The sequence below is a fragment of the Aeromonas sp. R4-3 genome, from assembly GCF_040908275.1.
Taxonomy (GTDB): Bacteria; Pseudomonadota; Gammaproteobacteria; order Enterobacterales; family Aeromonadaceae; genus Aeromonas; species Aeromonas rivipollensis.
The window spans coordinates 1-57,671 of sequence record NZ_JBFODK010000055.1 but is presented as its reverse complement, the minus strand read 5'-3'; the positions used below and the strand labels follow the sequence as shown (position 1 = coordinate 57,671).

Here is a 57,671-nt window from a genome sequence, read left to right as displayed (position 1 = left end):
GGTATTTTGCCATCTCCTCGGCGGGTACCATGCCGCCGCCGGTGGCCCACACCAGGTGAGTGGCCTGCGCCATGCGCCGGGCATCCAGATCGCGCGATGCCTGCCAGTCGCCATCGGCGCTGACCCGCCAGGGGCCCGGCATGCCGGCCAGGGCCGAAGGCTCGAGGCGGATCTGCTCGTCCCGGGCCAGCAGCCCCAGCAGGTCATACATCTCCTGGTCGCTCAGGGTGTAGAAGCCATCGAGCAGCCGCTCCATGGCGCGACCGACGAAGCCGGAGGCGCGTCCCACCGCCAGGCCATCGGCGGCGGTGAGGTTGTCTATGCCCAGATCCTGCACCGCAATAGCGTCGTGCAATCCGGTGTGGACCCCGAGCAACATGCAGGGAGAGTGGGTGGGTTCTGCGAAGAAGCAGTGGACGTTGTCCCCGAACGCGAGTTTCAGGCCAAAGGCCACGCCCCCCGGGCCACCGCCGACGCCGCAGGGCAGGTAGACGAAGAGCGGGTGCTCGGCATCCACCACTATGCCCATCTCATCAAACTGCTTTTTCACCCGCTCGCCGGCCACCGAGTAGCCGAGGAAGAGGGTGCGGGAGTTCTCGTCGTCGATGAAGAAGCAGTTGGGATCGCGCTCGGCCTCCTTGCGCCCCTGCTCCACAGCTACCCCGTAATCTTCGGCGTATTCCACGACGATCACCCCGTGTTCGCGCAACTTGCGCTTCTTCCACTCCCGCGCATCGGCGGACATGTGGACGGTGACGGTGAAGCCGAGCTTGGCACTCATGATGCCGATGGACATGCCGAGGTTGCCGGTGGAGCCCACGGCAATGCTGTACTGGCCGAAGAGCTGGCGGAACTCGTCCGTGAACAACTTGCGATAGTCATCTTCTTCGCGCAGCAGACCGGCCTTGATCGCCAGTTGCTCTGCATGGGTCAGCACCTCGTAGATGCCGCCACGGGCCTTGATGGAGCCGGAGATGGGCAGGTGGCTGTCTTTTTTAAGCAACAACTTGCCGGTCAGCTCGACCCCATAACGCGCATTGAGCGTTGCCTGCATCGCCGGGATAGCCGCTATCTCGGACTCCAGAATGCCCTTGCTGGCGCGGGTCTCGGGGAAGGCGTCGCACATGTAGGGGGCGAAGCGGGCCAGGCGGGCGGAGGCATCCGCCACATCGTTGCTATCGAGCCCCACATAGGGCAGACCGACCGCCAGCGTAGTGGCATTGGGGTTGAACCAGGTGACAGGCTCGAGTGCTATCAGGGATTGCACCAGCGGGAATTGGGTAATGAGCTGTTGGACGTCGATGTTTTTCATGGGATGTCTCTGTCTTTTACACGATATAGGAGAGCAGGAAGGTACCGGCCAGCGCCATCAGGGAGGCGACAAAGGTGGCACTGGTGTAGTACTTGAGCGTTTCGTTCAGGGTGGCGCCGCAATACTGTTTGACCAGCCAGAACAGGGAGTCGGTCACCATGGTGCAGCCGATGGCGCCTGAGCCGATGGCCAGGGTCATGATTTCGGGGCTGATGTTCGGGTAGTGCACCATGATAGGGGAGACGATGGCGGTGGCCCCCATCATGGCGACGGTGGCGGAGCCCACGGCGGCGTGCAGCACTATGGCCACCAGCCAGGCGAGCAGTATGGGGTGCATGTCCAGCTGGGAGAGTATGGTCGCCAGGCTGTCCCCCAGGCCGCTGGCCTTGAGCACGCCGTTGAAGGCGCCGCCCGCGCCGATGATCAGCAAGATGTTGGCGATGGAGGAGAAGCACTCCTCGGTCTTGTCCAGCAGCCCTTCCATCTTCATGCGCTGACGGATCCCCAGCACGTAATAGGCGGTGAAGGCGGCGATGAACATGGCGGTGATGGGGTTGCCGATAAACTCCAGCACTGTGTAGAGGTGGCTTGCATGATCCATGTTGAGCTCGGCCACCGTCTTGGCCAGCATCAGCAGTATGGGCAGCAGCACGGTGAAGAGGGAGGCGCTCAAGGTTGGTAGGCTTGTCTCATCCCGGGCCTTGATGTCGGCAAAGGCGGCGGGCACCTCCTTGAACGGCACCCGTTTGCCAAGCAGTTTGAGGAACAGGGGGCCGCCCACCAGGGAGGCAAAGAGCCCGACCGCGAGGCCATAGACGATGACGGAGCCGATGTCGGCACCCAGCTGATTGGTGACATAGAGCGCAGCGGGGTGGGGGGGCACTATGCAGTGCACGGCCATCAGGGCGGTGCAGAGCGGAATGGCCAGGGTCAGCAGCGAGGTCTTGGTCTTGCGGGCGATGGAGAAGGCGAGCGGGATCAGCAACACCACACCGACTTCGACAAACAGCGTGATGCCGCACACCAGACCGACCAGCACCATGATCACCTGGGGCGAGAGCCAGCGGCACTTTTGCAGGGCGAGACCGATGCGCTCCGCCGCCCCCGACACCTCCATCATCTTGCCGAGTATGGTGCCAAGACCGATGACGGCGGCGAGAAAGCCCAGGGTACCGCCTATGCCCTCTTCCATGGCATTGACCATCTTGACCGGGTTCATCCCCATCATGGTGCCGACATAGAAGCTCGCCAGCAGCAGGGCGAGGAAAGGATGCACCTTACCCTTCACTATGGTGAAGACAATCAGAATGATGCTAGTCAGCAAGGTACCGACGACCCACACTTCAGAATTCATACTGCGCCTCGACAAGGATGGTAAGAGATGAATGATGGGCCTATTGAACGGCAAGGGCGCCGGGCTGACAAATGATGAAAATGGCTTCTTGGGTGAGCTGAGGTGATGCAAAGGTGCCACATTCATCACATTTAGCGGTATTTATGTGACTTGGGTTCGGTTACGTCATCCTAAATAGGGGCGTCCGGGATATCATGACGGCGATGTTGAGCCTGTGATGGGGAAGGCGGATGTATACCGAAGACAACTATGTATCGAGAAACAAGCTGCTGAGCGGCTATCAGCTCTCCAAGCTGCACACCTTCGAGGCTGCGGCCCGCCACAGCTCCTTTGCCCTGGCGGCGGATGAGCTGGCGCTCAGCCCGAGCGCGGTGAGCCACCGGATAGGTGCGCTGGAAGAGGAGCTCGGCTTCAAGCTGTTCCAGCGCTTTCACCGCAAGGTGATGCTGACGACTGAGGGGCAAAGGGTCTTCTGGGCACTCAAGTCGTCGCTCGAGTTCATCAATCAGGAGATCCTGGAGATCAAGAATCAGGAGCTCTCCGGTTCCCTGACAGTCTATTCCCGCCCCTCCATCGCCCAGTGCTGGCTGGTGCCGCGGCTCGCGGATTTTTCCCGCCTGCACCCCCAGATCGATCTCAACATCATGACCGGCAACGAGAACGTCAACCTGCACGGCTATGGCATCGACCTGACGATCTATTTCGACGACAAGGTGCCGGAGCGGCTCGCCATCCACCCGCTGATGGATGAATACATGGTGCCGGTGTGCAGCCCCGAATATGCCGAGCGGCACCAGTTGCTCGATAACCCGGATAACTTGAACCACTGCCGCCTGCTGCACGACAGGCAGGCCTGGGGATATGACTCCGACACCGACGAGTGGTGCAGCTGGGCTCGCCAGGCCGGGATCTCCCTCGATGGCTGCCAGTCGAGCATGGGCTTCGATCGCTCCGATCTCGCCATCATCGCCACCATAAATCACGCCGGCGTGGCCATGGGCCGCAAGAACCTGGTGCGCCAGCGGCTGGAGCGCAACGAACTGGTGGAGCCCTTCCCGGGCAAGGCGGTCCGCTGCAATCAACGCTACTACATGGCCACGCTCCCCCATCGTCAGTGCCCCAAGATCCAGGCATTCATCGAATGGATAAGCGCCCAGGCAAAGGAAATTGATTGAATCAGGGAGAGGGATACAGAGTGCTGCCCGGACTCGCTCTCATTTCATTCGCCGTTAGAATGAGGTGGCCAATATTTGTACATTCTGTGCTGGCGGCTGTGGGCAACGGTATGGCTTGTTATATATGAATGCAGGTTCTTGGATGACACCCCTTTTATCTCTGTGACAAATACCTGGGGAAGTGGGACCGATTAACCCATGTTGAAGAAATAATGTCTGTTGAGCGGTGATCCGATAAGATCCCTGATGTGAATTAACCACAGTGAATAATCACCATGAGATTGTCAGGAATAGCGTTGGCGCTATAAAATCATTATGTTGTTATCGAGTGGACATGCTATTCTCAAAATGAGTTATCCCTGTGACATACAAAAATAATTCTGTGAGGAAGTAATGAACGAGTTTCTGAAGGTTCTGCTGAACATTCGCAGCTTGCGCGCTGCCATTCGTGAACTACCGTTTGAGCAACTGCAAGAAGCGAAAGAAAAGTTTGATCTGGTATATAACGAGCGTGCCGAGTCCGTAGAGCAAGAGCGGGCCGAGCAGGAAGAGCGTCAGCGTAAGCTGAGCGAGTTTACCGAGATGCTGCAACAGGCTGGCATAGATCCGCGCGAGCTGATCGGCAGCGTGGCCACTCCGGCCGCTGCTGGCGCGACCAAGAGCAAGCGTGCTCCGCGTCCTGCCAAATACAAGTATCAGGAAGATGGCCAGGAGAAGACCTGGACCGGCCAGGGCCGCATGCCCAAAGCCATTGCCGAGCAAGTTGCGCTGGGCAAGGATCTGAACGACTTCCTGATCTGATTGCCAGGATAGCGTCGTCAATAATGCCGCCCAAGGGGCGGCATTATTATTTTCAGGATCCTGTCTATCTATTGCCCATCCAGGAAGTCACCTAATTTGGGTCGCCCGTCCACAATAGCCATGACCATCATGAGCCAATAAAAACTATCCATTGGCGGTAAGCCAATCGCTGTCGCACCTCCCCTGCGACACAATGAGGACTCATACAGCCCATTTGTTATCTCTGATGACACAAGATGACAAATAATGACCCGTCGCTGTGGGATGAAATAGATGGATTTGCGGGCATGCCTACCGCTTTGCCTGGTCGCCCATTTTTCTATCAATGGGGAAGTGCTTGTCCCTCTCGCACTATTTTTCTTTCCCCGTGACTGCCCTATTTGACACCCCTGTTCAGACAATATGTGAATGTCATTTATCGGGTTGGAGATTGAAAAGGGGGCCTGGCGACCCCGCTGCGAATAAATAGGAAATAGGTCAGCTGACTGGCTGGCCGAGATCATTGCGAAGGGGAATGGAGCGACTGTGTGCAAATTGACGGCGCGCCATGACCCCATCGGCCAGCATGGCCAGCAGGGTCTCACTCTCTTCCCAGCCGAGGCAGGCATCGGTGACCGACAAGCCATATTGCAGCTCGCTCAGTGGCGCCGGTTTCTGGCTGCCCCCTTGCAGAAAGCTCTCGACCATGACGGCAGCAACGGCAGTGCTCCCGCCTCGCAACTGGCGGCAGAGCTCCCCGGCGACCAGGAGCTGGTTCTGGTGCAGCTTCTGGCTGTTGCCGTGGCTGCAATCCACCATCAGCCGAGGGTTGAGCCCCTGGCGCGCCAGGCGTTCGGCCGCGTCCATCACGTCGCTCTGGTGATAGTTCGGCAGGGTGCCGCCGCGCAAGATGATGTGGCCGCCCGGATTGCCTTCGCTCTTGATCACCACCATGCCCCCCTGGCTGCCAGGCGCGGTGAACAGATGGGAGGCCTCGCTGGCCAAAATGGCATCGATGGCCACCCGGATGTTGCCGTCTGTGCCGTTCTTGAAGCCGACCGGGCAGGGCAGGGCCGAGGCCAGCTGCCTGTGTACCTGGGATTCGGTGGTGCGGGCACCGATCGCCCCCCAGCTGATGAGATCCGCCAGATAGAGGAAGCTGGTGGTATCGAGGAACTCGGTGGCGGTGGCCAGCCCCAGCCGGTTGATGTCGAGCAGCAGCTGACGGGCCAGGTGGAGCCCGTGACCGATGTCGTTGCTGCCATCGAGATGAGGGTCGAATACCAGCCCCTTCCAGCCGACAGTGGTGCGCGGTTTCTCGAAATAGGTGCGCATCACTATCTGCAGGCTCTCCTGATACTCGGTGGCGAGCCGTGCCAGCCTTTTCGCATAGTCGAGGGCGGCGACGGGATCATGGATGGAGCAGGGGCCTATCACCACCAGCAGGCGATCGTCCGCCCCGCTCAGGATCTGGCGCACCTGGTGGCGGTGCTGGTCAATGTGCTGCGCCATATCGGCCGAGCAGGGGTGCTGTGCCAACAGGTCGGCAGGGGTGGGGAGCGCCTCCACCGCGAAGGCGCGCATTACCGAATTCAAAACAGCCATCTGGGATTACCTTGCTGTGGAAATGGGGTCGACGATGGGCCCGTAACGCCCGGGTGTCTGGATCAGGGGATCTGCGCCCAGCCACATCATCTTTGTTGAGAGTGATTATCATTATCTTGCTGTCAGTCTCAAATGCAAGCACTACCGAGAGGATCACCAGAGATGGGGGGGCGGGCCGTAAGAGCGGAGGGGAGAATGGCAATCAGGCCCGCTCCCGAGCGGGAGAAGGCCTGATAAGTACAAGGAATACAGGTGGTTATCAGCTATCCATCACGACGTGGCGATCCTGATGGTAGGCGTCTTCATCCTTGCCGCTGCGCCAGTAAGGCACGGCATAGACCCGCTGGCGATCTGTGTCCAGGGTTCGCCTGACATGACGACGCAGGGGCACCACCAGACCCTCTTCCCCCCCGAACCAGAAATAGCTTCCCTCGGCAGCCATGGGCTGGGCGGTGAAGTACTCCACCAGGGGGCCGGTCTGGTCCGGCGTGCCGACAAACCAGCGCAGGCTGACGCCTACTGGCAGCGACAGATCCTGCACATCTTCCTGATGGGGCACCAGCAGGGCGATATGGCCCTGAGCTTCTGCCGGCATCACCTCGGCCATGGCGCTGATGGCGGGCAGTGAGGTGAGATCGCCGGCCATGTAGTAGTGATCGGCCAGCTGCAACATGGGGTCCGGGCCGCCCGGACCCGAGATGGCGAGCCTGTCCCCCGCCTTGGCGTGGAGGGCGAAGCGGCTGGCGGGGCCGACATCACCGTGCAGGGCGAAGTCGATGTCGATCTCCAGGGCCTCGCGGCGGAAGGCGCGGATGGTGAAGGTGCGGATGATGGGCTTCTGGCTCGGATCCTCCCAGCGGGGACCCTTGGGGGTCGGGGTTGGCAGCACTATCTCGCTCTGGCCCGGCCGGGGCAGCATGATCTTGATATGGGCGCCGCCACAGCTGAAGGGGTAATCCGCCAGTTCGGGGCTGGTCAGGCAGACTCGGCGCAGATGAGGGCTCACATCATGGACATGCTTGACGGTGAGCAGGCGAGGGCGATTGACCGGGGCGGACTGTGACATTTGAGTACTCCTGACAGACGAGAGCGCTCATTTTTCATTAAATGAAAATTATTATCAATTGCTTTATGGCAGGGAAGGGGCAAGGGCAGCCGGCATGGAGGCCATGCCGGCTGCCCTGGGGTTTGACCGGGCTCTAGCTCCGATCGCTCCCTCCCAGCGCCCGGTAGATCCCGGCCATGGTCTTGAGCTGGCTCTGTTGCTGGGCCAGCACGCCGAGCTCCGCATCCCACAGTCGATTCTGCTCGTCCAGCCAGGGCTGAACCCCGGTGGCGCCCGCCAGGAAGCGGGCCCCCGCCAGTCGCTCGGCCTCTTTGGCATAGGCCAGTTGCTGCTCGAGATAACGCAGCCGCTGCTCCCCCTGCTGACGAGCGGCCAGGCCGTCCTCCACCTCCAGCAGGGCCGTATAGAGCTGCTTGCGAAACTCGGTTTCGGCTATCTGATAGTCAATCTCGGAGCTCGCGATGGAGAGCCGGGTCTTGTTGTACTCGAGGAAGGGGAGCGCCAGGGTCGCGCCCAGGGTCCCCACCGGGTTTTGCAGCACCTGGGTCAGGGTGTCCGAGGTGGTGCTGGCGCCGCCAGTGAGGCTGAGGGTGGGGTAGAAACCGGTGCGGATCTCGTCCCCTCTGGCCTGCGTCTTGCGAAGGCGCAGCTCGGCGGCCCGCACGTCTGGGCGCCTGGCCAGCACATCGGCGGGAATGCCGACCGCCAGTGTCGGAATGGGGTCCATGGCGAGGGACGTCGGGGCAAAGGTGAGCGGGCCGCTGCTGCGGCCGAGCAGCAGGCGCAGGGCGTTGCCGGCTTGCTCCCGTTGCAGGGTGAGGGAGGCGAGCTCCGCCTGCTTGCCGGCTTTTTGCTGGCTGGCCTGCACCAGATCGAGGCGGGTGACGGCCCCGGCGTCATATTTTGCCCGGGTCAGCCGCTCTATCCGCTCGTAGTTGGCCAGTTGGCGCTCGCCAAGGGAGAGGGCCGAGCCGAGATACGCCAGCTGCCAGTATTGCTCCAGGGTCTTGCCTACCAGCATCAGGCGGGTGGCGGCGCTATCCTGCTCGCTGGCCTCTGCCTCCCACTGGGCCTGATCCCGCACCGAGGCGAGCCTGCCCCAGAGATCCACCTCATAGCTCAGGTTGAAGGAGGGGCCCAGGTTGCTGCTGGCGCTGCCGTCCTTGATGTTCTTGTTGCCGCTCGCCCCCAGGCTGGCGTTGACCGACGGGGTGAGGTTGGTGTCGGCGAGATCGGCGCCGAGCAGGGCGCTCTTGAGCCTGAGCCCCGCCACCTGCATGTCCGGGTTGGCCGCGAGCACCTCATCGACAAGTTGGTTGAGGGCGGGATCCTGGAACCCCTGCCACCAGAGTCCGGCCTGCTGGCTGCCAAGATCCCGGGCGTCCTGCTGCCACGCTGGCGCCACGTCCAGCTCGGGTCTGTGGTAGGTGCTCTGTTGGCTGCAGGCACTGAGACAGGCGGTGAGCACCAGGCTAAGCGCCGTTCTTGACGAGAGGCGCTGCCCCCGGCCGGATAAGTTATGCATCATCATTCCCTCGCCAGTGCCTCGACCGGATCGAGCCGGGCCGCATTGCGGGCGGGCAGGTAACCAAACAGGATCCCGATGAGCGAGGAGCAACCGAAGGCCATCAGGATGGAGAAGAGCGAGAAACGCATCTGGAAGCTCTCCACGAGCTGGGAGAAGATAAAACCGATAAACATGGCCAGGCCGATGCCGAGCAGGCCCCCCAGCAGGCTGACCATCACAGCCTCGATCAGAAACTGTTGCAAGATGTCGGACTGGCGGGCGCCGACCGCGATGCGGATCCCTATTTCGCGGGTGCGCTCCACCACAGACACCAGCATGATGTTCATCACCCCGACCCCGCCGACGATGAGGGAGATCACCGCGATGGCGGAGACCAGCAGTGTCAGGGTGGCTGTGGTCTTCTCCACCGACTTGACGATGCTGTCGCTGCTGAAGGTGAAGAAATCCTTCACCCCGTGGCGCTGGGTCAGCAGCGCCACGGCGGCCTGCTCGGCCAGCGCGGGCTGGACCCCGTCCTTGACCCTTATGGTGATCTGGCTGAAGTGATTCTGGGAGATGAGGCGGCTCATCACGGCGCTGTAAGGCAGCCAGACATTGACCGACTGGCTGCTGGGGCCAAAGCCGGTCTCCTGGGCCACCACCCCGACGATGCGCACCGGCAGGGTGCCGACCAGCACCACCTGGCCGACGGGATCCGTCTTGCCGAGCAGGCTGGCTATGGTCTTGCCATCCACCACGGCTACCGCCGTCCGGCTGCGGATGTCCCGCTCATCGAGCAGGCGGCCCTGGGTGAGGGTCATCCCCTTGACCCGGAAAAAGTCGCTGCCGACCCCCACCACGCTGCCGCTGCTGGTCTTGTTGCGATAGCGCAGCTGGCCCGAGGTGGCGATCTGGGGGCTGGCCCCCTCCAGATAGGGCTGGCCGAGCAGGGCGTCGAGATCCCGCTCGTTCAGGGTCTGGATGCTGGCGGCCTTCTCGTCGCCCCAATCCTTGCCGGGGAAGATGTCGATGGTATTGGTGCCCATGGCGTTGATGTCGTCGATCACCTTGGCGCGGGCCCCCTGGCCCAGCGCCACTACGCTGACCACGGCGGCGATGCCGATGATGATGCCGAGCATGGTGAGGAAGGTGCGCATGCGATGGGCCAACATGGCATGCAGGGCCATGCGACCCGCCTCCCGGTAGCGATCCCAGCCCTGGCTGCCGCGCCTGGCGACGGAGGCTGTGGCGAGCCGGTCCGGCGCCGACGCGCGCGCTTCCTGCCCGGCGGCTGGTCGGAGGAGGTCGGAAGATGCCTGATCGACAGCGGGCTGCGGGATCTGCTGACTCTCCTCCCCGTGGGCCTGACTCGCAGAGATGACGGGGCTGGCCGCCGGTTGGCCGCTGTCTTCCACCACGCGCCCGTCCCGCAGGGTGATGATGCGATTGGCGTGGTTGGCCACCGCCATGTCGTGGGTCACCAGAATGATGGTGTGACCCTGCTCGTGCAGCTCCTTGAGGATGGCCATCACCTCCTTGCCGCTGTGGCTGTCGAGGGCGCCGGTGGGCTCGTCCGCCAGGATCACCTCGCCGCCATTGGCCAGCGCCCGGGCTATGCTGACCCGCTGCTGCTGGCCGCCGGAGAGCTGGCCCGGCCTGTGGTGGCTGCGATCGCTCAAGCCCAGGCGGGTCAGCAGGGTGCGGGCACGTATCTGGCGCTCGGGGCGGGATGTGCCGGCATAGATGGCGGGGATCTCCACGTTGGCGGCCGCATCCAGATGGGGCAGCAGATGGTAGCGCTGGAAGATGAAACCGAAGTGGTGGCAGCGCAGCCGCGCCAGGGCCAGGGCATCCAGGCCGGCGGTGTCCTGACCGCGAAACAGATACTGGCCGCCGCTCGGGCGATCGAGGCAGCCCAGCAGGTTCATCAGGGTGGACTTGCCGGAGCCGGAGGCACCGACTATGGCCACCATCTCCCCCGCCGCTATGGTCAGATCCAGCGGGTGCAGCACAGTCACCTCGTGCTCCCCGCTCTGATAGCGGCGCTCTATGCCCTTGAGCTGGATCAGGGGCTCGCTCACGGAACCATCTCCATCTCATCGTTCTGGACGGGCTTGCCCTGCTCCAGAGTCACCTTGTCCTGATCGTTCAGGCCGCTCACCACCTCTATCTTGATGTCATCCTTCATGCCGGTCTTGATGCGGCGAGTCTCTTTCTGCCCGTCCTCCTTGAGCAGGGTGACCTCATATTCGTTCTCCCCCAGCTTCTTGCCGAGGGCGGTCTGGGGGATGGCCAATACCTGTTTGCGTTCACCCAGCACTATGGTGACCTGGGTCGTCATGGCGACCCTCAGCTGATGGTCGGGGTTGGGCACATCGAACAGGGCGTAGTAGTAGATGGCGGCATTGCTGGTGGTCGTGGTGTTGGCGCTCTGCTCGTTGATGTTGGTGGGGGCCAGCTCGACAGTGCGCAGGGTGCCGTGATAGCGGCGGTCCGGGTCTCCGATCAGGGTGAAGTAGACCGGCATGCCGGCCCTGACCTTGGTGACATCCGCCTCCGAGATCTGCGCCTTGACCGTCATGGTATCCAGGTTGGCGAGCTTGAGCAGGGTCGGGACCGTCTGGCTGGCGGCCAGGGTCTGCCCCTGGCGGGTCACTATGCTGACGACAGTGCCATCCATGGGGGCCTGAATGCGGTTATAGCCGAGCTCCGTCTTGGTGCGCTCCACCTTGATCAGGGCGTTGTCGATGTCCGCCTGGGCGCTCTGCAACTCGGCCCGGGTGACGGCCAGCTGCGCCTCTGCACTCTCCAGATCGGCCCGGGAGCTCGCCTCCTGCCTGAACATCTGCTGCTGGCGGCGCCAGGCCAGCTCGTTCTGCTTGAGCTGCGCCTGCTTGATCTTGAGCTGGGCACGGCGGCTGGCCAGTTCGGCCTCGGCGGTCTTGAGGTTGTTCTGGGCTATCAGGGGATCTATCTCTGCCAGCAGATCCCCCTGCTTGACCTGTTGCCCGGCCTCTACCGCCAGATAGGTGACCTGACCCGAGACCTGGGCCCCCACATCCACCTGCTCTATGGCCTGCAGGACGCCGCTGGCCAGCACAGTCTGCTCCACGTCCTGACGGGTCACGGTCGCAGTCAGCACAGGGTCCGGGGTCTTGCCGGGCCAGGCCAGCCAGACCACGAGGGCCAGCAGCGCCAGGGCGAACAGGGCGTACTTGCCTGGTTTTGGAAGAGTCTTCATTTATCACCTGAACGAAACGAGTGAAGGCGTGCAAGGGCGATATCCTGCAGCAAATGGCACTTAAAAAGAAGCGAGCAATGTGTAAGAAATCATGTAGATGAAGTTGTCAATTAGGAGGTGCTGAATGTCAGCAGGGGGAGGGAAGGCAAGACCTGCATGATACCCGTGGGGGCGGAACAAGGGGCTTGGGAGGTCTACTAGGGGATAAATGCAGGGAGCCCGCTCGTTGAGCGGGCTCCCTGGTACTCAGCCGACGGCCTTGAGCTGCTCGGCATAGGGCTCGTGGCAGATCTGGATATCGACGGGCAGCTTGTAGATGAGCAGGCGGGCCAGCGATCCCTCCATCCAGTGGTGGCGGCTGCCGACCAGCAGGAGCGAGGTCGAGTGGGAGCTCAGCCACTGGCCCAGATCCCTGACCACGTCATCGACCACCAGGCAGTGGTAATCCACAGGATGAGGCAGCAGGGTGATGAGTTCGCTGATGATGGCCTTGGCATCCAGTGTGCCCTGGGCACTGCGCTCCTCCTCGGACAGTGACAGGCTCTTGCGGCGCACCTTGCTGCTGTGCGTCAGGTGCAGCAGGGTCAGGTCGCAGCCCAGCCCTTGTGCCAGGCGGCTCGCCTTGGCCAGCGTCTCCTGCTCGTAATCCTTGCCTTCCAGCAACAGCACTATGTTGGTGTGGGTCATAAGCAGTTCTCCTTGGCATGGCGCGGGTCACCGGGGACAAAGGAGCTGTCCCCTACCACAGTGATCCCGCTCTGTATTGCATGGTACTCACTTGTCTGTGGGCGCCAGACGTCATCCTTTGTCGGTGAGGGCGCGCAACATCATCTTCGTTTACATCAGCATAACAGACGCAGTTGAACGGAGAATGAAGACATGCGGCCCATGGCTCCCTTGATGGAGGAATAAGATGGGAAAATGGTCTATGGGCAGCACAGCAGTGGGGTTTGTCTTGGATGTGCCTGGTGATCATGCTGCTCGCCCGGCTTCAAGCCAAGGTGTCGGGACCTGGTGTCGAAGGGCGGGCAATCTCAGTGGCGGTCGGGGGGGCCGCCACTGTGACAGGGCTTAGCGGGGCACTTTTGACAACTGCTGGGTCAACCAGGGAAGCCCCTCTTTCTTGCGGCTGAGGGCCCCCGCCAGCTGGACCGGCTCGGCGGGCAGTATGCCCCTGCTGGCAAAGTGGAGCTCACTGCTTCCCTTGGCCAGATCGGTCAGCATCAAGACATAGCCATCCAGCGAGTCCAGGGTCAGCCTCTGCGCCATGGCCTGATGCAGCTCCTCCATTCGGCCGTGGATCTGGCTCGGGTCCATCACGCAGATCTGGCTGACCATGAGGGAATGACCCGCTATCTGGTAAGCCTTCTCGTCGGCAACGAGCAGCTCGCGCAGGGGGGTATCGCCCAACTGGGTGCGCCGCTCCAGCAGGGTCTGGGCAAAGGGGGCCAGGGCCAGATCGGCGATGGGCAGCAGTCGGTCGACCGCTAGCCTGTCCTCTGCCGTGGTGGTGGGGGAGGTGAAGTTGAAGGTGTCGCTGATGATGGCCCCCAGCAACAACCTAGCCTGGGCGCGGGACAGATTGTCATGGCCCATCAGCTCCAGCAGCACGGTGGCACTGCACCCGACCGCCCTCACCCAGGCATCGAGGGGGCCACGGGTGATGAGGGTGCCGATGCGGTGGTGATCGATGAGGCCCTGTACATCGGCCTCGGCCAACCCCTCAGGTCCCTGCTCCAGCTCGCTGAAATCCACCAGAAAGACCGGCTTGTTGGCGACGCTGCCCGTCAGAACCGGGGGGGCCTCCACGCCCGCCGTCTCCAGGATGAAGCGGGTCTCGGCAATGGGTTCACCCAATGCATAGGCCTGGGCGGGGCGACCCTGACGGTTGAGCCAGTCGGCGGTGACCAGCGCGGTGCAGATGCTGTCGCTGTCGGGATTCTTGTGGCCAAAGACATGAAGCATGAGGCGGTTCCTGATGTGGGGTGATGGGCTCGGCCGCATGTCGCGGCGCCGGGCCAGAGAGGGCCATGGGGCCCGAGTCGGTTCCACTCTACTGTCTGGCGGTGATGGGGGCAAATCCGGCCAGGCTCTGGCCTCTGGCCTGGGGCACCGAGAGTCGGAGAAGGAGAGGGTGCACCGCCGTCATTGATCAGGGCCGCTGGCGGCGGGTCCGGGGCATGGGGTCACTGAGTGGGCATGCTTGGGTTCGTGATTTCGGGCAGATTACCGAAAGACTTGAAGTCCCGCTTCTCTGGGCAGGCCACCGAGGGGGATGGCTCGCCACTCAAGGCAGGCTGCCGGAGAGTGGTTACTCACCTCCCCGGTCAGGGAATCGAAAAGGTTGATGACATGCCAGGGCTGGCGCCGGAAGGCTGATGACTCACTCCCTGTCAGGTCATCGAAGGGGCTGATGGCTCGCCGCCCCTGGGGCGGCGAGAGGCCTTGATGTCTTGCCGCACAGCCCTCAGGAAGCAAGCAGCTCGCGGGCGTTGGCCAGGGTGTTGTCGGTGATCTGATCCCCCCCCAGCAGACGGGCCAGCTCGTTGAGGCGGGCACCCTGGTTGAGCGCCTGCATCTGGGTCTCCGTGGTCTTGCCGTCCGTGTGCTTGCTGACCACCATGTGCTGGTGGCCCTTGCCAGCCACCTGGGGCAGGTGGGTGACCACCATCACCTGGGTGGATTCGCCGAGCTGGCGAAGCAGACGGCCCACCACGGCCGCCGTCGGGCCGCTGATCCCCACATCCACCTCGTCGAAAATCAGGGTGGGGGTGGAGATCTTGCGGGCACTGATCACCACTATGGCGAGGCTGATACGCGACAGCTCGCCGCCGGAGGCCACCTTGCCCAGCGGCTGTATGGGCTGCCCAGGGTTGGTGGTGACCATGAATTCCACTCGATCGATACCGAGTGGCGACAGGCTGCTCTGGGCGTCGGGGCGCACCTCGATGGCGAAGCGGCCATCGGGCATCGCCAGCTCGTGCATGCTGGCGGTCACCTGGGTGGCCAGCTCCTGGGCATAGCGCTGACGGCTTTGGCTGAGCACCTCTGCCGCCTGGACAAAGGCCTGACGGGCCTCGGCCAGTTCATCCTCCATCCCTTCGAGGCGCTCCTCATCGGAGTGGAGGCGGGCGAGATCCTTGGCCAGCTCCTGATGGTGCGACGGGAGATCCGCCGGCTTGACGTGGTGCTTGCGGGCCAGATTGATCGCCTTGGAGAGGCGGGCCTCCAGCTCGTTGAAACGCTCGGGATCCAGCTCCAGCAGATCCAGATAGCTGCGCAGCTCGCTGTGGCTCTCCTGCACCCCGATCAGGGCTTCGTTCAGCATGCCGAGCACGTTGCCAAGGCGGCTATCCATGCCGGCCAGGGTCTCGGCCCTGTCCACCGCCACCTGCAGCAGGCCGGCTATGGTGGTCTCCTCGTTGTCATAGAGCAGGTCGAGGCAATAGCCGCACTCCTGCATCAGCTCGGTGCCGTTGGCGAGGCGCTGGTGCTCCTCTTCGATGGCCTCAAACTCCCCGGGTTGCAGGGCGAACTCATCGAGCTCCTGCACCTGATATTCGATGAGCTGGCGACGGGCTTCCCGCTGCTGCTGCTCGGCCTTGAGGCGGTTGAGCTCGTTTTGCAGCTGGCGCCACAGCTGATAGTGCTGGCGCACCTCATCGAGCAGCAGGTGGTGGCCGGCATAGCCATCCAGCAGGGCGAGCTGATAGTCGGGTTTGAGCAGCAGCTGATGCGCGTGCTGGCCGTGAACGTTGACCAGCAACTGACCCAGGCTCTTGAGCTGCACCAGGGGGACGGGGACGCCGTTGATGTAGCTGCGCGAGCGCCCCTCGGCGGAGAGTACCCGCCGCACTATACACTCACCATCGTTCTCCAGCTCGTTGGTGGCGAGCCAGGCGCGGGCGGCAGGGTTGCCGTCCAGCAGGAAACGGGCACTGACTTCCGTCTTGTCGCTGCCCGGCCGCACCATGCTGGCTTCGGCCCGCTCGCCGAGGCAGAGGCCAAGGGCGTCGATGGCAATGGATTTGCCTGCCCCCGTCTCCCCTGTGATGCAGGTCATGCCGGATTGCAGATCGAGTTCGAGAAACTTGACGATGGCGAAGTTGTTGACGGTCAGCTGGGTCAGCATGGTCTCATCCTGTATGGGTCAACATTACTGTGTATGCATCCAGTATATACTGGTCTTATATACAGTAAAGTGTGCGGGGCGGGATTTTTTGCCGGGCAAGGGGATGAGGGGCTGTGGGAGGGGGCTGTACAGGGAGAGGCACAGAGCCGTCATGGCATCCCATGGGTGATTTTATCCTGGAGGGCTGGCGCGCGATCAGCCTGTATTCGTTCACCTTTTTGGGGTCTTGTCGAGGCAGTGAACTTGTGGAGTCGGGGTGGCTGAGACACACTCGAGACAGGCTAGGCTCAGGTTCAACGGGCAGGCCACCATGCTCTTCACCAAGGATGCGTCTAGATGATCCACACCCCGACCCTGTTGTTGATCTCCCTGGCAATCAATCTGATGTCGGCACTGCTCATGTTGTTCATCCACTTCTTGAAGCCTGGTCGGCGCAACTTCCTGTTCTGGTCCCTGTCTGCCTTCCTCTTCTCCCTCTCCATCTTGCTGCTCAGTCTGGGGATAGGGAGTGGCCATCCGGCCCTGGGGATCAGGGTCGGTGGCCTGGTCTCCCTCATGAGCATATTGCTGTTGCTGGCCGGCTTTTATGCCCTCTACGGCCTGTCCTGGCGCCCCCGCCCCCTGTGGGCAGGGGTTGCCCTGTTGCTGCTTGCCTATCTGGGGTTGTCGAGCCATTTCGAGGTGCGCATGGTGCTGGCCCTGATGGAGTCTGTGGTCTACCTCTTGTGTGCTTGTCTCATCGTCTCCCTCAGCCGCCACCAGAAGCGGGTACTTCATGCCGTCGCCGTCATCTACCTGCTGCATTTCACCATATTGCTGAGCCAGGGGTTGCTGCTCTTGCTGGGGCCTGATAGTCCCATGGGTAACGGAGACTGGCTGCTCGATGGCATCTTCTTCATGCACATGGTGCTGACCATAGGCTCGGTATTGCTGCTGCCCCTGGTGGCCTACGTGGAGGCGGAGCAGGCGCTGCTGGCCCTCTCGGAGCGGGATCCCCTCACCGGGGTGCTCAACCGGCGGGGCCTGTTCAGACAGGGGGAGCGGGCGCGGCCGGGGCAGATGCGCTGCGTGGTGGTGCTCGACATAGACCACTTCAAGAGCGTCAATGACAGATTTGGTCACGGCTGTGGTGATGAGGTGATCCGGTTCGTGGCCAGGGTGCTGGTGGCCGAGGCGCGCAAGGATGATCTGGTGGGGCGCATAGGTGGCGAGGAGTTCGCCATCATCATGGGAGGGGTGAACGGTCAGATGGCCCATGACATCTGCGACCGGATCCGCCGCCAGATAGAGACGGGCTCCCGTCAGGGGGCCTGCCCGCCATGCGAGGGGGTGACTGTCAGTGTGGGGGGCGTCTGCGCCTGTGCTGATACAGGGTTGGCGCACTTGCTGACGAAGGCCGACGAGGCCATGTACAGGGTCAAGGCGGCGGGGCGAAATGGCGTGCATCTGCAGCTCGAACCCGGACCGCTTCGGCTGGTTGAGGGCGGCGAGGGCTAGGCTCTCGCCGCCAGCCTTGCTGCGACCCGGGCCCGCTGGCTAGAACAGCTTGCTGCCCCAGCCGAGCTTGTTGCGCAGCACGTGGAAGTAGCTGTAATCCAGCGGATGGACCAGGTGCAGCTTGTGCTGGCTCTTCTTGATGAGGATCTCGTCCCCCGGGTGGACCGCCAGGGTCACCTGGCCGTCGCAGCTCACCTGCATGGCGTCATCCTGATTGTCGGGGGAGACCAGCAGCCGCACCTCGCTGTCCGCATCCAGCACTATGGGGCGGCTGCTCAGGGTGTGCGGGAACATGGGCACCAGCGTGATGGCGTTGAGCTTGGGGGTGAGGATGGCGCCCCCCGCCGACAGGGAGTAGGCGGTGGAGCCGGTGGGGGTGGCCACTATGATGCCGTCCGAGCGCTGGCTGTACATGAAGCTGCCATCGATATAGACCTCGAACTCTATCATGTGGGCTATCTTGCCCGGGTGCAGCACCGCCTCGTTGACCGCCAGGTTGCTCGACTTGCGCTCGCCGTGGCGATAGACGGCGGCCTCCAGCAGGAAGCGGTGCTCGCTCTTGAAGTGGCCGGAGAGCACCTGCTCCAGGGGCAGCAGGTAATCCTGGGGGGAGAGATCGGTCAGGAAGCCGAGGTTGCCCCGGTTCACCCCTATCACAGCCACATCGAACCGGGACAGCACCCGGGCCGCCCCCAGCATGTTGCCGTCACCGCCGACCACTATGGCCAGATCCGCCTGCTCACCGAGCTGCACCAGATCCATCACGTTGTCACCCAAGAGCCCTAAGGTCTGGGCGACCCGGCTCTCCAGCAGCACCCGAAAACCGCGGGTACTCAGGTATTGATGCAGGCCGCTGAGGGTCTGGTTGGCCCCTTCATGATGGGGCTTGCCGATGAGGGCAACGGTTTTGAACGGAGAATCCATAGGTTATCGGGTCTGGGGAAGTCTTGCGGGGAGTATACCGCGCTTTGCCGGGGATTTGTCTGTCTCCATGCCCCTTGGCGCAATCGGCCCCGAAAAGCGGCAAGTTGGCCGGCTGGCAGGAGGCATTGTGCCTGATATGCCCTTTTCCCCTTGAAAGCCGGGGCTGCGTCCCCATAATAGCGCCAACACAGGGTCCGTTGACGCGTGTCGCTTACCTGAACGTCAGCAACCCCTCGTAAGTAACCCCTGAATATTGGAGATGTCATGAGCCACGAAGAACAAAAGGTTGAAGCGATGGAGCAAGTGGAAGCCCAGCCAGTCGAGCCGACCGATGTAGACAGTGAAGTGACAGCCGAGCAGGCCCGCATTGCCGAGCTGGAGGCCCAGTTGGAGGCAGCCCAGCAGGCTTCCCTGGAAGAGCGTGAGCGCGCCGTGCGTGCCGTCGCCGAGATGGAAAACCTGCGTCGCCGCGCCGCTCAGGATGTGGAGAAGGCCCACAAGTTCGCGCTGGAGAAGTTCGCTGGCGAGCTGCTGCCGGTGCTGGACAACCTGGAGCGTGCCATCGAGCTGGCCGACAAGGAAAATGAGGCGCTCAAGCCGATGATCGAAGGGGTCGAGCTGACCCTCAAATCCATGCAGAGCTCGGTGGCCAAGTTTGGCCTGCTCCCGCTGGATCCGCTGAACCAGCCGTTCGATCCCAACGCCCATCAGGCGATCAGCATGATCGACAATGCCGAAGTGGCAGCGAACACCGTCATCGCCGTGATGCAGAAGGGCTATGAACTCAACGGTCGGGTGATCCGTCCGGCCATGGTGATGGTCTCCAAGGCCCCGGCCTGAGTCCCGTCGCTGTGCTGAGCCCGCCGCTCGGCGGGCTTTTTATTGGTAGCGGCGCCATCAGGGTATTGATTGGCGCCATTTGGCAAGCACTCTTGCGCCCAAGGGGCAAGAATGCGCGGTTTTTTAAGGTCAGGGCTTGAAGCGTCGGCTCGAGACCCCATATAGGTGGCAAGGCCACGGCGGCATCTGATTTCAGTGGCATGGAAACTTAGGTGACACGGAAAGAATTTGATGTCGGGTGCTTGAAAGCCACAGTGGCAGGCCCCACCTAGCCGTTAACGTATTTAAGGCGAGCCCCTCGCCAGTTTATTCAAAGTATTTGGAGATTCGTCAAATGGGTAAAATCATCGGTATTGACCTGGGTACTACCAACTCCTGCGTTGCTATTCTGGATGGCGACCATGCTCGCGTGATCGAGAACGCGGAAGGCGACCGTACTACTCCGTCCATCATTGCCTATGCCGATGACGGCGAAATCCTGGTTGGTCAGCCGGCCAAGCGCCAAGCCATCACCAACCCGAAGAACACGCTGTTCGCTATCAAGCGTCTGATTGGCCGTCGTTTCGAAGATGAAGAAGTACAGCGCGATCTGAAGATCATGCCGTACGCCATCGCCAAGGCTGACAACGGTGACGCCTGGGTAGAAGTCAAAGGCAAGAAAATGGCACCGCCGCAGATCTCTGCAGAAGTGCTGAAGAAAATGAAGAAGACCGCCGAGGATTACCTGGGCGAGCCGGTGACCGAAGCTGTCATCACAGTACCGGCCTACTTCAACGACGCCCAGCGTCAGGCTACCAAGGATGCCGGTCGCATCGCCGGTCTGGATGTAAAACGCATCATCAACGAACCGACTGCTGCGGCCTTCGCCTATGGCGTGAACAAGGTCAAGGGCGAGCGCAAGGTTGCCGTCTATGACCTGGGTGGCGGTACCTTCGACATCTCCATCATCGAGATCGACGAAGTGGAAGGTGAAACCACCTTCGAAGTACTGGCGACCAACGGTAACACCCACCTGGGTGGTGAAGACTTCGACAACCGCGTCATCAACTACCTGGTAGACGAGTTCAAGCGTGAGCAGGGCATCGATCTTCGCAACGACCAGCTGGCTCTGCAGCGTCTGAAAGATGCCGCCGAGAAAGCCAAGATCGAGCTCTCTTCCGCCCAGCAGACCGACGTCAACCTGCCGTACATCACTGCAGATGCCACAGGTCCGAAGCACATGAACATCAAGGTGACCCGCGCCAAGCTGGAATCCCTGGTGGAAGACATGGTGAAAGACTCCCTGGAGCCGGTTCGTGTCGCCCTGAAAGACTCCGGTCTGGCGGTTGGCGAGATCGACGACGTCATCCTGGTGGGTGGTCAGACCCGTATGCCGCTGGTTCAGAAGACCGTTGCCGACTTCTTTGGCAAAGAGCCGCGTAAAGACGTCAACCCGGACGAAGCCGTGGCCATGGGTGCTGCCATCCAGGGTGCCGTACTGTCCGGTGACAAGACAGACGTACTGCTGCTGGACGTGACCCCGCTCTCTCTGGGTATCGAAACCATGGGCAGCGTGATGACTGCGCTGATCGAGAAGAACACCACCATCCCGACCAAGAAGTCCCAGGTGTTCTCCACTGCCGAAGACAACCAGTCTGCCGTGACCATTCACGTGCTGCAGGGTGAGCGCAAGCGCGCCAGCGACAACAAGTCCCTGGGCCAGTTCAACCTGGAAGGCATCCGTCCGGCACCGCGCGGTCTGCCGCAGATCGAAGTGACCTTCGACATCGACGCCAACGGTATCCTGCACGTCTCCGCGAAAGACAAGGAGACCAACAAGGAGCAGAAGATCACCATCCAGGCCTCCTCTGGTCTGTCTGATGACGAGATCGAGCGCATGGTACGCGAAGCCGAAGCCAACGCGGCGGAAGACAAGAAGTTCGAAGAGCTGGTGCAGACCCGCAACCAGGCTGACGGTCTGGTCCACTCGGTCCGCAAGCAGGTCACCGAAGCCGGTGACGCCCTGCCTGCCGACGACAAGACCAAGATCGAGACTGCACTGTCCGAGCTGGAAGCCGTCATCAAGGGTGACGACAAGGCTGCCATCGAAGCCAAGCAACAGGCCCTGATGGAAGCGTCCCAGAAGCTGATGGAGATTGCCCAGCAGCAGGCTCAGGCTCAGGCGCAAGGCGCCGGTGCCGAGGCCGGTCACTCCTCTTCTTCCGCCAAGGCTGACGACGACGTGGTCGACGCCGAGTTCGAAGAAGTGAAAGACGACAAGAAATAAGCCCAACCCAGATGGGCAGAGCAGACTCTGCCCATCGGCTCAGTCAATGATTTCACGGGCGTTGGGTAACCAACGCCCGTCTGCATAACGGCTCAAGTAGAACAGGATGAGTATGTCGAAGCGCGATTTCTACGAAGTGCTCGGGGTATCGAAAGGTGCCGACGAGCGCGAGATCAAGAAGGCGTACAAGCGTCTGGCGATGAAGTATCACCCGGATCGCAATCAGGGTGATGCCGCATCGGAAGAGAAGTTCAAAGAGGTCAAGGAAGCCTACGAGGTCCTGACCGACGAGAACCTGCGTGCCCGCTATGACCAGTATGGTCATGCCGGCGTGGATCAGAGCCAGGGCGGCGGCCACGGCGGTGGTGCCGATTTCGGTGACATCTTCGGCGATGTGTTTGGTGACATCTTCGGCGGTCGTGGCGGTGGTCGTCGCGGCCCGGCCCGTGGCTCCGACCTGCGCTACAACATGGAGCTGACCCTGGAAGAGGCGGTGCGCGGGGTCTCCAAGGAGATCAAGATCCCGACCCAGGTCCATTGCGAGGTCTGCAACGGGTCCGGTGCCCACACCGGCAGCCAGGCCCATACCTGCCCGACCTGCCACGGCTCCGGTCAGGTGCAGATGCGCCAGGGCTTCTTCGCGGTGCAACAGGCCTGCCCCCACTGTCACGGTCGCGGCAAGATCATCAAGGATCCGTGCCGCAAGTGCCATGGGGAAGGGCGCTACCAGAAGACCAAGACCTTGTCGGTGAAGATCCCGGCGGGCGTCGATACCGGCGATCGCATCCGTCTCTCCGGCGAAGGGGAAGCGGGGGAGGCCGGCGCACCGGCCGGGGATCTCTACGTACAGGTCCACGTCAAGGAGCACGAGATCTTCGTCCGTGACGGCAACGATCTCTACTGCGAGGTGCCCATCAGCTTCACCACGGCAGCGCTCGGCGGCGAGATCGAAGTGCCGACCCTGGATGGCCGGGTCAAGCTCAAGGTCACGGCGGAAACCCAGACCGGCAAGCTGTTCCGCCTGCGGGGCAAGGGGGTCAAGTCCGTGCGCTCCGGCCAGGTGGGGGATCTGATGTGCAAGGTGGTGATCGAGACCCCGGTCAAGCTGACCGAGACCCAGAAAGATCTGCTGCGCCAGCTGGACGAGTCCTTCAGCGGTGCCGCCGCCAAGACCCACAAGCCGAAATCCGAAGGCTTCTTCGAAGGGGTGAAACGCTTCTTCGACGATCTGACCAAGTAATCGCTACCCGCGTGACCCAAGCCGGCCTTCAGTGCCGGCTCTTTTTTTGCCTGCCATTTGCCCCGGATCCGCCCTATTGAGTGGATCCCGATGAGGGATCCTCCTCACAACTCCCGGCGGTTTTTCCTGTGCAAACGTTACTCTGATCACAAGTGGCTGAAACGGTTTAGCTGGCATATTGAGCTAGCTAAAGCGGTTTAGCTATTCTCTGCTCGTCCATAACAACAGCGCCCGGACGGGCGGCAGATGACAGGTGAGGAAGATGACGATGTTCAAGAGCAAGTTGGCGCTGGCGGTGGCGCTGGGATTAGGGATGAGCAGCCCGCTGTGGGCGACCGAGGGCGGTATAGAGGCGCGTCTGGCGGCGCTGGAGGCACGGGTGCAGGCGGCTGAGTCCCGCGCCGCCGCCGCCGAAGCGCGGGCCGACGAGGCCCAGAGCAAGGCGAGCGAGGCCCGGGAGACAGCCGTGGTGGCCAAGGCCCAGAGCGAGAAGGTGGACAAGCAAACCGCCGGTGCCCAGGGCTTCGAGTTTCACGGCTACGCCCGCTCGGGCCTCCTGGTCAACAGCAATGGCAACGGCGGGCGCGGCGGCCCTTACGTGACGCCGGCCGGCTCTGTGGGCGGGGCCGTGGGTCGTCTTGGCAACGAAGACGACACCTACATGGAGGCCAACCTGCTCAAAACCCAGACCTTTGATGACGGCAGCTGGGCACGCTACAAGCTGATGCTGGCAGATGGCGTGGAGACCAGCAACGACTGGACCGCCAGCGATTCCAGCCTCAACACCCGTCAGGTGTTTGCCGAAATCGGCGACCTGGCGAGCTTCAGCGGCCCCTTCCAGCACTCTGTGCTCTGGGCGGGCAAGCGCTTCGATCGGGACAACTTCGACATCCACTGGCTCGACTCGGACGTGGTCTTCCTGGCCGGGACAGGTGGCGGCGTCTACGACGTGCAGCTGGCCGACAGCTGGAAGGCGAACTTCTCCCTCTACGGCCGTGACTACGGCGACATCAGCGCCAGCGGCCTGTCCGACATCGAGAGCTACATCCTCACCATGAACAACCGCGTCGGCAACTGGCAGTGGATGCTGAACGGCCTCTCCGCCAAGGACAACGAGGCGCGCATCAACGACGGCGGCGTTGGCAGCGAGGCGGCGAACAAGGGGGCACACACCCTGGTGGCCTACCACGGCGAGAGCTTCTTCGGTATCAATCCCGGCTTCTCCAAGGCCGCCGTGCTCTACGGCCATGGCCTGGGGGCCGAACTCAAGGGGCTGGGCTCCGACAGCGAGCTGTTGCCGGATGCCGACGCGGTGCGGGTCGCCGTGTTTGGTGCCACCGATCTCAACCCGCGCTGGCGTTTTGCTCCGGCCCTGCTGGCGGAGCAGAGCCAGGATCGCTACGTGAAGGGGGACGAGTATCAGTGGCTGACCCTCAACACCCGGGTGGCCCAGGTGCTGAGCCAGAACGTCGAGCTGGTCTACGAGGCCGCCTGGCAGTACATGGATCTGGATCCCAAGGGCTACAAGGGCCGTCAGGCGGTGAGCGGCAACTTCACCAAGCTCACCTTCGCTCCCACCTTCAAGGCACAGACCGCCGGCTTCTTCGAGCGGCCCGAGCTGCGGGTATTCGCCACCTGGATGGACTGGTCCTCCGAGCTCGACAACTACGCCAGCACAGATGCCATGGGCCAGAGCGATTTCACCGCCGGTGGCGAGTGGAACTTTGGCGTGCAGATGGAAACCTGGTTCTAGTTCGTTATCCCGATCACAAAAATGGCAGACGGCGCCGGGATCTGTTGGTTAGCTAAAACGGTTTAGCTGATAATGCCGACCAAGAGAACAGAGCCCGGCTCTGGCAGTGGATCCGATGCAGCAGTGGAGTAGCAAGGTGGGGAATCGTGTGTGGGTAATGGGGGATGCGGTGGTGGATCTTATCCCGGAAGGGGAGCTGCACTACCTCAAGTGTCCGGGCGGTGCGCCCGCCAACGTGGCGGTGGGAGTGGCGCGGCTCGGCGGTGAATCGGCCTTTATCGGCCGGGTCGGCGCCGATCCCTTCGGCCGCTTTATGGCCGATACCCTGGTGGCAGAGGGCGTCGATATCCGTCATCTGACCCAGGATCCGGCCCAACGAACCTCCACTGTGCTGGTGGAGCTCGATGAAGCAGGGGAGCGCAGCTTCACCTTTATGGTGCGCCCCAGTGCCGACCAGTTCCTAGAACCGGCTGACTTGCCCCGCTTCGAGGCCGGTCAGTGGTTGCTCAGCTGCTCCATTGCGCTCGCCAACGAACCTGTGCGCAGCAGTTGCCTGCAGGCCATGGCCGCCATCAAGGCGGTCGGAGGACGGGTCTGCTTCGACCCCAACCTGCGCCCCGAGGTGTGGGGCAACCCCGCCGAGATGCTGCCGCAGGTAAGCGCGGCCATGGCCCTGGCGGATGTGGTCAAGCTCTCGGTGGAGGAGCTGCAACTGCTGAGCGGCGAGGATGATCTGCTCGCTGGGCTTGCCACCCTCTCGGGCCCGGCCCTGGTGCTGGTGACCCGGGGGGCGGCCGGTGTGGTAGCCCGTTTGGGTGGCGAGCTGCTGGAGTGGGTGGGGCCGAAGGTGACCCCGCTCGACACCACGGGGGCGGGGGATGCCTTCGTCGCCGGTCTGCTGGCCGCGCTGGCAGAGGGGGATCGGTTGCCTGCCTTGAGCGAGCTGCCCGCCATCCTGGCCCAGGCCCACGGCTGCGGGGCACTCGCCACCACCGCCAAGGGGGCCATGACGGCGCTGCCGACCCGCACCGAACTGGATGCCTTTTTGCTATTGGGCGCGATCGAGCACAAGCGGCCGTTGATCTGCGGCTAGAAGCCCGGGTCAACAGCCCCTACTCTCATGTGACAAGGGCCCGCCAGCCGGCGGGTCATAAGAGGAAGATTATGAATATCAGTGCGATAGCCAAGGATCTGGTGCCCCTGCTCGGGGGCAAGGAGAATATCGTCAGCGCCGCTCACTGCGCCACCCGGCTGCGGCTGGTGCTGGCGGACGACAGCAAGGTCAACAAGGCTGCCATCGACAAGCTGGAGGGGGTCAAGGGGTGCTTCAGCAACGCCGGTCAGATCCAGGTGATCTTCGGCACCGGTCTGGTCAACAAGGTCTATGCGGAGTTCGTGGCGCTGACCGGCACCGGTACCGCCAGCAAGGCGGAGCTGACCGACATGGCGACGGCCAAGCTCAATGTGGCACAGCGCCTGGCGCGGACCCTCTCCAACATCTTCGTCCCCATCATTCCGGCCATCGTCGCCTCCGGCCTGCTGATGGGGCTGCTCGGCATGGTGCGCACCTACGGCTGGGTCAACGCCGACAGCGCCCTGTTTGTGATGCTCGACATGTTCAGCTCGGCAGCCTTCATCATACTGCCCATCCTGATCGGCTTTACCGCGGCGCGCGAATTTGGCGGCAATCCCTATCTGGGGGCGACCCTCGGCGGCATCCTCACCCACCCGGCGCTGACCAACGCCTGGGGCGTGGCGGGGGGCTTCAAGACCATGGACTTCTTCGGGCTGGATGTGGCCATGATAGGCTACCAGGGCACCGTCTTCCCGGTGTTGCTGGCGGTCTGGTTCATGTCGCACCTGGAGAAACAGCTGCGCAAGCGTATCCCGGACGCCCTGGATCTCATCCTCACCCCCTTCTTGACCGTCATCATCACCGGCTTCGTGGCGCTGCTCTTCATCGGCCCGGCGGGTCGGGTGCTGGGGGATGGCATCTCCTTTGGTCTGAGCGCCCTCTATGAGCAGGCGGGCTGGCTGGCGGGTCTGGTATTCGGCGGGACTTATTCCCTTATCGTCATCACCGGCATCCATCACAGCTTCCACGCCATAGAGGCTGGGCTGCTCACCAACCCGGCCATAGGCGTCAACTTCCTGCTGCCCATCTGGGCCATGGCCAACGTGGCCCAGGGCGGAGCTTGCCTGGCGGTCTACTTCAAGACCCGGGATGTGAAGATCAAGGCGATCACAGTACCGGCCGCCATGTCCTGCCTGCTGGGCATCACGGAAGCCGCCATCTTTGGCGTCAACCTGCGCTACATCAAACCCTTCCTGGCCGGTCTGTTCGGCGGTGCCTGCGGCGGCGCCTACGTGGTGGCGGCCAAGGTGGGCATGACGGCGGTGGGCCTGACCGGCATTCCCGGCATGGCCATAGTCCAGCCCATGAGCCTCATCCACTACGTCATCGGTCTGGTGATCGCCTTCGCCGCCGCCTTCGCCGCCTCCTACCTGCTCAAGTACAAGGTGGAGTGATGAAGGACGCTTATCTCCTCAACCAGATTGTCCGGTCCCTGCTGGCCGGACAGCTCAAGGCGGCGGCCGATCCCCATAGGCCCCGCTGGCACCTGGCAGCCCCTGTGGGGCTGCTCAATGACCCCAACGGCTTCATCGAGCACGACGGGCGCTACCACCTCTTCTACCAGTGGAATCCGCTCGGCTGCGAGCACAGCAACAAGGGCTGGGGTCACGTCACCTCGACCGATCTGCTGCACTGGCAGCACGAGCCGGTGGCGCTCCTGCCCACCGAGGCCTATGAGAGCCACGGCTGCTATTCGGGCTCGGCGGTGAGCGACGAGCAGGGGCGCCTGACCCTCGTCTACACCGGCAACGTCAAATACCCGGACGGCAGCCGCACCGCCTTCCAGTGTCTGGCCCGCGCCGACGGTGAGGGCGGTTTTGACAAGCTGGGCCCCGTGCTCGATCTGCCCCAAGGCTACAGCGGCCATGTGCGCGACCCCAAGGTGTGGCACGACGGTCAGCAGTGGCTCATGGTGCTGGGAGCACGCACCCTGGACGACAAGGGCGAGGTGCTGCTCTATCGCGGCGACGCGCTTGATGCCTGGACGCTGGTGGGCCCCATCGCCGGCAGCGGGCGCGGCGGTCTCGGGGACTTTGGCTATATGTGGGAGTGCCCGGATCTCTTCCCCCTGGGGGATCGCCATCTGCTGATCTGCTGCCCCCAGGGGATTGCCCCGCAAGGGGAGTATTATCGCAACCTCTACCAGTGCGGCTGGCTGGCGGGGCAGTTCGATGGCGAGCAGTTCGCCCACGGGGCCTTCCACGAGCTGGACAGGGGCTTCGAGTTTTATGCCCCCCAGACCACCCAAGACAGCCAGGGGCGGCGCCTGCTGTTCGGCTGGCTGGGGCTGCCGGAGGAGAACGAGATGAGCCAGCCCACTGTCGCTCACGGCTGGATCCATCAGATGAGCTGCCCGCGGGAGCTGTTCTGGCAGGACGACTGGCTCTGCCAGCGGCCTGTGGCGGAGCTCGCGGCATTGAAGGGGGAGCAGACCCGCTTCGAGGGGACGCTCAGGGAGTTTCCGGGGCTGGCCATCGACTCGGCCTGGCTCGATCTGGCGCTTTGCGGTGAGGGCTGCCTCTGGTTCGGCGCCGTGGCCGAGCTGGTGTGGCAGCCGGGGCGCATCACACTGCGGCGCCAGAACTGGCAGAGTGGGGCCTGGGAAGAGAGAGCCGCCCCCTGGCTTGGAGGCAAGATCACAGTGCTGTGCGACAGCTCCAGTCTGGAGTGCTTCGTGGATCAGGGTCGCCACAGCCTGTCGGCGCGCTACTTCCCCGGGGAAAAGCCGCAACTTTCATCGGGTAACGGCGATGATGGCTGCAAAATTTGCCTTGATCACTGGCCGCTGGCGGCTTGCCTAGTACAATAGCCCGGTGCTAGTCAGCCGGGAGGCCAGGTGGAGAAGAAGAAACGGATCACTATTGCCCAGATAGCCGAACTGGCGGGGGTCTCCAAGGCGACCGCCAGTCTGGTGCTCAATGGCAAGAGTGCGGAGTACAGGATTGCCGACGATACCCGCAAGCGGATCCAGGCGGTGGCGGATGAGTGCCACTACCAGCCGAGCTTTCATGCCCGCTCCCTGCGCGAGACCCGCAGCTACACCTGGGGGCTGGTGATCCCCGATCTCACCAACTTCGGGTTCGCCAGCATAGCGCGCGCCCTCGAGGCCCACTGCCGGGAGGCGGGCATCCAGCTGCTCATTGCCTGCTCCGAAGATGATCCCACCCTGGAGCAGCGGGTGGTGGACAATCTCATCAGCCGTCAGGTAGATGGGCTGATTGTCGCCTCCAGCGGTCACAGCGACGACATCTATGCCCGCATTCACGACCGACTGCCGGTGGTGCAGCTCGACCGCCACATCGGCGAGTCGCGCCTGCCCATGGTCATTTCGGACGCCTGCAAGGCGACCGCCGAGCTGGTGCAGGACATGGCGATCGATTGCGACGAGGAGATCTACTACTTCGGCGGCCTGCTGGATCTCTCCCCCAGTCGCCACCGGCTGGCTGGCTATGAGCTGGGGCTCCATCGCGCCGGTTTTGAGGCGGATGCCGCCCGGGTGCGGCATCGCGACTATCAGCCGCGCTCGGGTTATCAGCTGATGGCCGAGCTGGTGGAGGAGCTGGGAGCGCCCCCCCGCGGGCTATTCACCGCCTCTTTTACTCTGCTGGAAGGGGTGCTGCGCTACCTCAACGAGGCGGGCCTGATGGAGACGGGGATGCGGCTCTGTACCTTCGACGATCACGATCTGCTCGACTGCATTCCCATGCGCATCGACTCCGTGGCCCAGGATTGTCCGGCCCTGGCCCGGGCCGCCTTCGAGCTGATGCAGCAACTGATCGCGGGCAATCCCCCCGCACAGACCGCCCAGGTGATCCTCCCCAGGGTGCGCTGGCGCAGCCGCCGCTAGTCATCCATCACGTCTCATATGAAAAAGCCCCGCCAATACTGGCGGGGCTTTTTGCTGTTGGCAGCGGGCTCAATCCGTGGTGCTGGCACGCCAGAAGATCTGCTTGATGCGGGGATGCTCCCCCAGCGTCTTCATCAGGGCGTCCAGCTCGTCGCCGTCGATGGAGGTGGCGAGCAGCACAGCCGAGATCTCGATGTCCTGCTCCCCGAAGGGCTCTATATCCAGCTCGCTCAGGGGGTAGTTGGCCTGCTCCAGCTTCTGCTCCAGCCAGGGGAGCACCTCTTTCTGGTGAGTCCGGCGGATGAGCGCCGTGACGCGGTAGGTCACCTCGGTGTCGGTGTTGTCCACCGGATGACGGTTGATCTGATTGACCAGGGGGCGCAGCAGGGTGTTGGCCGCCAGCACAAAGAGCGCGCCGAGCACCGCCTCCATGGCGAAGCCGGCGCCGCTGGCCGCCCCCACAGCCGCCACGCCCCAGAGGGTGGCGGCTGTGTTGATGCCGCGGATGTTGCCGGACTCGCGCATGATGACACCGGCGCCAAGAAAGCCGATGCCGGAGACGATATAGGCCACCACGTGCACCACCCCATAGCTGCCGCCGTGCAGGTCATAGATGCGCTGGGCCAGGTTGACGAAGAGGGCCGCCCCCACGGCGACCAGCACGTTGGTGCGAAGGCCGGCGGTGCGCTGGCGATACTGGCGCTCGAGGCCGACCAGGCTGCCGAGCACGAAGGCGAGCAGCAGGCTGGCCAGGGTGTCGAGCAGGGCAAGCAGATCAAATTGTTGCCACATTCTCATGGGGTACTCCTTCTGATGAGTGATGGCTGCGCGCAATCCATGATGAAACGCCGCACAAGAGGGCTGAAAAACCCGGCGATGATTGCGCTGCTGGCCAACAAAAAATGAAACAAGGCGTGCGGGCGTCCCCTGCGCATGCCCCATAGGGCGCCGCTGACAGTTCAGGGGGCCAGCATGGCCGGCCCCCTGAACGCTGGTTGACAGAGTATGGTGCTGTCAGGTGCGCTCGGGATCATCACCGCGAGGGCGCAGTTCCCAGCGAACCGGGTGAGCTGCCCCGACCTGATGGACAAACTGCACCAGATAGCGGCGCTGGGGCGGGGTGCACCGCAGGTTGAGCACCAGCTCACGCCCGCCGCTGCGACCCGGTGTCATGGACTGCACCGGGTGCAGCCCGGCCGGTTGCAGGGTGTGGCTCACCATCTCCAGCACCTGATCCAGGTCGGCGCGATCCTCGCAGCGGATCTGCAGCCGGTAGTGGTGCTGGCGCTGTTTGCCCCTCAGCCAGCGCGGCAACATGCCAAGGCCCAGCTTGTTCAGCAGGGGGTGAGTCGATACAGACTGGGTTGATATCAAACGCATAGCAGCCTCCTTGTGGGAAGCAGAAACTATGCAGGCAAGGCGCCCATGGCAGTTGGCCAGGAGTCACCCGACGTCAAGTGTAAAAAGAGAAGAGGGGAGTGGATTTCCGCTTCTCGCAGGGCTGCGAGTTACGGCAGAGGGACTCTGCGGCTAGCTCGCGACCCGGGTGCCGACGACAGGAGTCGGCGTGGATCTGTCACTTGATGAGTTGCCCACCGACGGTCTCCGCTATTGATTAGAGGCGACATGGTAGCCGATACGGCTGCCGGGGTAAACCCTGGGCCCCCGGCAGCAACATATTGAAACAAAATGAGGTTTTAGCAAAAGGGAGCCCGAGCTCCCTCGTTATTATCGTCCGCTAGGTGCTATTTCATGCCCAGGCGCCTCAGGATCATGGCGGCGGGGCAGAAGCCGGTGAAGGCGCTCTGGATCAGGTTGGCCCCGACAAAGACGCTCAGCCAGACGAAGCCCGGGTGGACCCAGGCGGTGAGCAGCAGCGACAGCAGCAAGATGCAGCCCGCGACCACTCTGACTCCGTTATCAACCGTCATGTCTCTCTCCCTTTTCTCTATTATTTAGTAGTTGCTAATTTAGTGTTGATTTATACAATAGACTAAATATCAGCAATTGCTAATTTATGCTTATGAGCCCATTCGACGAGATGAACGGACACGCGACGGCCGCCGCTTCCCTGCTCAAGGCGTTGGCTCATCCCGAACGCCTGATGGTGCTCTGCCAGTTGGTGGAAGGGGAGAAGGGGGTCGGAGAGCTGCTGGCCCACAGCCAGCTGGGGCAGTCGGCTTTCTCCCAGCAGTTGTCGGTGCTAAAGCGCCATGGCCTTATCCGTTCGCGCAAGGTCTCCCAGCAGATCTACTACTCCCTGGTGAGCGAGGCGGCCGCCGATGTGCTGGGGGCGCTGCAAACCCATTTTTGTCACGCAGATGAGGAAATTCGATGATTGAAAGCCAATGGCTGCTCTCTTTGGGCGGCGGCATGCTGGCGGGGCTGTCGGCCCTGATCCTGATGTTGTTCAACGGCCGGGTTGCCGGGATCAGCGGCATTCTGGCCGGTGCCTTGCAACAGCGGGCGCCCTGGCGGGTGCTGTTTCTGCTGGGGTTGGGGGCGGGCGCCTGGCTGGCGCTGACCCTGGACTGGGCCAGCATGCCTGCATTCACCAGCCTGCCCGGCTGGCCGGTGGTGTTGCTGGCCGGCCTGCTGGTCGGGATAGGCACTCGCCTTGGCAATGGCTGCACCAGCGGCCACGGCATCTGCGGCATGGGGCGGCTCTCCCTGCGCTCCATAGTCGCGACCCTGATCTTTATGGCGGCTGGCTTTATCACCGTCTTTTTCACCCACCACATTTTCTGACAGGTTGATTGCCATGAGATTGCTGACAAGTTTGCTTGCGGGCCTGCTGTTCGGGCTGGGGATGGCCATCTCCGGCATGGTGGATCCGGCGCGGGTCACCGGTTTTCTCGATCTGGCGGGGGCCTGGGATCCCAGCCTCGCCTTCGTGATGGGGGGCGCCCTGCTGGTCTTTATGCCGGGTTATTTTTTGTTGGTGAAACCTCGTCGCCGGAGCCTGCTGGGGGAGCCCATAGTCACCGTACCGGCCCCCAGGCTGGATCGCCGTCTGATCGGTGGGGCCGCGCTGTTTGGCATAGGCTGGGGGTTGGTGGGCATCTGTCCGGGGCCGGCCTTGAGCCTCATTTCCAGCGGTCAGCCCATGATACTGTTGTTTATTGCGGCCATGGTGGCCGGGATCCTGCTGGTCGACCGGGGGCTGGTTCGCGCACGGAACAAGGCACGCCAGTCCCATACCGCCTGATCCCGTGAAGTGACTGATGACGCCAGGGAAGGAGAGTGATGATGGAAAAGATCCGGTTGCTGGGGATCACCCTGTTGGTGATGACATCGCAGGCCATGACATCCACCCTGGCCGCAGAAGGGGAGAGTCAGGCCCCGTTGACGGTGGCGCCACAGCCGGTGACCGACTGGCTTACCCTGGATGGTACCGTCAGTGCCATCAATCAGGGAACTGTGGCGGCCCAGACCAGCGGCCGGGTCTCCCGCATGCTGGTGGATGTGAACGACGAGGTGCAGGCGGGGCAACCGCTGCTCGAGATCAGCGGCAAGGAGCAGTTTGCCGCCGTTACGGGGGCGCAGGCGCGGCTGGCCCGGGCGCAGGCCCAGCAGGTGGAGGCCGAGCGTCAGCTCGCCCGCTTCCAGGCGCTGATTGCCAAGGGAGTGATCACCCGCGCCCAGCTCGATAACGCAGAGGCGACTGACCGCGCCGCCCGCGCCGAGGTCAATGCGGCCGAGGCGGCCCTCACCCAGGCCCGCGAGACCTACGGTTATACCCGTATTCTGGCCCCTTACGCCGGGGTGGTGACCAAACGGCTGGTGGAGCTGGGGGAGACGGTCGCCCCCGGCACCCCGCTGCTGTCGGGCTTCTCCCTCGACACCTTGCGGGTGGAGGTGGATCTGCCCCAATCCGCTCTGACGCTCGCGAGCCAGCCAGCGGATGTGCAGGTGCTGCTGCCCGATGGCAAGGCCGTTGTCCCCCTCAAATTGACTCGCTTCAACTATGCCGACAGCCAGAGCCACGCCTTCAGGTTGCGCCTCGACTTGCCGCCGCAAACCGCCGGGGTATTGCCCGGCATGTGGCTCAAGGTGCGGCTCAAGCAGGGTGAGCGTCAGGTGCTGCAAGTGCCGGATCGCGCCCTGCTGCGGCAAGGGGAGTTCAACGGCGTCTATCTGCAGCAGCCCGCTGGCTGGGCCCTGACGCCGGTGCGGGTCGGCCACTGTATCGCGGGGCAGTGCGAGATCCTGGCCGGGCTGCAAGCTGGTGACAAGCTGGCCCCCGATGCCTGGGCGCAGCAGCAGGAGCTGGCCCATGAGTAGCGAGCTGAACGGCAACAAGGAGAGGCTGGGGCCCGCGGGTCGGCTGGCGGCGCTGTTTCAGGGCTCGGCCATCACCCCGCTGCTGGCGCTGGTGGGGCTCTTGCTCGGCCTCTTTGCGGTACTGGTGACCCCCAAGGAGGAGGAGCCGCAGATCGATGTCACCTTCGCCGATGTCTATATCCCCTTCCCGGGGGCCACACCGGCGGAGGTGGAATCCCTCGTCACCACCCCTGCCGAGCAGGTGGTCTCCCAGATAAAGGGAATTGATACCCTCTACTCTTTTTCCCAACCCGATGGCGCCCTGCTGGTGGTGGTGTTCAAGGTGGGGGTGAGCCGCGAGCAGGCCATCGTCGATCTCAACAACCAGCTCGACTCCCACCGCGACTGGTTGCCACAGGGGATAGGGGTCGGCCAGCCACTGGTGAAACCGAGAGGGATCGACGATGTCCCCATCGTCAGTCTCACGCTCTGGAGCAAGCAACTGGGCGCTCCCGAGCTGACCCGGGTTGCCCATGAGCTGGAGACCGAGCTCAAGCGCATTCCCGGCACCCGCGATATCTACACGCTCGGCAGTCAGAGCGCCGTGCTGCGGGTGATGCCGGATCCGGCGGCCCTGAGCGCCCACGGCATCAGCTGGGGTGAGCTGAGTCAGCGACTTGCGGCCGCCAATCAGGTGGGCACGACACAGGCTATCGAGCAAGACAACAGCGAGATCAAGGTGCAGGTGGGGCAGTTCCTGCAAAGCGAGCAGCAGATCCGAGAACTGGTGGTGGGGCTGCACGACGGTCGGCCTGTCTATCTTGGGGAGGTGGCAAAGGTTTCTCTGGGTCAGGAGACCCCGACCAGGCGTAGCTGGATGGGGCAGGGGCAAGCCAGTTATCCGGCGGTGACCCTGGCCATCGGCAAGCAGCCGGGCCAGAACGCGGTCGATGTGGCCAGGCGGGTGGAGGCGCGGGTCGAGAGTTTGCAAAACCGGCTGATCCCTGCTGGGGTCGAGGTGACGGTGACCCGTGACTATGGCGTCACCGCCGAGACCAAATCCAACACCCTGATCGGCAAGCTGATTTTTGCCACCACGGCTGTGGTGCTGCTGGTGCTGGTGAGCATGGGCTGGCGCGAGGCGCTGGTGGTGGGGGTGGCCATCGTCATCACCCTGGCACTGACTCTCTTTGCCAGCTGGGCCTGGGGCTTTACTCTCAACCGGGTGTCGCTCTTTGCGCTGATCTTCTCCATCGGCATTCTGGTGGATGACGCCATAGTGGTGGTGGAGAACATCCACCGTCATCGCGGTCTGGGCAAGGGGGCGCTCAAGGATCTTATTCCGGGGGCGGTGGACGAGGTGGGGGGGCCGACCATACTGGCGACCCTGACCGTGATTGCGGCCCTGCTGCCGATGGCCTTTGTCAGCGGTCTGATGGGCCCCTACATGAGCCCCATTCCCATCAATGCCAGCATGGGGATGCTCATCTCCCTGCTGGTGGCCTTTATCTTCTCCCCCTGGCTGGCCAGCCATTTGCTCAAAGGGGAGGCGCAGGCTGCCCACGGTGAGGCCAAGGCAGGCCTCTTTCACCGGCTGATGACCCCTTTCCTGATCGGTGATGGCGCCAAGAGGGCCAGACGCAAGCTCTGGCTGGGGGTGTTGCTGCTGGTCGGGGCCGCCACCGCCATGCCGGTGGTGCAGTGGGTGGTGCTCAAGATGCTGCCCTTTGACAACAAGTCGGAATTCCAGCTGGTGCTCGATATGCCGGAGGGGGCGACCCTGGAGCAGACCGAGCGCACCCTGCTGGCGGTCGGGCGGGAGCTTGCCAAGGTGGAGGAAGTGAAGGATTACCAGATCTACGCCGGCACCGCCGCCCCCATCAACTTCAATGGCCTGGTGCGCCACTACTTCATCCGCAGCGGCGCCAACGTGGGGGATATTCAGGTCAATCTGGTGGACAAGCATGAGCGGGATCGCAGCAGTCACCAGATTGCCCAGTCGGTGCGGGCACCGCTGCAGGCCATTGCCAGTGCGGCAGGGGGCAACCTCAAGGTGGTGGAAGTGCCCCCCGGCCCGCCGGTCTGGTCATCCATAGTCGCGGAAGTGTATGGCCCGACACCGGCCGCTCGTGAAGCGGCGGCGCGCGCCGTACAGGCCCGTTTTGTGGCCACGGCGGATCTGGTGGACGTGGATATCTATCTGACCGACCCCCAGCCCAAGTGGCGGCTGGTGGCGGATCGCAGCAAGGCGGCCCTGCTCGGGGTCGATCTCGGGGATCTGGTTAGCACCCTCAATGGCGGGGTGGGCTATCAGGATGCTAGCTGGCTGCAGGGGAACGGCGCCAAGTATCCGGTACCTGTTCGCATCGAGCTCGCACCCGGTGACAAACGGGATCTGGCGGGGGTGTTGGCCCTCAAGGTGCGCAGCCAGAGCGGCCAGCTCATCCGGGTATCCGAGCTGGTGAGTCGCCGTGATGAGCTGGCCCCCAGCTATATCATGCACAAGAACATGCAGCCCATGGTGATGGTGGTGGCCGACATGGGCGGCCATACCGACAGCCCGCTCTACGGTATGTTTGCCGCCGGTGCCAATATCGACCTGCCCCAATATTACGTACAGCAGCCGGATAAACTGGGAGAGGTGGCGCTCTTGTGGGACGGGGAGTGGAAGGTAACCTACGAGACCTTCCGCGACATGGGGCTAGCCTACGCCGTGGGGATGATCCTCATCTACCTGCTGGTGGTGGCCCAGTTCCGCTCCTATCTGGTGCCGCTCATCATAATGGCGCCCATTCCGCTCACCATTATCGGGGTGATGCCGGGCCACGCCCTGCTGGGGGCCCAGTTTACCGCCACTTCGATGATAGGGATGATTGCGCTGGCCGGGATCATAGTGCGCAACAGCATACTGCTGGTGGACTTTATCGAGCAGCAGCGCAGCGCCGGCATGGCGTTCGAGCAGGCGGTGATCGAAGCGGCGCAGGTGCGGGCCAAACCCATCATGCTGACGGCGCTGGCGGCCATGATAGGTGCCCTGTTCATCCTCGATGATCCCATCTTCAACGGACTGGCCATCAGCCTGATTTTCGGGATCCTGGTCTCCACCTTGCTCACTCTGGTGGTGATACCCTTGCTCTATTACGCCCTGCTCTCCCAACGCTGATGACGGGAGTCACTAGCTAAGGTGAAATGATGCCCTGCTCTCCCGTCAGTCGTGACGGGGGTCGATAGCGAAAGGATACGCGATGAAGAGAGGCTGGCTGTGGTGGACGGCGGGCGCCGGTGTGGCGCTAGCGGCCCTGGCATTGTGGTGGTGGCCGCAGGCGACGCCGGTCAAGCTGGTGGCGGTCGGGCGGGGGGATGTGCTGGTGACCCTGGTCAACACCCGGGCCGGCACCATCAAGTCGTGCCAGCGGGCCGGGCTCAGTCTGCCCGGTGGCGGCGTGGTGGAGCAGATCGCCGTCAAGGCCGGGGACAGGGTGGCCCGGGGGGATCTGCTGCTGACCCTCTGGAGCGAGGACATTCGCGCCGATCTCAGCCGCGCCCGCGCCCAACAGGCCCTCGGCAAGACCCAGCGCGAGGAGCGCTGCAGCGAGGCCACCTACTACGAGCGGGAGGCCCAGCGGTTGGCCACCCTGCTCGCCAAGAACCTCACCTCCCGCACCCTGGCCGAACAGGCCCAGAACCTGGCCCATACACGCCGCTATATCTGCCGTGCCTCCCGCCAGCAGGAGCGGGTCGACGAGGCGCTGGTCGCCCAGGTGGAGGCCCGCCTGGCCGAGCGCCGCCTGCAGGCCCCCTTTGCCGGCGTGGTGGCCGAGGTCAACAGCAAGCTTGGTGAATACATGACCCCCTCACCCCCAGGGGTGGCCATGCCCCCTGTCATCGATCTCATCGACGATAACTGCCTCTACGTCTCAGCCCCCATAGATGAAGTGGATGCCGCCCGCCTCAAGGTGGGCCAGTCTGCCCGGGTCTTGCTCGACGCCATGCCAGGGCGCGACTTTGCCGCCACCGTCACCCGCATCGCCCCCTATGTGAAGGAGCTGGAGAAACAAGCCCGCACCGTGGAGGTGGAGGCGGCGCTCACTGCCCTGCCCACTGACGTGCCTACTGACGTGCCCCTGCTTATCGGCTACAGTGCCGATCTCGAGGTCGAGGTGACCCGCGCCACCGATGTGCTGAGGGTGGCGGCCAGCAGCCGGGCCGACGATGGCAGCGTGCTGCGGCTGGAGGGAGATAAGTTGGTGCGGGTGCTGCCCCGCTGGGGCGTGGAGAACTGGAACTGGATTGAGGTGGCAGAGGGGCTCGCCGCCGGTGACCAGCTGGCGGCCCAGCCTGGCCAGATAGTCGGGGAGGGGCCCTTCAGTGCCGCCACGGAGCAGGCGGATGAGTGATCTCATTCGCCTGGATGCCGTCAGCCGTCGTTTCACCTTGGGGGGCACTGAGGTGGCGGCCCTCGAACAAGTTTCTCTTCGGGTCGCCGAGGGGGAGTATCTGGCGGTGATGGGCCCCTCGGGCTCCGGCAAGTCGACCCTGCTCAACGTGCTGGGGCTGCTGGACAGGCCAGACGAGGGGCAATACTGGCTCGGGGGCCAGGACATTGCCACCCTGTCAGAACCCGCGCTGGCCCAGTTGCGCGGCCATCGCATCGGCTTCGTGTTCCAGTCGTTTCATCTCATCCCCCGCCTCACCGCCCGTGAAAACGTCGAGCTGCCGCTGATGCTGTGCGGCGTCCTCCCCGCCGAGCGCCATCGCCGCAGTCAGCAGTTGCTGGGAGAGCTGGGGCTGGAGAATAGGGCCGACCACAGACCCGCCGAGCTCTCCGGCGGTCAGCGCCAGCGGGTAGCCATAGCCCGGGCCATGGCCATGGCGCCGCGCCTCATCCTGGCGGACGAGCCCACCGGCAATCTCGACTCCCGCTCCGGGGAGGAGGTGATCACCCTGCTCGAGGGGCTCAACCGGGAGCAGGGCATTACCCTGATGGTGGTGACCCACGATCCCCGCCTCGGCGAGCGGGCGGGCAGGCGGATCTCGATGGATGACGGCCGCATCAGCAGCGACAGCGGTGGGGGCTGAATGCGGCGCCCCGATGCTCTCCGCTTCGCCGCCGTGGCCCTGCTGCGCCAGCGCACGCGAGCGCTGGTGCTGATCCTGGCGGTGAGTCTGAGCGTCACCTCGGTGCTGCTGCTCACCGCGCTGGGGGAGGGGGCGAGACGCTATGTGGCCGAGCAGTTCAGCTCCCTTGGCAAGGATCTGCTGGTGATGTTTCCGGGTCGCAAGGAGACCACGGGCGGGCTGCCGCCGGTGACCGGTAACAGCCTGAGGGAGATCACCCTGGATGACATGCACTACCTGGGCCAGCATCAACCCCAGCTCAGGCTGGTGCCGCTGGTGATGGGCTTTGCCGAGGCCAAGCAGGGGGCCCGGGTGCGTCAGACCATGCTGCTTGGCAGCAGCAACGGGCTGCGGCATACCCACGGACTTGAGCTGCTCTCCGGCCGTTGGTTGCCGGGGGACGCCGGGGAGGACAGGCCGGTGGCCCTGCTCGGGGAAGTGGCGGCCCGGGAGCTGTTCGGTCAGGCCGATCCCCTAGGCCAGTGGCTGCGCTTTGACAATCGCCGCTTTCGGGTGGTGGGGGTCTTCACCAGCCAGAGCAGCAATCTGGGGATGGACATGGCCGAGGCGGCGCTGATCCCGGTGGGCAGCGCCATGGGGCTGTTCAATACCGAGGGGCTGTTTCGTCTGCTGATCCAGCCGCTGGGAGGGCAAGCTGTGCCCCCGCTGATAAAGCGACTGGAGCAGCTGATGCAGGCGCGTCACGGGGTGCTCGATGTGACTCTGGTAAGGCGCGACGCCATGCTGGCCACCTTCTCCACCATTCTGGCCACCCTGACCCTGGCGGTCGCCGGCATTGGTGCCATCAGCCTGCTGGTTTCCGGCATCATGATGATGAATCTGGCGCTCATCAGCACCCGCCAGCGCACCGGAGAGATCGGCCTGCTCAAGGCGCTGGGGGCCGACAGCCACCAGATCCGCCAGCTGTTTTTGTGGGAAGCGCTGCTGCTGAGCGGCGGTGGCGCCTTCATCGGCACCCTGCTGGGCTATGCCCTGGTGGCCCTCGCCGCGCTGATCTGGCCCGGCTTCCCGGCGGCCGTGCCCTTGCTCGCGACGCTCTGCACCATACCGGCGGCCCTGCTGACCGGGCTTTTCTTCAGCTGGCTGCCCGCCTCCCGGGCGGCCAGGCAGGATCCGGTCACTAGTCTGCGCAGCGGACAATGGAGCTGAGGCTGATGAATCTGATGGGGCGCAAGACAACCTTGTGGTGCGGCAGTGGCGAGTCACTGGCCTGCGCAGCAGGCAATGGCGTGGTGGCCGATGCGCCTCGCTGATCTGCTGTTCTGGCTCTGGCGCGCCTTGCTGGCAGGGCGCAGTCGCAGCCTGCTGTCGGCGCTCGGCATCGCCATCGGGATCGCCTCTGTGACCCTGCTCACCGGCATAGGCGAGGGGCTCAGGCTCTATCTGCTCGACAGCTTCTCCCAGTTCGGTACCCGCCTGATCGCCGTGACCCCGGGCAAGACCGAAACCGCCGGCGGCCCGCCCGGCATCCTCTCCAGCAGCCGTCCCCTGCTGCTGGAGGATGCCGACGCCCTCGCCAGATTGCCAGGGGTAGAAGCCGCCCTGCCAGTGGTGCAGGGGCAGGGGGAGGTGCGCAGCCGCGGGCTGACCCGCAGCACGGCCATTCTGGGCACAGGCTCGGCGGCGCTCTCCGGCTGGAGGCTCACCCTGGTGCAGGGGCGTTTTCTGCCCGCAGATGACAGTGCCATGCCCCGCGCCTATGCGGTGCTGGGCGCCAAGGTGGCGGCTGAGCTGTTTCCCGGCGGCGATGCGCCGGGGAGCTTGCTGCGGGCCGGGGATCGCCGCTTTCGGGTGGCCGGAGTGCTGGCCCCCAAAGGGCAATTTCTCGGCTTCGATCTGGATGACATGATCTATCTGCCCGCCGCCCATGCCCAGGCGCTGTTCAACAAGGAGGGATTGCAGGAGATAGACGTCATCTATGGCGCCGGGCGGGCGGAGGCCGAGATCTCGGCCCAGATCCGGCGGGTGCTGATCGCCCGCCACGGCGCGGAGGATTTTACCCTCACCTCCCAGCAGGACATGCTGACCAGCCTCGACAAGATACTCTCCATCATCAAGCTGGCGGTCGGTGGGCTGGGGATCATCTCGCTGCTGATCGGGGCGGTCGGCATCTTCAGCATCATGAGCATCGCCCAGCAGGAGCGGATCCCCGAGGTGGGCCTGCTGATGGCGCTGGGTTGCCCACGGCGCCGCATTCTGCTGCTGTTTCTGCTCGAAGCCGTGGTGTTGGCACTGCTGGGGGGAGCCATGGGGCTGGCCCTGCTAGGAGGGCTCAAGCTGCTGTTTGCGCTGCTGGCGGCTGGCTTGCCGCTCAGCCTCCATCCCCTCTATCTGCTGCTGGCCCTGGGGTGCAGCGCCCTGGTCGGTCTGCTGGCCGGGGTCGCTCCCGCCTTGCGGGCGGTGCGCCTGGACCCCGTGGTCGCCCTGCGGGGTGACTAGGCGACGACCTCCCTAATCTGCAAGAGGCGCCGCTCTTGAACGGCTTGACGTGGTCGAGAGCGATGAAGATGGGGGGCGGGCTCCCACTTGTGCGTCTCTTTTAGCGCTGGTCAGGGCTTGGGTTATCTCGGATGTCAGGGGACGACGCCCCGGGAGTAGGGTGTTATGGTAATCTCCCCCTTTTCCAATGAGGTCCCCCTATGTCTCCTCCCATCTCTCCGTTACGCCTGCTCGTTTCCGACTCTCAGGATCCCCTGTTCAACCTGGCGGTGGAGGAGTGCATCTTCCGCCAGATGGATCCCGCCCAGCGGGTGCTCTTCCTGTGGCGCAACGCCAATACGGTGGTGATAGGCCGGGCGCAGAATCCGTGGAAGGAGTGCAACACCCGCCGCATGGAAGAGGACGGCGTGACCCTGGCGCGGCGCAGCAGCGGGGGCGGGGCCGTGTTTCACGATCTCGGCAACAGCTGCTTCACCTTCATGGCGGGCAAGCCCGGTTATGACAAGAGCGTCTCCACCGCCATAGTGCTGGATGCCCTCAAGCGGTTGGGGATAGCGGCCTTTGCCTCGGGGCGCAACGATCTGCTGGTGGCCACGGCGGACGGGGATCGCAAGGTGTCGGGCTCGGCCTACCGGGAGACCCAGGATCGCGGCTTTCACCACGGCACCCTGCTGCTGGATGCAGACCTCGGTCGACTCGCGAACTACCTCAATCCCGACCCCAAGAAGCTGGCGGCCAAGGGGATCACCTCGGTGCGCAGTCGGGTCGCCAATCTTTGCGAACTGCTGCCGGGGATAGATCATCAGCAGCTGAATGACGCCCTCATTGAGGCCTTCTTCCACTACTACGGTGAGCGAGTAGCGCCCGAGCATATCTCCCCCGAGCAGATGCCGGACCTGCCCGGCTTCGCCGAGACCTTCGCCCGCCAGCGCAGCTGGGAGTGGAACTTCGGCCATGCCCCGGCGTTCAGCCATCAGCTGGATGAGCGTTTCGGCTGGGGCGGGGTGGAGCTGCACTTCGACGTGGAGAAGGGGGTGATAGGGCGGGCGCAGATCTTCAGCGACAGCCTGGATCCGGCCCCCCTGGATGCCCTGGCCGAGCGGCTGGTGGGGGCGCCCTACAAGCCTGAGGCGATGGCGGCGCTGCTGCACTCGCTGATGGGGGAGTTCCCGGCCAGGGCCCACGAGCTGGCGGAGCTGGAGGCCTGGCTGGTGACGGCCCTGCGCTAATAGGCATGACCCGGATCACGAAACGGAGCACGGGCTCCGGCGCAGGGGGGCCGCCAGCCCCCGACTGCCGTGGTCATGATAAAAAGTAGGGCAGGCCATTAGTTATTGTCGCTGTCTCCTGCGCCGCCCCGGGGGTATAACCGGGGCACATTTGCAGTACTAATGGTCTTATCATGAGCGATCTTGTCTATCTGAAAGATGACGGCGTCAACGCCGTCCACCCCGAGTTCTCCGCCCGTTTCGCCACCGTCAAAGCCCACTATTTCTCCCGCAATCCCGATCTCTGGCCGGTGTTTCGCGAGCCCGGCTTTGCCACCCTCAACGAGTTTCGTGCCCGTGGCCTGGCCCCGGATGCGCGCCTGAACGCCTGGCCAGATGGCTACGCCCGTCTCGCGGATCTCTGCGAGACCATGCCGGTGCCCGCGCAGATGCGCCCCCCGGGGGAGCCCATGACGGAGCTGCTGTTCGCCGGCGCCCTGTCGAAAGACTGGGAGAACCCCTCCAGCGTCGAGAACGTCATCACAATGTCGGCGGATCCCGCCATCTACGGCGCCCAGATGGGCATCTTGGCCAACCCCAATCTGGTCTACTCCGAATATGCCGGGGTGGCCGAGGAGCTCGAAAAAAAGGTGGTGCGCCAGATAGCCCTGCTGGCGGGTTACGACCCCGAGCGTGCCACCGGCATCTTCACCCAGGGAGGGACCTTCTGTAACCTCTACGGCTACCTGCTCGGCATTCGCAAGAGCCTGCCGGAGGCCAAGCACAAGGGGCTGGGTCACTATCAGGACTATCGCATCATCAACTCCCAGGGCGGCCACTACTCCAACATCACCAACCTCTCCCTGCTCGGGGTCGACATAGAGAACAAGACCATCCGCATCCAGGTGGGGGAGAACAACGACATAGATCTGCAGGATCTCGAGCGCACCCTGACCGCCTGCTTCGCCCTGAAACACGTGGTGCCCACCATCATGCTCACCATGGGGACCACGGACACCTTCGGGGTGGACCAGGTCAAGCCTGTGGTGGACCTGCGGGACAGGCTCTGCGAGCGTTTCGAGGTGGCGGTCAAGCCCCATATCCACGTGGATGCCGCCATCGGCTGGTCGATGATCTTCTTCCTGGACTACGATTTTGCCGCCAACCCGCTCGCCATCAACGGCGCCACCCTGGCGGGCATAGAGCGCAACGTGGCCCGCTTTGCCGAGCTCAAATACGCCGACTCCTTTACCGTCGACTTCCAGAAGTGGGGCTATGTGCCCTACACCTCCAGCCTGGTGATGATCAAGGAGCAGGAGGATCTCAAGGCGATGGAGAACGACCCTGAGAACTTCTCCTACTTCGAGCGGGACATCCAGGGCCAGACCCACCTGCAGTCCACCATTGAGTGCTCCCGGGGGGCGAGCGGCCTGTTCGGCGCCTATGCGGCCCTCAACTACCTGGGGGTCGAGGGCTATCGCACCGTGCTGGCCCACTGCCTGCAAAACGCCAACTACTTCCGCTTCCGTCTGAGCCAGCTTGGCAACGTCAAGCTGGTGGCCCAGGAGAACCAGGGGCCGAGCGTGGGCTTCAAGATCTACAACCCCGAGTGGGTGAGCGATCCGGAGGCCGAGTTCGCCTTCGAGCTGGCCCGTAGCCCGGATGCGGCCTACAAGGCGCGGCTGGCCCGCAACACCGAATACCACCGCAACCTGTTCAAGCAGCGCGGCAAGGTGGGGCTCTACACCAACTGGGTGGAGGCGGTGGCGCACTCGGAGTACGACGCTCGCGGCAAGTACTCCTATATCGCCGGCGAGAAGGCGGTCTTTATGAACCCCGCCTGCACCCGCGAGCAGATCGACGCCTTTATCGACCATATTCGCGGCTGACTCCGGCCGAGATCGCAGATAAAGAAACGGCGGGCATGGCGCCCGCCGTTTTTATTGTTGTGGTGATCCGTTACTGCTTCTGGATGGCCGTCACCGTCAGCTTGCCCGCCGGGTTCTCGGCGTGGAACAGGACTGCATCCCCCACTTTCAGCCCCTGAAGCTGGGCCGGATCCGCCAGCAGGAACACCATGTTCATGGGGGGCATCTTGAGATTGGCGATGGCCTCGTGCTTGATCCCCACCTTGCCGCTGGCCTCGTCGATGCGGCTGATGACCCCCTTGGTCATCGTCATCTCGCCCATGCCATCCATTTGTCCCATCTGGCTCATGTCATGGCCTTCATGATTCATCATCTCGGCGGCCTGCAGGCCGGTGTGGGTGGCAAGGCCAATCAGCAGGGTCAGGGTCAGCGTCTTGTAGTTCATGGTTTTTACTCCTCATTCTCATTGGTTCAAAAGTGGTGGTCAGTTGGATTGCCGGGTTTCGGCCTTGCCAAGGCTTCGGCTGCGCCACAGGTAGTAGGCGGCGGGCAGCACCAGCAGGGTCAGCACCAGCGCGCTCACCATGCCGCCTATCATGGGGGCGGCGATGCGCTGCATCACCTCGGATCCGGTGCCCTGGCTCCACATGATGGGCAAGAGGCCGGCGATAATGGTCACCACAGTCATCATCTTGGGACGCAGGCGCAGGGCTGCGCCGTGGATCACCGCACGATGCAGCCCCGCCTGGTCCGGCTTGCCGCTGGCCACGAGGTCATCCCAGGCGTGGTTGAGGTAGACCAGCATCAGGACGCCGGTCTCCACCGCCACCCCGGCCAGAGCAATAAAGCCCACCCCCACCGCCACCGAGAGGTTGAAGTCCAGCAGCCAGAGGGTCCAGATCCCGCCCACGACTGCCAGCGGCAAGGTGGTGAGAATGAGCAGCACCTCCTGGAAGCGGCGAAACGCCAGATAGAGCAGCAGCACTATAATGGCAACGGTGAGCGGCACCACATAGGCGAGTCGCGCCTTGGCCCGCTCCATGTACTCGTACTGCCCTGACCAGGTGAGGGCGTAGCCCGCCGGCAGCACCAGCTGCTGCTCCACCTGGGCCTTGGCCTCTGCCACAAAGGAGCCGATGTCGCGGCCGCGAATGTCGACGTAGACCCAGCCGTTGAGCCGCGCATTCTCGCTGCGCAGCATGGGGGCTTCGTCGCTGATGTAGACCCGGGCCACGTCCGCCAGCGCAATGCGCGCGCCGCTCGGAGTCACCACCGGCAGCAGCTCCAGGCTGGCCACCGAATCGCGATAGCTCTGGGGGTAACGCAGGTTGATGGGGTAGCGCTCGCGCCCCTCTATGGTCTGCCCCACCTCCATGCCGCCCACTGCGGTAGCCAGCACCGCCTGCACATCTGCGATGTTGAGGCCGTAGCGGGCCGCTTTCAGCCGGTCTATGTCCACCTTCACATAGCGGCCACCGGCCACCCGCTCGGCGTAGACCGACGCAGCCCCCTCCACCTTGCCGACGATCTGCTCAAGCTGCTGGCCGACTTGCTGGATCACCTTGAGGTCGGGCCCCGCGATCTTGATGCCGACCGGGGTCTTGATGCCGGTGGCCAACATGTCGATGCGGGTCTTGATGGGGGGCACCCAGGCGTTGGTGAGGCCGGGGAAGCGGATAAGTGAATCCAGCTCTTCTTTGAGCTTCTCCGGCGTCATGCCGGGGCGCCACTGATCCCGGGGTTTCAGCTGGATGCTGGTCTCCATCATCACCAGGTCCGCAGGGTCTGTGGCCGATTCGGCGCGGCCCGCCTTGCCGAACACGTTCTGCACCTCGGGCAGGGTGCGAATGAGCTTGTCGGTCTGCTGCAAGATCTCCCGCGCCTTGCCCACCGAGATATTGGCTGCTGTGGTGGGCATATACATGATGTCCCCCTCATCCAGCGGCGGTATGAACTCGGAACCCAGGTACTTGAGCGGCCAGAAGCCCGCCACCGTGACCACGGCGGCGATGGCCAGGGTGGTTTTCGGACGGGCCAAGACGGCTTTCAGCAGCGGCACATAGCCCTGGCTTAGCCAGCGGTTGAGGGGGTTGGCCTGCTCCGCCAGCACCTTGCCACGGATGAAGTAGCCCATGATCACCGGCACCAGCGTAATGGCGAGCCCGGCCGCCGCCGCCATGGCGTAGGTCTTGGTGTAGGCGAGGGGGTGGAACATTCGCCCCTCCTGCGCCTCCAGTGCAAACACCGGCAGGAAGCTGATGGTGATGATGAGCAGGGAGAAGAAGATGGCGGGCCCCACCTCGATGCTCGCCTCCGTGATGATGCGCCAGCGGTTCTTGTCGGTGAGCGCCTCCCGCTCCATGTGTTTGTGGACGTTCTCGATCATCACTATGGCGCCATCCACCATGGCGCCGATGGCGATGGCGATGCCCCCCAGCGACATGATGTTGGCGTTGATCCCCTGCAGGTGCATGACGATAAAGGCCGCCAGAATGGCGATGGGCAGGGTGATGACCACCACCAGGGACGAGCGCAGGTGGAACAGGAAGGCCAGACAGACCAGCACCACCACCGCAAACTCCTCCAGCAGCTTGCCGGAGAGGTTGTCGATGGCGCGCTGGATAAGGTCGGATCGATCGTACACGGTGACGATCTCCACCCCTTCCGGCAGGCTGCTTTTCAGCTCCGCTAGCCGCGCCTTGACCCCATCGATGGTGTGCTGGGCATTCTCGCCGTAGCGCTGGACTATGATGCCGCCCACCACTTCCCCTTCGCCGTTGAGCTCGGCGATGCCGCGCCGACTCTGGGGGCCGGTGACCACATCCGCCACATCACCCAGCAGCAGCGGGGCGCCGCGCACAGTGGTGCCGAGCGGGATCTGCTTCAGATCCTCCACGCTCTTCAGATAGCCATTCGAGCGCACCATATACTCCGCTTCCGCGATCTCGATGACGGAGGCGCCGGTCTCCTGATTGCCCTGCTTGATGGCGGTCTCGATAAGGGAGAGCGGGATGCCGTAGGCGCGCAGTTTGTCCGGGTCGACCCGCACCTGATACTGGCGCACCATGCCGCCCACGGTGGCGACTTCGGAGACGCCATTGACGGTTTGCAGCTCGTACTTGAGGAACCAGTTCTGCAGGGAGGTGAGCTCGCTCAAGTCATGCTTGCCGGTTCTGTCCACCAGGGCGTACTGATAGACCCAGCCCACCCCGGTGGCATCGGGGCCGAGCTGGGGGCGGGCGGAGGCGGGGAGACTCGGGGCAACCTGGCTCAGGTACTCCAGCACCCGGGCCCGGGCCCAATAAAGGTCTGTGTCGTCGTCAAACAGCACATAGACGAAGGAGTCGCCGAAGAAGGAGTAGCCGCGCACCGTGGTCGCTCCCGGCACCGCCAGCATGGCGGTGGTGAGCGGGTAGGTCACCTGATCCTCCACCACCTGGGGCGCCTGCCCCGGGTAGGCCGTCTTGATGATCACCTGCACATCGGAGAGATCCGGCAGGGCATCCACCGGGGTCTGCTTCACCGACCAGAGCCCCCAGGCGGTGAGCATGACGGTCAACAGCAGCACCAGAAAGCGGTTGCCCACGGACCAGCGAATAATCGAGGGGATCATGATCTTGCTCCTCCCTCTTGGCGTGGAGTGAACGGCAGGACATGGTTGCTAGTAAAGCGGCAAGAGATCGAAGGGATCATGATCTGGCTCCTTTCTCATATGGCGCTGAGCGCGGAGCCTGTTTGTCGGCAACGTAGCGAATGCTGGAAGGGATCATGGCTTGGCTCCCATATCATGCTGGCTAGGGTTCATGCCTTCCATCTTGTCCATCTCACCCGCCGCAGGCTTGGCTGCGCCGTCGGTTGCTGGCGCCTTCTCCTGATGGATGCTGATGATGTGGTACTCGTCCCCCTCCTGCATCACCTGCAGATGGAGGCTTTGCCCCTCGGCCAGCTTGCTGATATCGACCCCTTCGGCGACGGTGAACTCCATCTCCATGGCGGGCCACTGCCACTCGGGGATGGGCTGGTGGGCCACCATCAGGGTGCGGCTGGCCAGATCCATGCTCTGTACGGTCCCCTGGGTCCACACCTGGGCCGGGCGCACCGCCGTCATGCGCTGGAAGTCCGAGTCGATGGCAGATTCCGAATCGAGCAGGAACTGGGCCGAGCTGACTATGCTGTCCCCCGCTTCGACTCCCGCCTTGATGGCCACCTTGTCACCAAACTGGGGGCCCAGGGTGACGGCGACCGACTTGAAGTTGCCATCCCCCAGGGCCAGCACCAGCCTGTCCTGACTGCCGGTGCGGATCACCGCTTCGCTCGGCACCACCAGTTGCGGCTCTCCCTTGCCCGCCTGAATCGTCACCTTGGCAAACATATTGGGCTTCAAAAATTCATCCGGGTTGTCAAAGCGCAGCCGCACCTTGAGGGTGCGAGTAGCGGCATCGAGGGTCGGGTAGAGGTAATCGACCCGGCCCTGCCAGCGGCGGCCCGGGGCGTAGTCGAGGGTCATGGTGACCGGATCCCCCACCTTCAGCTGGGCAGCCTGGCGCTCGAACACCTCGGCACTGACCCACACCTGCTTGAGGGTGCTGATGTTGAACAGGGCTGCGGCGGGTTCCACATACTGGCCCTCGCGCACCTTCAGCTCCGAGACATAGCCGCTGCTGGGGGCATAGATGCCAATGGTTTCGCGCACCTGACGGCTGCGTTTGAGGGCGGCAATCTGATCCGCCGGCACCTGCAGGGACTTCAGTTTTCCCTCGGCGGCGCGCAGCAGCAGGGGATTGCTGGTGTTGAGGGCGAGCAGGTACTCGTGCTGGGCGTTGACCAGGTCCGGGGCGTAGATCTCGTAGAGCAAGGTGCCTTTGGCCACCTTCTGCCCCTCGCTCTTGATGGCCAGGGTGCGGATCCAGCCCGCCATGCGGGCGTTGATGGCCGTAAGCCTGTCCTCGTCATAACCGACATAGCCCACCGTCTCGATCTGCTGGTGGATGGGCAGCTTTTCGACTTTGGCCAGCCGCACCCCCAGGTTCTGCTGGATCTCGGGGCTGATGGTGACTGTGCCCGGCGAGCCGTTTTTCTGCTCCTCATAGACGGGGATAAAGTCCATCCCCATGTTGTCCTTGGCCGGGCCATCGCGCTTGTCGCGGGGATCCATGGGGTTGACCCAGTAGAGCGGCGTCTTCTCTTTGACGGTGGCTCCATCAGTGCTCTGTTTGGCGGCCCAGTAGCCGCCACCGGCGCCGAGGGCGAGCAGCAGGGCCGACATCAGGACTGTCTTGTTCATGACTGGCCTCCGGCGCGGATCTGCATGCAGAAAGTGCAGGCGGCGATGGCGCCCGCTAAGGCGGCAACCTGGGTGGGTGAACAGTGGGCTGGTGACATCATACGTCTTCTCTTGTGCAGGCCGCCGGGCGGGTGATGGACAAGGCATCACCAAGGGGCTGGCGGCAAACGGGGCGCTGCTGACGAGTCAGCGGACGCACGGCTCCCTGTTGCTGGCGGGGCCAGTGGTCACAGGGTCAGGCAAGGTGTGCAGATAGGGGCAAGGTGAGCCTTGCCTCATGCACAGGAGAAGATCGTTCTAGTGACGCAGCACCGACAGCATCAGGTGTCGGCGCGGCCAGGAGGGGGGATGAGTACCGCGACTGCGCAGAAAGGGGTCCCGCAGCCAGTTTTCCAGCTGTTGGCTGGTGGTCCCGGGGGGCAGCAGCAACAGGGGCAGGGCGAGCAGGGTCAGCAGGGCGGCCAGCAGTGGCAGGCCGGCGCCCATTGGCGAGGTGAGGCCGCCGTGCATCTGGCACTCGTCCTGATTGAGGTCGGCGGCAGCGTAGCCATCACCGCCGTCGTGGCAGGGGAGCCCCTGTATGGCCGCGGGCAGATTGGCGGCACTGGTCATGGCGAGGGATGGGGATGTCGCCTCCTCCCTTGCCGCCGCACCATGCCAGCTGATGCAGAGGGTGAGATTGCAGACGAGCAGCAGCCCCAGCAACAGCCGGGCGATGAGCACTGTGGGCAATCTCGATGATAACATGGGCGGTTTCCCTGCGACGGATAAGCCGAATGTAAACCTTGCCGAAAGGTGAAGGTCAAGGCGTGGCAAAGCCCGTCTGCCAAAGAGTTGATATGGATTAAGAAATGGCGGGCTGTGAACAAAAAAGCCCCCGCATCGGCGGGGGCTGGGTCTCTTTGCTAGGGCGTGCCTGGCGCCGGGATCAGGCGAAGCAGGCCCAGATGGGGGCGTGATCCGAGGGTTTCTCGATGCCGCGCAGCTCGTAGTCGATGCCGGTCTCGGTCACTTTGTCCTTGAGGGCATTGGACGCCATGATGAGGTCGATGCGCAGGCCCCGGTTCTCGTCAAAGCCTTTGGAGCGGTAGTCAAACCAGGAGAAGCGCTCGCACTCGGTGGGGTTGGCGGCGCGGAAGGTGTCGGTGAGGCCGAACCCCTTGAGGCGCTCCATCCACTCCCGCTCTATGGGCAGGAAGGAGCACTTGCCATCCCGCAGCCAGCGCTTGCGGTTCGCCTCGCCGATGCCGATGTCGAGATCCGTGGGGGAGATGTTCACATCGCCGATCAGTACCAGGGGATCGTCCGGGGTGTGGTGGGTCTCGAGGTAGTGCTGCAGGTCCTCATAGAACTTCTGCTTGGCCGGGAACTTGGTCTCGTGATCCTGGCTCTCCCCTTGCGGGAAATAGCCGTTCATCACCTTGATGAGGGAGCCGTCTTCCCGTTTGAAGCTGGCCATGATCATCCGGCGCTGGGCATCCTCGGGATCGGTGGGGAACCCCTTCTGCACGTCGAGGGGCGGCTGCTTGCTCATGATGGCGACCCCGTAGTGGCCCTTCTGGCCGTGGAACACCACGTGATAGCCCATGGCTTCCACGTCCGCCACCGGGAAGGCTTCGTCGTGAACCTTGATCTCCTGCAGGCCGATCACATCCGGCTGGTGCTTGTCGATGATGGCTTGCAACTGATGAAGACGGGCGCGCAGGCCATTGATATTGAAAGAGATGATCTTCATGTCAGGGATGCTCATGTCGTTTTTATTAGTCGCTATTGGACTAGGAATCCGGTCTGGATGCAAGAGGGGCCAGGGGAGGGGGCGTGCAGCCTCCCTGTGCCCCGGCCCCGGGCTTAGCGGGTCATCTTCTTGACAAACACCACCACAAACAGCGCCAGGGTGAAGCTGCCGGTGAAGGCCTCGAAGGCGGCGAAGATCCGCGACAGGCCGACCGGGGTGAAGTCGCCGTAGCCCAGGGTGGTGAAGGTCACCACGCTGTAGTAGAGGCATTCGAGCAGGAAGATGGCGTTCTCTTCGAGGGTCGCCTCCGGGCGGTAGATGAGGTGGTTGCCCGCGAAGTTGAGGCCGCAGAAGAAGTAGAAGATGCTGCAGATGAAGATGAGCAGCAGGGAGAAGAGCACCACCCGCATGGGGGCTTCGCCGTAGCCGCAGAAGAGATCCACTATCCAGGAGGCGAAGCGGTGATAGGACCAGAACGGCATCTGCAGGCGGCGCATGGTGAGCTCCTGCTGGATGTAGCGGCCTGACATGGTGAAGATCCCCTGGGCCTCCGAGGCCTTGCGCAGATCCCGGTAGGTCTCTTCCGCCTCCTTGAACCAGACGCGGGCCTGCACCGGATCCCGCTCGCTTCGCCCCTTCCTGTCCTGCATCAGGCGTTTGCCGGTATCCAGGTTGTCGAGCCGGGTGTTCTTCCAGCGGATGCCGAGCAGGTTGACGTCGTGCAACTCGGCGCAGTGCAGGTTGGCGTCACTGACATCGGCCTTCATCAGGCTGCCGCCCTTGATGCGAATGCCGTAGAGGTGGGCACCCCGCAGGTTGGCGCGATAGAGGTTGCACTGCTCCAGCAGGAACCCCTGGGGGCCTTCTCTGTTCACCAGGTTGAGACCGGCGAGATCGGCGCGGGCCAGTTGCAACCCGTGGCACAGGCCCCCCTGGCGCACATAGTGCTCCAGCGCTGCGGCTGTCTCCGGGGATGAGTGAGAGGCGTGGGGGTCGTGCCAGTGGCACAGGTCGTGATCCCCCGCCTCTTCGCTGCAGTGGCGGCCATCTGCCACCAGGTATCGGCACATCGCCATGCTGTTGCCCCTCCTTGCCTGAGTCTGTATCAGCATAGGTGAGGGAGAGGCGCCGCTGGCTAGGCGAGCTGGTTAAATTCCTGGCGCAGCTTGCGAAAGCGATCCTGCTGGGCGGGATTCAGGGGGATGCCTTCCAGCACCTCCAGGGTCTCCTTGCATTCGGCGCCGAATTCCGGGCTCTTGCGGTTCTTCTGCATCAGTTGCAGCAGCACCTGGATCTTGTTGAGGGCGGCGCCGGTATTGGCGGGAGCCCGGCGCAGGGCCTCGCGGAAATGGCCGAGGGCCTGCTCCAGCTCCCCGCTTTGGTAGGCCTTGATGCCGAGATCGTTGAGCTGCTGGTAGCGCTGACGGCGCTCCTGCACCGTCTTGTCGTCCCGGGTCACCTGGATGCAGGTGGTGAGCAGCCGGTCTTCATCCTCCGCCAGCAAGGATTGCAGGCTCTCGGCGTACTCGAACTCCCCGAGCTGGTAGAGGGCGAGTATGGTCTCGCCGAGCAGGGCGGGGGGCATGGTCTCGGGCTTGTCCAGCCAGTTCTGGTTGGCGCGATAGAGCATCTTCTTGCCCTTGAGCAGCTCCCCCAGGGCGATGCGCACCCTGGCCTGACAGATCTGCTCGAACACCGGGTAGTTGAACTCCGACATCATCAGGGAATCGCGGATGCGCGACAGGGCCGAGTTCACCTGCTTTTGCAGGTTGGCGATGTGATAGCCGTCGTTGCTGTTGAGGGCGTAGAGGGTCAGGGTCTGGATGTAGGCCCCCAGATAGTGGGGGGTGCGGTGGATGGAGTTGCGCGACAGATCGATGAGGGCGAGCAACACATCCTTGGCCTGGCCGTAGTCGTGGCGCTGCAGGCACACCTCTGCCAGCCGGCGGGAGAGCTGCACCGACTGAGGGGAGATGTCCGCCGCCCGCCGCAGCTCCTGCTGGGCCAGCTCCTCCTTGCCAAGGGAGAGCAGGGACTCCGCCAGCCAGAGGTGGGCCTCCACCATCAGGGGGGTGTTCTTCAGGGTCGCCTGCAGGTGGCTCACTGCCTCGTCATAGAGCGCCAGACGGTAGCAGGCCTTGCCCAGGGTCAACCTGGCCCAGCTGTTCTCCTGGCCGGCCAGCAGCTGGCGCATCAGGCTGCGCGCCTCCTTGGCCTGGCCGAGCTTGAGCTGGGTGTCGGCCTGCAGGCAGCGGCAGAAGTTGGCGAAGCGCGGCACCGCATCGGCCTGTCTGGCGCAGGCCTCGACCAGGGCCGGCAGATCGTTCTGGGTGAGGGCGATGAAGACGCTCTCCAGGGACTGGCGGCGGGCTAGGGCGCGCTTCAAGCGAAACGAGAACTGCTCCTGGGAGAAGGGCTTCATCAGGTATTCGTCGGGCTCGGCCTCCAGCGCGCTCAGCACCATGGCACGGGAGCTGTCGCTGCTGACCATGATCACCACGCTCTGGGGCGGGATCAGCTGCTGGTCCCGCAGGCTCTCCAGCAACTGGCGACCGTTCTCGCCCGCCCCCAGCTCGTAGTCCAGCAGATAGATGTCGAAGCTCTCCTTCTGGCAGCGGCGGCGCGCCTCGTCGGCGGAATTGATGTAGGTGATGCGGTTGATGCCGATGTTGATCAGCATCGCCTTCATCATCATCTGAAAGGAACGCTGCTCGTTGACCAGCAGGATGCGCCTGGGTTTGGGCTGGGCTTTCTTCTCTGGTGCGGGATCCGGTGTCTGCATCTGTCTTGCATCGAGGCGCTGCGGGCTGGTGGGAGAAGTGTGCCACCAAAGTCCGCAGACAGGCAATTGAACATGGGAAGGGGGCCCCGTTTTTCCCGCCAAGACAAGAGGCGGCCTGCAAAAAATCATGGCGCGCCCTTGATCTTCGTCAACCGGACGCGAGATGGCAGTGGCGCGGTTCGGCCTGCTTTTTAGACTTGAAGGGAGGCAGATCCCGGCGATCTGCAGCCATCACCCGTACCACAAGGAGGAATCAAATGAGTTTGCTACCGAGCCGAACCAGCCTGTTTGATGACCTGTTCCACGACATGGCCTCCGGCTTCTACATCCGGCCCCTGCACGGGGATCCCCTGCCCAGCCGGATCACGCTGGATCTGAGGGAAAGTGACGGCGGCTACCTGCTGCAGGCCGAGCTGCCCGGGGTGGCCAAGGAGGACATCCAGATAGATGTGCACGGCAAACTGGTGACCCTGAAGGCGGAGATTCGCCAGCACGACAGCCAGGGCAAGGAAGATCGCTCCCTGCGCAGCGAGCGCTACTATGGCAGCGTGTCGCGCACCGTCGAGTTGCCGGTGGAGGTGGCGCCGGACCAGGTCAGCGCCCGCTTCGAGAACGGCATCCTCACCCTGCAACTGCCCAAACAGGCGGTCACCCCGGCGCCCCATCGCGTCCCCATCGAATAGCGCGCCGTCATGAAAAGGCCCCGCATTGCGGGGCCTAGTCGTTCATGGCTGCCTGCGCACCAGGTAGGGGGCGAACTCGGGAGTGTGCTGCGCCGCAAAACCCTGCTCCGTCTTGATGATGAGATAGACCGCCAGCTTGTGCTCGGTGGCAAAGGCCATCGCCTGCTCGGGCCCCATCACCATGAGAGCGGTGTCGAGGGCATCGGCCTCGAGCGCCGTGGGGGTGATGACGCTGGCGGAGACCAGCTTGTGGGTGACGGGCTCGCCGGTGGCGGGATCTATGATGTGGGAGTAGCGCCGGCCATCGAGCTCGTAATAGTTGCGATAGCTGCCGGCGGTGCTGAGGGCCATGCCGTTCGGGGTGACCACATCCTCGATGGCGCCCGGCCTGTCCGAGGGCTCGACTATGGCCACCCGCCAGGGGTTGCCCTTGTCGTTGTGTCCCTTGCTGCGCACGGCGCCCGCCACCTCGACGAGGTAGTTGTGCACCCCCTTGCGCTCGAGCAGCGCGGCGATGTCGTCCGACGCCGCCCCTTCCCCCAGGGTGGAGAGATCCAGATAAAGGTCGGGGATGGCCTTGCCGAGCAGGAAGTGATCCCCTTGCGGGGTCAGGCTGAGCTTGTCGATGCCGACTCGCTCCCGCGCCTTGGCAATCTGCTCTGCGGTGGGCCGCTTGACCGGGCGCTTGTCCGGCCCGAAGCCCCACAGGTTGACCAGGGGGCCCACTGTGACGTCCAGCTTGCCCTGGGTGAGGCGCCCCGCATCCATGCCCTGTTGCACTATTCTGGCCATGCTGGCCGGTATGACCATGGGAGCCTTGCCTGAGCCCTGATTGAAGCGGGAGATGAGAGAGTCAGGATCATAGGTGGAGATCTCCTGGTTGATGCGTGCCAGCAGGGTATCGAGCTCCCCCTGCAGCGCGGCCTGGCCACCGGGGAAGGGGTCGCTCAGGGTCACCGCATAGTAGGTGCCCATGGTGTTGCCCTGAATGCGGATCTGGGTCGGCGCCGGCTGACAGGCGGTCAACAGCAGCATCAGGGAGAGCAGCAGGCCGCGGGGGGCCAGGGAGAGGGTCTTCATCTTGCATTCTCGCGGGAGTCATCGACGGGGGAGCAGCTTAGCCAAGGGCGCCGCAATTGACGAGCCCCGGGCGCCGGGTCTGGGTGGAAATAATTAAGCCGAGCCGGGGTGACGCCAGCAAATCTGTTCCACAGTTCAATGGACCCCGGGAGTGACCTGGCCCGCAGCTTTGAGCAAAAGCCGCTGCCATCCGGTGACATTTGGGTACAATGAAGATCGATCATGACAGCATCTTTGCGTGTCGCCGTGCGATGCGATGCGACAGACAAGGGTGTTGCCATTCCTCGCCAATCAAAGGAGAAGATGATGAAAAAGGTGTTAACCCTGCTGCTGCTGAGTTCCCTGGCTGCCCCGGCGCTGGCCGATGAGTGCGCCTTGGTCATCGAAGGCAATGACGCCATGCAGTTCAATCAGAAGGAGATGAGCGTGCCGGCCACCTGCAAGGAGGTGACCATCACCCTCAATCACACGGGCAAGCTGCCGGTGGCCAACATGGGTCACAACTGGGTGCTGGCCAGCACCGCCGACTATCAGGCCGTCGCCACCGCGGGCATGAGCGCCGGCGCAGATCACGACTACCTGCCCAAGGACGATGCCAGGATACTGGCGCACACCAAGCTGGTGGGGGGCGGCGAGAGCACCAGCGTCACCTTCAAGACCGACGGGCTGGCGGGCAAGGATCTCACTTTCTTCTGCTCCTTCCCCGGCCACTTTGCCATGATGAAGGGGGCCTTCAAGGTCGGTTGAGCCGCGCTGGCCTGACAGGAAAAAGCCGGGATATCCCGGCTTTTTTCATGATGCGTGTCCCGTCCTGAATATGGTTTACACCTTTCCCCCCAATCAATGGAGAACCCGATGGGACAAGGTGTGAAACGGACACAGCGCGATTACTCGCTGACTTTTAAACTGGCGCTGGTCGAGCAGATTGAAAAAGGCGAGCTCACCTACAAACAGGCTCAGGCCCGTTATGGCATTCAGGGCCGCTCCACCGTTCTGGTATGGTTGCGTAAACATGGTCGGCAAGATTGGAGCCAGGGGGCTTCTGTGCGCGCCGGCAGGAGCATCACCATGCCAGACCCCGACAACCAGACGCCCGAACAACGTATCAAGGAGCTCGAACAGCAGCTGGCGCTGATGAGCCAGAAGGCCCAGTTCTTTGAGGCCGTCGTCGATGTCCTGAAGAACGACTACGGCGTCTCCATCGTAAAAAAGCGACCCGGCAAGTTCTCTCGCAGCGGCAAGTCCAGAGGCTGACCATCGTCAGGGCTTGCCGGTTTCTGGGGATAAGCCGTCAGGCTTACTACAAGCGCAATCGGGTTGCCGACCTGCGCCATGCACAGGGGCTGCAAGTGGTGCGCTTCGTGCGCCAGGTCCGGTTACGCCAGCCACGGGTGGGCACCCGCAAGTTGCATTATCTGCTGCAGGGTCAGGATGATGGCGGGCTCAAGGTCGGGCGGGACAGGCTGTTTCAGATATTGGCCGAGCACCGCCTGCTGGTGCAGCCCAGGCGGGCGTA

At 63.5% G+C, this 57,671-nt stretch carries 46 protein-coding genes and 1 pseudogene (1 of these 47 running past the window's edge); 25 read left to right on the top strand and 22 right to left on the bottom strand.

Features of this window, described 5'->3' with window-relative positions:
• Positions 1-1,312 carry the 5' portion of a D-serine ammonia-lyase gene (locus AB5Y91_RS16835; protein WP_368170315.1) on the bottom strand. Its footprint begins 20 nt before the window's first position, so only the first 1,312 of its 1,332 coding nucleotides appear in the window; its start codon is at positions 1,310-1,312; its stop codon lies beyond the left edge, outside the window.
• Positions 1,313-1,328: 16 nt separating this feature from the next.
• On the bottom strand, positions 1,329-2,666 hold the full coding sequence (gene dsdX, locus AB5Y91_RS16830) for a D-serine transporter DsdX (protein WP_368170314.1): 1,338 nt from the start codon (positions 2,664-2,666) through the stop codon (positions 1,329-1,331).
• Positions 2,667-2,896: 230 nt separating this feature from the next.
• Here dsdX and dsdC point away from each other — a divergent pair, with 230 nt between their 5' ends.
• Entirely contained in the window at positions 2,897-3,841 is a 945-nt protein-coding gene (gene dsdC, locus AB5Y91_RS16825) for a DNA-binding transcriptional regulator DsdC (RefSeq protein WP_368170313.1), read from the top strand.
• Positions 3,842-4,234: 393 nt separating this feature from the next.
• Complete coding sequence (locus tag AB5Y91_RS16820) at positions 4,235-4,642, top strand: H-NS family nucleoid-associated regulatory protein (protein ID WP_025327689.1); 408 nt, start codon at positions 4,235-4,237, stop codon at positions 4,640-4,642.
• Positions 4,643-5,119: 477 nt separating this feature from the next.
• Here the strand turns inward: AB5Y91_RS16820 and AB5Y91_RS16815 are convergent, their stop codons facing one another.
• From AB5Y91_RS16815 to recN, 8 genes are all read right to left on the bottom strand, one after another.
• The gene (locus AB5Y91_RS16815; protein WP_368170312.1) at positions 5,120-6,226 is read right to left on the bottom strand and encodes a 3-deoxy-7-phosphoheptulonate synthase; all 1,107 of its coding nucleotides are present in this window, start codon (positions 6,224-6,226) and stop codon (positions 5,120-5,122) included.
• Positions 6,227-6,485: 259 nt separating this feature from the next.
• Positions 6,486-7,292 carry a siderophore-interacting protein gene (locus tag AB5Y91_RS16810; RefSeq protein WP_368170311.1) on the bottom strand — a complete coding sequence of 269 codons (807 nt, stop codon included), beginning with the start codon at positions 7,290-7,292 and terminating at the stop codon, positions 6,486-6,488.
• A gap of 133 nt (positions 7,293-7,425) precedes the next feature.
• Entirely contained in the window at positions 7,426-8,817 is a 1,392-nt protein-coding gene (locus AB5Y91_RS16805) for an efflux transporter outer membrane subunit (RefSeq protein ID WP_368170310.1), read from the bottom strand.
• A 2-nt stretch (positions 8,818-8,819) separates the two neighbouring features.
• Positions 8,820-10,880: a MacB family efflux pump subunit gene (locus AB5Y91_RS16800; protein WP_368170309.1), complete on the bottom strand. Its 2,061-nt coding sequence runs from the start codon at positions 10,878-10,880 to the stop codon at positions 8,820-8,822.
• Complete coding sequence (locus tag AB5Y91_RS16795; protein WP_168234664.1) at positions 10,877-12,040, bottom strand: efflux RND transporter periplasmic adaptor subunit; 1,164 nt, start codon at positions 12,038-12,040, stop codon at positions 10,877-10,879. The genes AB5Y91_RS16800 and AB5Y91_RS16795 overlap by 4 nt, the downstream gene beginning before the upstream one ends.
• A 246-nt stretch (positions 12,041-12,286) precedes the next feature.
• Positions 12,287-12,727 carry a universal stress protein gene (locus AB5Y91_RS16790; protein ID WP_163135351.1) on the bottom strand — a complete coding sequence of 147 codons (441 nt, stop codon included), beginning with the start codon at positions 12,725-12,727 and terminating at the stop codon, positions 12,287-12,289.
• Between the two features lie 384 nt (positions 12,728-13,111).
• Entirely contained in the window at positions 13,112-14,005 is an 894-nt protein-coding gene (locus tag AB5Y91_RS16785) for a DHHA2 domain-containing protein (RefSeq protein WP_368170308.1), read from the bottom strand.
• A 502-nt stretch (positions 14,006-14,507) separates the two neighbouring features.
• A complete protein-coding gene (gene recN, locus AB5Y91_RS16780; protein ID WP_139744909.1) occupies positions 14,508-16,172 on the bottom strand; it encodes a DNA repair protein RecN in 1,665 nt (554 codons plus the stop codon).
• A gap of 336 nt (positions 16,173-16,508) precedes the next feature.
• Between recN and AB5Y91_RS16775 the strand changes: the two genes are divergently transcribed.
• Entirely contained in the window at positions 16,509-17,669 is a 1,161-nt protein-coding gene (locus tag AB5Y91_RS16775) for a diguanylate cyclase (RefSeq protein ID WP_368170307.1), read from the top strand.
• Between the two features lie 39 nt (positions 17,670-17,708).
• On the opposite strand, the gene nadK is transcribed toward AB5Y91_RS16775, so the two are convergent.
• Entirely contained in the window at positions 17,709-18,593 is an 885-nt protein-coding gene (gene nadK, locus AB5Y91_RS16770) for an NAD(+) kinase (protein WP_106886269.1), read from the bottom strand.
• Between the two features lie 264 nt (positions 18,594-18,857).
• On the opposite strand from nadK, the gene grpE reads away from it, so the two are divergent.
• The 8 genes from grpE (at position 18,858) to AB5Y91_RS16730 (ending at position 29,674) form a co-directional block, all read left to right on the top strand.
• Positions 18,858-19,433: a nucleotide exchange factor GrpE gene (gene grpE / locus AB5Y91_RS16765; RefSeq protein WP_042649832.1), complete on the top strand. Its 576-nt coding sequence runs from the start codon at positions 18,858-18,860 to the stop codon at positions 19,431-19,433.
• A 334-nt stretch (positions 19,434-19,767) separates the two neighbouring features.
• Positions 19,768-21,699, top strand: coding sequence for a molecular chaperone DnaK (gene dnaK / locus AB5Y91_RS16760; protein ID WP_368170306.1), 1,932 nt, complete (start codon positions 19,768-19,770; stop codon positions 21,697-21,699).
• Between the two features lie 112 nt (positions 21,700-21,811).
• Complete coding sequence (gene dnaJ / locus AB5Y91_RS16755; protein WP_042649830.1) at positions 21,812-22,939, top strand: molecular chaperone DnaJ; 1,128 nt, start codon at positions 21,812-21,814, stop codon at positions 22,937-22,939.
• Between the two features lie 262 nt (positions 22,940-23,201).
• Complete coding sequence (locus AB5Y91_RS16750) at positions 23,202-24,692, top strand: carbohydrate porin (RefSeq protein ID WP_368170305.1); 1,491 nt, start codon at positions 23,202-23,204, stop codon at positions 24,690-24,692.
• A gap of 115 nt (positions 24,693-24,807) precedes the next feature.
• A complete protein-coding gene (locus AB5Y91_RS16745; protein WP_368170304.1) occupies positions 24,808-25,785 on the top strand; it encodes an aminoimidazole riboside kinase in 978 nt (325 codons plus the stop codon).
• Between the two features lie 71 nt (positions 25,786-25,856).
• Positions 25,857-27,221: a sucrose-specific PTS transporter subunit IIBC gene (locus tag AB5Y91_RS16740; protein WP_368170303.1), complete on the top strand. Its 1,365-nt coding sequence runs from the start codon at positions 25,857-25,859 to the stop codon at positions 27,219-27,221.
• Positions 27,221-28,636: a glycoside hydrolase family 32 protein gene (locus AB5Y91_RS16735; RefSeq protein WP_368170302.1), complete on the top strand. Its 1,416-nt coding sequence runs from the start codon at positions 27,221-27,223 to the stop codon at positions 28,634-28,636. The genes AB5Y91_RS16740 and AB5Y91_RS16735 overlap by 1 nt, the downstream gene beginning before the upstream one ends.
• 27 nt (positions 28,637-28,663) lie before the next feature.
• Positions 28,664-29,674, top strand: coding sequence for a LacI family DNA-binding transcriptional regulator (locus AB5Y91_RS16730; RefSeq protein WP_139744916.1), 1,011 nt, complete (start codon positions 28,664-28,666; stop codon positions 29,672-29,674).
• Between the two features lie 69 nt (positions 29,675-29,743).
• Here AB5Y91_RS16730 and AB5Y91_RS16725 read toward each other — a convergent pair whose 3' ends face one another.
• The 3 genes from AB5Y91_RS16725 to AB5Y91_RS16715 form a co-directional block, all read right to left on the bottom strand.
• A complete protein-coding gene (locus tag AB5Y91_RS16725; RefSeq protein ID WP_025327670.1) occupies positions 29,744-30,472 on the bottom strand; it encodes an MgtC/SapB family protein in 729 nt (242 codons plus the stop codon).
• A gap of 216 nt (positions 30,473-30,688) precedes the next feature.
• Positions 30,689-31,054 carry a hypothetical protein gene (locus AB5Y91_RS16720; protein ID WP_111910206.1) on the bottom strand — a complete coding sequence of 122 codons (366 nt, stop codon included), beginning with the start codon at positions 31,052-31,054 and terminating at the stop codon, positions 30,689-30,691.
• A 365-nt stretch (positions 31,055-31,419) separates the two neighbouring features.
• A complete protein-coding gene (locus AB5Y91_RS16715) occupies positions 31,420-31,605 on the bottom strand; it encodes a DUF2892 domain-containing protein (protein ID WP_106886276.1) in 186 nt (61 codons plus the stop codon).
• A gap of 92 nt (positions 31,606-31,697) precedes the next feature.
• Here AB5Y91_RS16715 and AB5Y91_RS16710 point away from each other — a divergent pair, with 92 nt between their 5' ends.
• From AB5Y91_RS16710 to AB5Y91_RS16660, 11 genes are all read left to right on the top strand, one after another.
• Entirely contained in the window at positions 31,698-32,012 is a 315-nt protein-coding gene (locus AB5Y91_RS16710; RefSeq protein WP_139744918.1) for a metalloregulator ArsR/SmtB family transcription factor, read from the top strand.
• The gene (locus AB5Y91_RS16705; RefSeq protein ID WP_368170301.1) at positions 32,009-32,422 is read left to right on the top strand and encodes a YeeE/YedE family protein; all 414 of its coding nucleotides are present in this window, start codon (positions 32,009-32,011) and stop codon (positions 32,420-32,422) included. Before AB5Y91_RS16710 ends, AB5Y91_RS16705 begins: the two co-directional genes overlap by 4 nt.
• A 13-nt stretch (positions 32,423-32,435) precedes the next feature.
• On the top strand, positions 32,436-32,882 hold the full coding sequence (locus AB5Y91_RS16700) for a DUF6691 family protein (protein ID WP_368170300.1): 447 nt from the start codon (positions 32,436-32,438) through the stop codon (positions 32,880-32,882).
• Positions 32,883-32,923: 41 nt separating this feature from the next.
• Positions 32,924-33,958: an efflux RND transporter periplasmic adaptor subunit gene (locus tag AB5Y91_RS16695; RefSeq protein ID WP_368170431.1), complete on the top strand. Its 1,035-nt coding sequence runs from the start codon at positions 32,924-32,926 to the stop codon at positions 33,956-33,958.
• Positions 33,951-37,100: an efflux RND transporter permease subunit gene (locus tag AB5Y91_RS16690; protein WP_368170299.1), complete on the top strand. Its 3,150-nt coding sequence runs from the start codon at positions 33,951-33,953 to the stop codon at positions 37,098-37,100. The genes AB5Y91_RS16695 and AB5Y91_RS16690 overlap by 8 nt, the downstream gene beginning before the upstream one ends.
• A gap of 82 nt (positions 37,101-37,182) precedes the next feature.
• Positions 37,183-38,334 (top strand): efflux RND transporter periplasmic adaptor subunit, encoded by a 1,152-nt coding sequence (locus AB5Y91_RS16685; RefSeq protein ID WP_368170298.1) that lies wholly within the window; start codon positions 37,183-37,185, stop codon positions 38,332-38,334.
• The gene (locus AB5Y91_RS16680; protein ID WP_368170297.1) at positions 38,327-39,016 is read left to right on the top strand and encodes an ABC transporter ATP-binding protein; all 690 of its coding nucleotides are present in this window, start codon (positions 38,327-38,329) and stop codon (positions 39,014-39,016) included. Before AB5Y91_RS16685 ends, AB5Y91_RS16680 begins: the two co-directional genes overlap by 8 nt.
• Positions 39,017-40,225 carry an ABC transporter permease gene (locus AB5Y91_RS16675; protein WP_368170296.1) on the top strand — a complete coding sequence of 403 codons (1,209 nt, stop codon included), beginning with the start codon at positions 39,017-39,019 and terminating at the stop codon, positions 40,223-40,225.
• 90 nt (positions 40,226-40,315) lie between these two features.
• A complete protein-coding gene (locus AB5Y91_RS16670) occupies positions 40,316-41,515 on the top strand; it encodes an ABC transporter permease (RefSeq protein WP_368170295.1) in 1,200 nt (399 codons plus the stop codon).
• 212 nt (positions 41,516-41,727) lie between these two features.
• A complete protein-coding gene (locus AB5Y91_RS16665) occupies positions 41,728-42,744 on the top strand; it encodes a lipoate--protein ligase A (protein ID WP_290028102.1) in 1,017 nt (338 codons plus the stop codon).
• A 173-nt stretch (positions 42,745-42,917) separates the two neighbouring features.
• Complete coding sequence (locus AB5Y91_RS16660) at positions 42,918-44,612, top strand: aspartate aminotransferase family protein (RefSeq protein WP_368170294.1); 1,695 nt, start codon at positions 42,918-42,920, stop codon at positions 44,610-44,612.
• Between the two features lie 70 nt (positions 44,613-44,682).
• On the opposite strand, the gene AB5Y91_RS16655 is transcribed toward AB5Y91_RS16660, so the two are convergent.
• From AB5Y91_RS16655 to AB5Y91_RS16625, 7 genes are all read right to left on the bottom strand, one after another.
• Positions 44,683-45,036 (bottom strand): copper-binding protein, encoded by a 354-nt coding sequence (locus tag AB5Y91_RS16655; protein WP_368170293.1) that lies wholly within the window; start codon positions 45,034-45,036, stop codon positions 44,683-44,685.
• Between the two features lie 39 nt (positions 45,037-45,075).
• Positions 45,076-48,204 carry an efflux RND transporter permease subunit gene (locus tag AB5Y91_RS16650; RefSeq protein WP_368170292.1) on the bottom strand — a complete coding sequence of 1,043 codons (3,129 nt, stop codon included), beginning with the start codon at positions 48,202-48,204 and terminating at the stop codon, positions 45,076-45,078.
• Between the two features lie 153 nt (positions 48,205-48,357).
• Positions 48,358-49,875 carry an efflux RND transporter periplasmic adaptor subunit gene (locus tag AB5Y91_RS16645; RefSeq protein WP_368170291.1) on the bottom strand — a complete coding sequence of 506 codons (1,518 nt, stop codon included), beginning with the start codon at positions 49,873-49,875 and terminating at the stop codon, positions 48,358-48,360.
• 297 nt (positions 49,876-50,172) lie between these two features.
• Positions 50,173-50,622 carry a hypothetical protein gene (locus AB5Y91_RS16640; RefSeq protein ID WP_289976939.1) on the bottom strand — a complete coding sequence of 150 codons (450 nt, stop codon included), beginning with the start codon at positions 50,620-50,622 and terminating at the stop codon, positions 50,173-50,175.
• Positions 50,623-50,803: 181 nt separating this feature from the next.
• Positions 50,804-51,610 carry an exodeoxyribonuclease III gene (gene xthA / locus AB5Y91_RS16635; protein WP_106886287.1) on the bottom strand — a complete coding sequence of 269 codons (807 nt, stop codon included), beginning with the start codon at positions 51,608-51,610 and terminating at the stop codon, positions 50,804-50,806.
• 113 nt (positions 51,611-51,723) lie between these two features.
• Positions 51,724-52,686 carry an ion channel gene (locus tag AB5Y91_RS16630; protein ID WP_171276495.1) on the bottom strand — a complete coding sequence of 321 codons (963 nt, stop codon included), beginning with the start codon at positions 52,684-52,686 and terminating at the stop codon, positions 51,724-51,726.
• A 59-nt stretch (positions 52,687-52,745) separates the two neighbouring features.
• Complete coding sequence (locus AB5Y91_RS16625; protein WP_111910192.1) at positions 52,746-54,392, bottom strand: tetratricopeptide repeat-containing response regulator; 1,647 nt, start codon at positions 54,390-54,392, stop codon at positions 52,746-52,748.
• Positions 54,393-54,649: 257 nt separating this feature from the next.
• On the opposite strand from AB5Y91_RS16625, the gene AB5Y91_RS16620 reads away from it, so the two are divergent.
• On the top strand, positions 54,650-55,075 hold the full coding sequence (locus AB5Y91_RS16620) for an Hsp20/alpha crystallin family protein (RefSeq protein ID WP_106886290.1): 426 nt from the start codon (positions 54,650-54,652) through the stop codon (positions 55,073-55,075).
• A gap of 42 nt (positions 55,076-55,117) precedes the next feature.
• Here the strand turns inward: AB5Y91_RS16620 and AB5Y91_RS16615 are convergent, their stop codons facing one another.
• Positions 55,118-56,155 (bottom strand): FAD:protein FMN transferase, encoded by a 1,038-nt coding sequence (locus AB5Y91_RS16615; protein WP_368170290.1) that lies wholly within the window; start codon positions 56,153-56,155, stop codon positions 55,118-55,120.
• A 306-nt stretch (positions 56,156-56,461) separates the two neighbouring features.
• Between AB5Y91_RS16615 and azu the strand changes: the two genes are divergently transcribed.
• A complete protein-coding gene (gene azu / locus AB5Y91_RS16610; RefSeq protein WP_368170289.1) occupies positions 56,462-56,902 on the top strand; it encodes an azurin in 441 nt (146 codons plus the stop codon).
• A 108-nt stretch (positions 56,903-57,010) separates the two neighbouring features.
• Positions 57,011-57,671: pseudogene (locus AB5Y91_RS16605) on the top strand (IS3 family transposase); the annotation flags it as partial.

Bases quoted from the DNA above. Each gene is read 5' to 3' on its own strand.
- dsdX (WP_368170314.1), bottom strand. From the start codon at position 2,666: ATGAATTCTGAAGTGTGGGTCGTCGGTACCTTGCTGACTAGCATCATT.
- dsdC (WP_368170313.1), top strand. From the start codon at position 2,897: ATGTATACCGAAGACAACTATGTATCGAGAAACAAGCTGCTGAGCGGC.
- AB5Y91_RS16820 (WP_025327689.1), top strand. From the start codon at position 4,235: ATGAACGAGTTTCTGAAGGTTCTGCTGAACATTCGCAGCTTGCGCGCT.
- AB5Y91_RS16815 (WP_368170312.1), bottom strand. From the start codon at position 6,226: ATGGCTGTTTTGAATTCGGTAATGCGCGCCTTCGCGGTGGAGGCGCTC.
- AB5Y91_RS16810 (WP_368170311.1), bottom strand. From the start codon at position 7,292: ATGTCACAGTCCGCCCCGGTCAATCGCCCTCGCCTGCTCACCGTCAAG.
- AB5Y91_RS16805 (WP_368170310.1), bottom strand. From the start codon at position 8,817: ATGCATAACTTATCCGGCCGGGGGCAGCGCCTCTCGTCAAGAACGGCG.
- AB5Y91_RS16795 (WP_168234664.1), bottom strand. From the start codon at position 12,040: ATGAAGACTCTTCCAAAACCAGGCAAGTACGCCCTGTTCGCCCTGGCG.
- AB5Y91_RS16790 (WP_163135351.1), bottom strand. From the start codon at position 12,727: ATGACCCACACCAACATAGTGCTGTTGCTGGAAGGCAAGGATTACGAG.
- AB5Y91_RS16785 (WP_368170308.1), bottom strand. From the start codon at position 14,005: ATGCTTCATGTCTTTGGCCACAAGAATCCCGACAGCGACAGCATCTGC.
- recN (WP_139744909.1), bottom strand. From the start codon at position 16,172: ATGCTGACCCAGCTGACCGTCAACAACTTCGCCATCGTCAAGTTTCTC.
- AB5Y91_RS16775 (WP_368170307.1), top strand. From the start codon at position 16,509: ATGATCCACACCCCGACCCTGTTGTTGATCTCCCTGGCAATCAATCTG.
- nadK (WP_106886269.1), bottom strand. From the start codon at position 18,593: ATGGATTCTCCGTTCAAAACCGTTGCCCTCATCGGCAAGCCCCATCAT.
- grpE (WP_042649832.1), top strand. From the start codon at position 18,858: ATGAGCCACGAAGAACAAAAGGTTGAAGCGATGGAGCAAGTGGAAGCC.
- dnaK (WP_368170306.1), top strand. From the start codon at position 19,768: ATGGGTAAAATCATCGGTATTGACCTGGGTACTACCAACTCCTGCGTT.
- dnaJ (WP_042649830.1), top strand. From the start codon at position 21,812: ATGTCGAAGCGCGATTTCTACGAAGTGCTCGGGGTATCGAAAGGTGCC.
- AB5Y91_RS16750 (WP_368170305.1), top strand. From the start codon at position 23,202: ATGACGATGTTCAAGAGCAAGTTGGCGCTGGCGGTGGCGCTGGGATTA.
- AB5Y91_RS16745 (WP_368170304.1), top strand. From the start codon at position 24,808: ATGCAGCAGTGGAGTAGCAAGGTGGGGAATCGTGTGTGGGTAATGGGG.
- AB5Y91_RS16740 (WP_368170303.1), top strand. From the start codon at position 25,857: ATGAATATCAGTGCGATAGCCAAGGATCTGGTGCCCCTGCTCGGGGGC.
- AB5Y91_RS16735 (WP_368170302.1), top strand. From the start codon at position 27,221: ATGAAGGACGCTTATCTCCTCAACCAGATTGTCCGGTCCCTGCTGGCC.
- AB5Y91_RS16725 (WP_025327670.1), bottom strand. From the start codon at position 30,472: ATGAGAATGTGGCAACAATTTGATCTGCTTGCCCTGCTCGACACCCTG.
- AB5Y91_RS16720 (WP_111910206.1), bottom strand. From the start codon at position 31,054: ATGCGTTTGATATCAACCCAGTCTGTATCGACTCACCCCCTGCTGAAC.
- AB5Y91_RS16715 (WP_106886276.1), bottom strand. From the start codon at position 31,605: ATGACGGTTGATAACGGAGTCAGAGTGGTCGCGGGCTGCATCTTGCTG.
- AB5Y91_RS16710 (WP_139744918.1), top strand. From the start codon at position 31,698: ATGAGCCCATTCGACGAGATGAACGGACACGCGACGGCCGCCGCTTCC.
- AB5Y91_RS16705 (WP_368170301.1), top strand. From the start codon at position 32,009: ATGATTGAAAGCCAATGGCTGCTCTCTTTGGGCGGCGGCATGCTGGCG.
- AB5Y91_RS16700 (WP_368170300.1), top strand. From the start codon at position 32,436: ATGAGATTGCTGACAAGTTTGCTTGCGGGCCTGCTGTTCGGGCTGGGG.
- AB5Y91_RS16695 (WP_368170431.1), top strand. From the start codon at position 32,924: ATGGAAAAGATCCGGTTGCTGGGGATCACCCTGTTGGTGATGACATCG.
- AB5Y91_RS16690 (WP_368170299.1), top strand. From the start codon at position 33,951: ATGAGTAGCGAGCTGAACGGCAACAAGGAGAGGCTGGGGCCCGCGGGT.
- AB5Y91_RS16685 (WP_368170298.1), top strand. From the start codon at position 37,183: ATGAAGAGAGGCTGGCTGTGGTGGACGGCGGGCGCCGGTGTGGCGCTA.
- AB5Y91_RS16680 (WP_368170297.1), top strand. From the start codon at position 38,327: ATGAGTGATCTCATTCGCCTGGATGCCGTCAGCCGTCGTTTCACCTTG.
- AB5Y91_RS16675 (WP_368170296.1), top strand. From the start codon at position 39,017: ATGCGGCGCCCCGATGCTCTCCGCTTCGCCGCCGTGGCCCTGCTGCGC.
- AB5Y91_RS16670 (WP_368170295.1), top strand. From the start codon at position 40,316: ATGCGCCTCGCTGATCTGCTGTTCTGGCTCTGGCGCGCCTTGCTGGCA.
- AB5Y91_RS16660 (WP_368170294.1), top strand. From the start codon at position 42,918: ATGAGCGATCTTGTCTATCTGAAAGATGACGGCGTCAACGCCGTCCAC.
- AB5Y91_RS16655 (WP_368170293.1), bottom strand. From the start codon at position 45,036: ATGAACTACAAGACGCTGACCCTGACCCTGCTGATTGGCCTTGCCACC.
- AB5Y91_RS16650 (WP_368170292.1), bottom strand. From the start codon at position 48,204: ATGATCCCCTCGATTATTCGCTGGTCCGTGGGCAACCGCTTTCTGGTG.
- AB5Y91_RS16645 (WP_368170291.1), bottom strand. From the start codon at position 49,875: ATGAACAAGACAGTCCTGATGTCGGCCCTGCTGCTCGCCCTCGGCGCC.
- AB5Y91_RS16640 (WP_289976939.1), bottom strand. From the start codon at position 50,622: ATGTTATCATCGAGATTGCCCACAGTGCTCATCGCCCGGCTGTTGCTG.
- xthA (WP_106886287.1), bottom strand. From the start codon at position 51,610: ATGAAGATCATCTCTTTCAATATCAATGGCCTGCGCGCCCGTCTTCAT.
- AB5Y91_RS16630 (WP_171276495.1), bottom strand. From the start codon at position 52,686: ATGGCGATGTGCCGATACCTGGTGGCAGATGGCCGCCACTGCAGCGAA.
- AB5Y91_RS16625 (WP_111910192.1), bottom strand. From the start codon at position 54,392: ATGCAGACACCGGATCCCGCACCAGAGAAGAAAGCCCAGCCCAAACCC.
- AB5Y91_RS16620 (WP_106886290.1), top strand. From the start codon at position 54,650: ATGAGTTTGCTACCGAGCCGAACCAGCCTGTTTGATGACCTGTTCCAC.
- AB5Y91_RS16615 (WP_368170290.1), bottom strand. From the start codon at position 56,155: ATGAAGACCCTCTCCCTGGCCCCCCGCGGCCTGCTGCTCTCCCTGATG.
- azu (WP_368170289.1), top strand. From the start codon at position 56,462: ATGAAAAAGGTGTTAACCCTGCTGCTGCTGAGTTCCCTGGCTGCCCCG.